We start from the raw sequence: 55,585 nt of genomic DNA, 5'->3' as shown, positions 1-55,585 counted from the left end.
CCCGACTAGGCCAGCTTCGCCGTGAGGGTGATGGTCGTGCCGGTCAGGGCCTGGCTGACCGGGCAGTTCTTCTTGGCGTCCTCGGCGGCGGCGACGAACGCGTCGTTGTCGAGGCCGGGGACGGTGCCCTCCACCGTGATGTGGATGCCGGTGATGCCCTCACCCGGCTGGAAGGTGACGTCGGCGGAGGTGGTGAGCTTGGTGGGCGGGTTGCCCGCGCCGGCGAGGCCGTTCGACAGTGCCATGGAGAAGCAGCTGGAGTGGGCGGCGGCGATCAGCTCTTCCGGGCTGGTCCTGCCGTTGGCCTGCTCGGCGCGCGACGGCCACGACACCGGCTGCTCGCCGATGCCGGACGAGTCGAAGGTGACGACACCCTTGCCCTCGAGCAGGTTGCCTTCCCAGACGGTGTGTGCGGAACGCGTGGTTGCCACGACGGGTCCTCTCGAATTCTCTTGCTGTACAGGGGCGGTGGGAGCCCGTCTCCGGGTTCCTCACCCCCCATCCGATCACACTCCGGCTCAGCTCACGCGAAAGACCGGCCCCCGGGCGGTGAACGGCAGCCGCGCGCCCTGCGGGATCAGGTAGGCGTGCTCGCGCCGTACCCGCAGTACGTCGCACCAGCCGTCGGTGATGACGAGGACCGGCGCGGTGGGCGGGAAGTCGTCGGCGCGCGTCAGCAGGTCGATGCCGGGCTGGAGGACGGTGCCGCCGCGGCCGTGTACCCGCACCCGGCCGGCGATGTCCGTCACGGGCAGGTATCCGGCGTCGTGCGGTGCCGTGTCACAGAACACGACCCGGGCGGCGGGTACGTCGCGGGCCTCCGCATAGGAGGCGATGGCGCCGAGCGCCTTGCCGAGCAGGGTGCGGTCCATGGAGCCGGAGGTGTCCAGGACGACGCCGAAGGTGCAGCGGGCGATCTCCTCGGCCGGGAAGTAGCGGCCCGCGCGCGGGATGTCGGGGGTGGCCGCCTGACGACGCGAGGGGCGCGCGTAGGACCGTACGGGCTCGGGGCGGGGCACGAACTCGTCGAACCAGCGGGCGAGTCGCGCGTCCCAGGGCAGCGGCGGGTGGCTGAGGGCGCGGATCTCCTCGACCAGGCCGCCGGGCAGGAAGCCGCGCTCCTGCCGCTGGTGGAGGTCCAGGCCCTGGGCGAGGCCCCGGCGGTAGAAGCCGTCGAGGTCGACGTAGTCTCGGGGCGAGCCGAGCGGTCCGCCCAGGATGTCGCCGACGCCCTTGCCGCGCAGGGTGGACAGACGGCGCATGCGGCGCAGGTCGCCGGCGACGCGGTCGTAGACCTCCTCGGCGGACAGGCCGGCCAGTTCCGGGTCGTGCAGCAGTCCCTCGGGCATGGTGCCGACCCGCATCTCGACCAGCCAGCCGTTGATGACGTAGTCGCAGGCGACGTTGAACAGGTACGGGTCGCGGGTGCCGCAGCGGTCGCCGTGGCGCAGGGCGGCGTGCAACATCTCGTGGGCCAGGACGAAACGCCACTCCTCGTCGTCGTACCGGCGCAACGGGTTGACGTAGATCTCGCCGGCCTCGGCGTCGACGGCGGCGACGGAGATGCCGTGGGCGCGGGCGAGTTCGGCGTCGGCGACGAGGGTGATGCCGGACGCGATGCCGCCGAGGAGCGGGTAGGAGGAGACGAACCAGCTCAGTGCCTGCTGCCAGGGGCGCGGGCGGGGCGCCTCGCCCGTCATGGAGTCGCGGCGTCCGCCCGCCATGTCGAGCGCGGTGGAGACGGTCCGGCCGAGCGCGCTCGCGAACGCCGTCTGCCAGTCCGGGACCTGCCCGCGCCAGCCGTTCCACGGCACGAGCAGCAGGTCGGCCGCCCGGCCCGCGGTGCCGCGGTGCTCGTACACGGCGGGCACCCCGTCCCGGCGCCAGCGCGCGGCGAGCCGCTCCTCGTCGCCGTCGGGGTAGGAGGCGGGGAGGTCGTCGGGGGCGCGGCCGACGCGGAAGCCGAGCAGGAAGCGGTTGACGACGGCACAGCGTGCGGCGAGGTCGGCGCCGTCCGGCTGGACGCGCTCGCCCGTGGCCGCGGGGACGTGGCCGAAGCCGAGGTGGAGTGCGGCGTGCGCGATGGCCCAGGCCCAGCGGGCGGGTTCGGTGAGCCGGTCGGGGTGGGCGTGCACGACGCCGTCGGAGTCGACGCGCACCAGACCGCCCCGCGGTGCGACGGCGCACTTCTCCAGGCGGCAGACGGTGAACTCCACCGCGCTCAGGGACGGGTCGGCGCGGACCAGCCGCAGTCCCGCCTCGAACGCCTCCGCCGCGAGGTCCCGCTTCTTCCTGCCCTTGGTGGTCCGGGTGGGGCTCATCGCCGGGCTTCCACGAGCCGGGGCATGTCGCGGGCGGCCTCGACGAGGAACCAGGCGGGCAGGACCGGGTTGCCGTCGGCGTCGGAGGCGATGACGCTCTGGGCGACCTCGACGGAGATCTCGGCGAGCTGCACCAGGAGCGACTTGGCGCGGTACGCGGTCTGGCGGCCGTTCGCCGACATGTGCTCCTTGCTCGCGGGCAGCTCCTTGAGCAGCCGGCCGCGGAAGGACTCGGCGAGGTAGTAGAGCAGGTCGCGGTCCTGGAGGCGGTGCGGCCAGCGGGCCTCGCCCTTGAGGACCGCCTCGATGCCGAACCGGCTACGGACGATCTTGACGTAGCCGCAGAAGGCGGTGGCGTGGGCGGGGGTCAGCGTGCCGTGCGCGAGGACCTTCAGGGTCTCCTCGTCGAGGTCCGGCCCGAAGGAGTGCAGGGCGTCGGAGAGCATGTGCCAGGAGCGCGGGGTGGAGAACGGCTCCTCTGTCTTGGGCGGCTTGGACCACAGGTGGTCGGGGCGGTCGGTGAGGTGGTCCGTGATCCAGGGGTGGATGCCGTTCTCGCCGGCCCAGACGAGCCAGTCCTTGGCGGAGGCGTCCAGGTGGACGTGGGTGAGACGGTTGACCAGCGCGGACGCGATGGGGCGGGCGAGGGCGTTGTCGGTGGCGCGGTTGCCGGCGCCGATGACGATGGAGCCCTCGGGCAGCTCGTAGCTGCCGATGCGCCGGTCCAGGATGAGCGAGTAGAAGGCCTTCTGCACGTCCGGGCCGGCGGCGTTCAGCTCGTCCAGGAACAGGCAGTAGGGCTCGTCACGGGCGATGGACTCGGGCGGGCAGAACACCGACCGCCCGTCCCGGATCTGCGGTACGCCGATCAGGTCCTCCGGCGCGAGCTGGGTACCGAGCAGGCTCACGCACTCCAGGCCCAGCGAGTCGGCGAACTTCCTCACCAGGGAGGACTTGCCGATGCCGGGTGCGCCCCACAGGAAGACCGGCCGCACGGTGGCGAGACCGAGCAACAGCTCCGGGAGACGGGCGGGAGTGACGGTGACGGCTGCCTGCACGCAGAGGCTCCTCGGGCTGCTGTTCGAAGCGGACTCGCACCAGTGTGGGCGGGAGGGGGCCCGTACGCAGCCGATTTACGGGGCGGTGGGCTTCTGGGCGCGCTGCCTGCGGGCCGCCATCACCGCGTAGACCAGTACGCCCGCGAAGAGGAACAGCACGCCCTGGTACACCGCCGCGTAGCCGGCGCCGGCGACCAGCCAGAGGGAGAAGGCGGCCGCGACCGCCGCGATCACGCCGTCCCGCACCAGCCGTGCCCGGTCGACCTTGTCGCCCCGCCCGGAGACCAGGTGGAAGATCTGGGCGGCGGTGGCCAGCAGGTAGGGCACGGTCGCGGTGAAGGTGGTGACGAGGACGAGGACCTCGAAGACCTTCGCCGAACCGGACGTGTAGTTGTAGACGGTGAGGAGGGAGGCGAGGACCACGGTGACGCCGACGCCGACCGTGGGCACGCCGCGCCGCCTGCGGGCGAACGCGGCGGGGAAGAGGCCGTCCTTCGCGGCGGCGTACGGGGTCTGGGCGCTGAGCAGCGTCCAGCCGTTGAGGCAGCCGGTCATCGACACCAGGGCGGCGAGCGCGACGGCCCAGCCGCCCCAGGCCCCGCCGAACATGGCGTTCACGGCGTCGGAGAAGGGGGCGCCGGAGTCCACCAGCCGGTCGTGGGCGACCGTGCCGAAGACGGAAAGGGTGCCCAGCAGGTAGACGAGGGCGGCGCCCGCGGTGCCGATGACCGTGGCCCGGCCGACCGTACGACGGGGGTCCTCGACCTCGCCGGCGCTGACGGCGGCGGACTCCACGCCCAGGTAGGAGAAGAGCAGGATCGCGGCGGCGGCGGAGACCGCGCCGATGCCGCTGCCGCCGCTCGCGTTGAACGGGCCGAGGTTGTCCGGGTCGAAGAAGAACAGTCCGCCGACCGCGACGAGCAGCAGCGGTGCGAACTTGAGCACGGTGGAGACGAGCTGCACGGCACCGACGTAGCGGGAGCCCGCGAAGTTGGCGAGCGCCGGCAGCCACTGGATGACGAGGGCGGCCAGGCAGGCGGTCCAGCGGTGGTCGTTCACCGGGATCAGGACGTCGAGGTAGCCGACGGCGGCGACGGCGAGCGCCGCGTTGGACACCCATGTGGTGATCCAGTACGCCCAGGCGGCGAGGAAGCCGGCGAAGTCGCCGAAGGCCTCGCGGGCGTAGACGTAGGGGCCGCCGGTGCGCGGGTCGCGAGCGGCGAGGCGGCCGAAGACCAGGGCGAGCGCGATGGCTCCGACGGTCAGGACACCGAACGCGAGCAGGCTGATGGTGCCGAAGGGGGCGACGGACGCCGGGAGCAGGAAGATGCCGCCGCCGATGATGTTGCCCATGACCAGGGCGGTGGCGACGGGGAGCCCGAAGCGGCGGGCGTGTCCGCCGTTGCCGGACGCCGGGGCGGAGTCGGGTGCCGCGGGGGTCTCCCGCGGGTCCGGAGCCGGTGGGGGGACGGTCCCGGTGACGTGCATGGGATGGGGCGCCTTCCTTGGAACTGGTGCCCGGGATCGCCGGGACGGCGCCCATGGTCGGGCACGGCCCGACATTGCTCCAAATCAGGCGCTTTTGTCCTGTACGGCCCCGCCCGGGACCGGAAAAGGTCCGCTTTGGACGGTCCTGGGCCGGGGATCCTCCACGGGCACCTGCGGGCCGTTCGACTCGCGCAGCCAGCGGCGCAGGATGCGGTGCACGTGCTCGGCCCCGACGATCTCCGCGCTCTCGGCGACCGGCGCGGACAGGACGACCGGCGACAGCAGGAAGGCGCGGGACTGGGCGCCGCCGAGTCCGCCGTGCGAGCCGATCTGCTCCTCGAAGGCGAGCACCTCGCCGTCGGCCGGGTCGTGGAAGGAGTTGACCATGATGTCGGCGGTGTGCGGGAAGGAGTGCGTGCGGCGCACGGCGTCGGCGGCGCCGGGCCCGAAGGACGCGAGCGGTCCCGGGTCCTCGTCGAGCCGGTCCAGGGGGATCTCCGCGCCCCGCGCGCCGAGCACGACACCTCCGTGCTTCTCGCTGCGCACCAGCAGGAAGCCGATACCGGGGTGGTTGGCGAGGGTGGCCAGCAGGGCGGGGTGGCGGGCGTCGATCTCCTCCCGGGTCATCCGGTGGTGCACGTCCGGGAAGGAGACCAGGCCGAGGTTGCCGGAGGCCAGCACGATCGGCTCGGAGCGGCGGCCCGAGGGGGTGTCGGCGGGACGCTGCTGCTCGGCGCCCTCCTCGACGGGCCGGTGCAGGGCGGCCCGTACGGTGTTGCGGGCCTCGGCGCCACTGCGGGTGCGCTGGGCGCGGCGCGGTACGGGCAGCCCGCAGCCGGCCCGCACCAGGTCGCCGAGGGTGAGGCCGTAGCGGGCGCGGAAGGTCTCGCCGGGGCTCTGGCCGTGGTCGGACAGGAGCACGATCCGGTACTTGCGGGGGGCGTGCTCGGCGACCTCCTCGATCAGCGCGAGGGACCGGTCGAGGCGCTGGAGGACCTTCGCGGCGTCCCGGCTGCGCGGCCCGGAGTGGTGTGCCACCTCGTCATAGGCCACCAGGTCGGCGTAGACGGCGGTGCGGCCGGCGAGCATGTCGCCCATCACCGCGGCGACGACGACGTCCCGTTCGACGACGGTCGCGAAGGCGCGGACGAAGGGGTAGAGACCGCCGCGGGAGACGCGCGGGCGGACCTCGTGCATCCGGGCTCGGGTGGACTGGACGATCTCCCGGCACACCTCGGCGACGAAGGACATGGCGGTGCGGACGGCGTTGGCCGGGTCGGAGAAGTAGGCGAAATAACCGGACCGGGACCGCGTCTGGGGGCTGCGGCGGCGGGTGGCGATGGAGAGCACGAGGGCCTGTTCGTCGGCGCCGCCGCCGAACAGGTTGCCGCGGCTGGCGCCGTCGACGGTGAGCAGTCCGCCGTCGCCGGTGTGCTCGACGGCGCGGTGCTGGAGTTCGGCGGCGCTGGTGGGGCGGTTGCAGACCACGACCTCGCCGCTGTCCTTCTCGTACCAGCGGAAGGCGGGGACGTCGTGGTTGGAGCCGTGCAGGATGCCGAGCTGGCTGGCGCCGGTCTGGCTGGACCAGTCGGTGCGCCACTGGGCGAGCCGGTGGGTCGCGGAGGTGCCGTCGCGGCCGAGCCAGCGGGCGACGGTGGGCATGGCGCCGTTGTCGACGGCGGCCAGCAGGACGTCGTGGCCGACGCCGTCCAGTTGCAGGAAGAGGGTGCCGGGGTCGGCCGGGCAGGGCGGTCCGGATCTGCGGCGGCGGTCGGCGAGGCGGTAGAGCCGGCGCCGGTAGGCGTCGTCGTCGCGCACGGCCAGGGCACCACCGGTGGCGGAGGCGACGGCGGACATGACGGCGGCCACCACGACCGCCGTCTCGGGGGCGACACCCCCGCGCCCGGCCGGGTTCACGTCGATCGCCAGGAGCAGCAGACCGCCGTTGAGGAAGAAGACGAGAAGTCCGAGGACGAGGGCCGGCACCAGGAGCAGCAGCCGGACCAGCAGCGGCCACACCAGGGCGGACAGCAGGCCGAAGGCGCCCGCGCCGACCGCGGCGGTCATGGCGATGTCGGTCGCGCTGTCGCCGTCGGGCGACTGGAGCCGGAAGTCCGGCAGGATCCCGGCGAGCAGGAGCATGGTGAGCGTGGAGACGGCCCACACCGCGACACTCCGCCCGATCTGACTGGCGACCCGGCGCCAACGCCCTCCACCCACGCTCCGCACACCTCACGTCCCGGGCCCGTCGTCCGCGCGGGCCTTCCCCACCCTGTCACAACGGTCCGGAGCGCCCGTTTGTCCCCCCGGGTCCGGTTCATACTCCTGGGGTCCCGCGGCGGAGGTCAGCGGCCGTCGTACCCGGCCGTCGGCATCGACAGCCGGCGGTGCACGCACGCCTTCATCCGGGCGTCGTAGGACGGTTCCGCGTGGCCGGCCGTCTCGACGCGGACCCCGCGTCGCGCGCACTCGGCGGTGAACTCGTCCACGGACGACAGCGCGCTCTCCAGCACGCGGCGACTGGGCGCCACGAACAGGTCGCGCCCCGGCCGGACGCCGTCCCACAGGGCGTCGTGGTCGGGTCGCAGGCCGCGTACCAGCAGTTCCCTGGCGACGACGTAGCCGTGCTCGGCGGCCCAGCGGGCGCACATCGCGTGCTGGCTGCGGGAGTCGACCAGGAAGGGATCGTCGTCCAACTGCTCCAGTGGCGTCAGACTCGCGATCGCCGTCACCCGCACCGGCCCCATGGTGTCCCCCTCACCTCCCGTTTTCGTCGCCGACCCTACTCCTGGACGTACGCTTCGGGGAGTCGCGCGAAGGAGGCAAAGGAGTGCCGGTGGAGCTCACGTGGTGGGGTCACGCCACCTGCACGGTCGAGGACTCGGACATACGCGTGCTCACCGACCCGCTGTTCGTACGCAGGCTCGCCCACCTGCGCCGGAGGCGGGGCGCGGTGCCGCCGCCGGACGCCTGGCGCGCGGACGTGGCGCTCGTCTCCCATCTGCACGCCGACCATCTGCACGTGCCGTCGCTCGCGCGGCTCGCGCCGGGCACGCGCCTGCTCGTGCCCCGGGGCGCACGACGGGCGGTGCCGGGGCTGCGCCGGCTCGGGCACCTGCAGCTGAGCGAGGTGGCGCCCGGCGACGAGACGACCATCGGTGACCTGCGGATACGGGCGGTACCCGCGCGGCACGACGGGCGGCGGCTGCCGCTCGGACCGCACCGCGCGCCCGCGCTCGGCTACGTCGTCGAGGGCGAGGCCCGGACGTACTTCGCCGGCGACACCGGCCTGTTCGACGGCATGGAGAAGGAGGTCGGTCCGGTCGACGCGGCGCTGCTGCCGGTCGGTGGCTGGGGGCCGTACCTGGGCGAGGAGCACCTGGACGCGGGGCGCGCGGCGCAGGCGCTGGCCCGGCTGGCGCCGCGCACGGCGGTGCCGGTGCACTACGGCACGTACTGGCCGATCGGGATGGACGCCGTGCGCCCCCACGAGTTCCACACGCCGGGCGACGAGTTCGTACGCCTGTCGGCGCTGCGCGCGCCGGGGGTCGCGGTGCACCGACTGGGGCACGGCGGGAGTGTGCGGGTGGAGGTCGCGCGGTGAGCTGGCTGAGTGCCGCCACGACGAGCGTTCCGATCGATCCGGCCCAGCAGGCGTTCGGTTATCCGTCGCTCTTCCTGCTGGTGTTGATCGGGGCGCTGGTGCCGGTGGTGCCGACGGGCGCGCTGGTGAGTTCGGCGGCCGTGGTGGCGATGCACCAGACGGTGCCGTTCTCCATGCTGATGGTGTTCGTGACAGCGTCGCTGGCCGCTTTCTGCGGGGACCTGACGCTGTACTGGCTGGGGCGGCGCGGGGTCGGCTCGAAGAACGGATCGCGCTGGCTGGAGGCGATCCGGTCCCGGGCGCCCGAGGACCGGCTGGAGCAGGCACAACAGAAGCTCGCCGAGCACGACGTCGCCGTGCTCGTGCTGTCCCGGCTGGTGCCGGCCGGGCGCATACCGGTGATGCTGGCCTGTCTGCTGGCCGAGTGGCCGCTGCGCAGGTTCGCCCGGGGCAATCTGCCGGCCTGCCTGGCCTGGGCGGTGACGTACCAGCTGATCGGCGTACTGAGCGGCGCCCTGTTCAGCAAGCCGTGGGAGGGCGTGGCCGCGGCGATCGCGCTGACCGTGCTGGTGGGCGGGGCGCCGAGCGTGTGGCGGCGGTGGCGGGGGCCTGCCAAGGCCTGAGGTCCCTGAGGTCCCTGAGGTTTCTGAGGTCCCTGAGGTCACTCCAGCACGTGTGAGGCGCCGACCGGAAGGTCCCACAGGTGCTCCCGGGGCAGACCCGCCCGCTGCCAGGCGGCGCGTACCCGGGTGAGCGGTTCCAGTACGGGTTCCGCGGACAGCACGAACGTGCCCCAGTGCATCGGCGCCATCCTGCGGGCGCCGACGTCCTGGGCGGCCCGCACCGCCTCCTCCGGGTCGCAGTGCACGTCGCTCAGCCACCATCTGGGGTCGTAGGCGCCGATGGGGAGCAGGGCGAGGTCGATACCGGGGTAGCGGCGGCCGATGCGGGTGAACCAGTGGCCGTACCCGGTGTCGCCGGCGAAGTACACGCGCCGGCCGTCGGGGTCGGTGAGGACCCAGCCGCCCCACAGGGTGCGGCAGGTGTCGGTGAGGGTGCGCTTGGACCAGTGGTGGGCCGGTACGAAGTCGAAGCGGACGCCGTCCAGCCGCGCCGCCTCCCACCAGTCCAGCTCGGTGACGCGGGTGAAGCGGCGGCGGTGGAACCAGCGGCCGAGCCCGGCCGGCGCGAAGACGGGCGTGTCGCGCGGCAGTCGGCGCAGGGTGGGGGCGTCCAGGTGGTCGTAGTGGTTGTGGCTGATGACGACCGCGTCGACGCGCGGCAGGGCGCTCCAGGCGACGCCGACCGGAGTGACACGCACCGGGGTGCCGAGGATGCGACGGGACCAGACCGGGTCGGTGAGGACGGTGAGCCCGCCGATCCGCACCACCCAGCTCGCGTGCCCGGCCCAGGTGACGGCGACGGTGCGCGCGTCCACGCGGGGCAGCGGGCCGGGCGCGTAGGGCAGCCGGGGGATGTCTGCGAGGCCCTCGGGGCCGGGTCTCACCGCGCCCTCGCGCGCGAATCTGGCGAAGGCCTTCAGGTCGGGCAGCGGTGCGGTCAGCCGGTCGTGGAAGGCGCGCGGCCACACCCGGTGCTCGGCGAGCGGCCGGGGTTCGGCGAGCGGCGGGTACGAGGGTGGTGGGGAGGACGCGGCCGCCGGCGTGCCGGCGCCCTCGGCGGGGGTCGGGGTGGACATGGACGTGTGCGTACTCGCGGCCGACCGGGGCTGATGCGTCATCGAGGAGGCTCCCATCGCTGAGCGTCGCGGAGATCGTCGAAGACCGACTTCAGCCCGATCAGCGCGCGTCGCACGTGTGGCAGTTCCAACGGGTCGGGGGACGTGAGGCATTCCGCCCGCTGCTCGTCGGTGCCGCCGTCGAGCAGCGGGCCGGTGGCGAGCCGGACGCGCAGGGCCGGCAGGTCGTCGCCGAAGCGGTGCCCGCCGGGGGCCGGCATGCCGAGCCGGGCGGTGAGGAAGTCCTCCAGTTCCTGGGCGTCGCCGACGCCCTGGGCGGCGAGCGCGTCGCGCAGCGGGCCGAGGTCCGCGTACAGGTGGCGGCCGGCCTGCGGGGGCCGGGCGGTGGCGCCGGCGGCGACGACGACGGCGTGCACGGCGGCGGCCACGCGCGCGTGCAGGCGCACGGCGGCCGACCGTCGGAGGGTGACCGGCTCGGGTTCGGCGAGCGCGTACCCGGCGGCGGCGGCGACGGGGGCGGTCACGCGGGCGCCGAGCGCGGTGAGCACGTCGAGCACGCGCGCGTGCAGGCCGTCTCCGGCGGCGGACGCGGGGAAGCGGGCGGCGGCGGCCGGCCAGCCCGGCGGCAGCAGCGCACCGGCCAGGTCGGTGACGACGGTGACCCGTTCGGGCAGCATCTCGGCGGGGCTGAGCAGCACGGTGGCGTGCGGATCGTGCAGGGTGTCGCGCCAGGTCTCGTCGCTGACCAGGTGCAGTCCCTCGCCTGCCGCGGCCTCGACGGTCTCGTGCAGCAGCTCGGGCGGCGCGACGGTGCCGGTGGGGTCGTCGGCGACGGACAGGACGAGCAGGCGGGGGTCGCCGCCCTCGGCACGCACCCGGCGGACGGTTTCCAGAAGGGCGTACGGGTCGGGGACGCCGCCGGACTCGGCCGGGGTCGGCACGTGGAAGACGGGCCTGCCCAGCAGCCGTGCGTACGGCGCCCACCAGGCGGCGCAGGGACGGGGCACCAGGACGTCGCCGCCGAGCGCGGCGGTCAGGGCGAGCAGGAGGGCGTTGGGGTTGGGGGCGGCGGCGACGTGGCCGGGCTCGGTGGGCAGACCGCGCCGGTCCCAGTAGCCGCAGGCGGCGTCCAGCAGGGCGGGGGAACCGCCGGCCGGTTCGTCGTGGCCGCGGCCCGCGGCGGCGGCCAGTACGGCGGACAGCTCGGGCAGCACGGGCAGTCCGTCGTCGGGGAGGTGCGGACCGTAGCGCACGGGACCGTGCCCCACGGGGCCGTGACCGCCGGCGTGGCCCTCGCGGTCATGGGCTCCGCCGTCGCCCACGCCGTCGTGGCCTTCACGGTCGTGGCCTTCGAGGTCCGTCCGCCGCATGCCTGCCTCCGCGCGGTCCGTGGTGCCGTGTCCTGCCGCCGCCCGACCGGGTGCTCTTCGCTCGGTCGTTGCTCCCAGTACCCACCGTGCCGCCCTGCCATGGCTGTGGCCCGGATCGCGCGCAGCGCCCGCGGTCCGTACGAGGTCCGCAGGCCGTGCGGGTCAACGGTTCAGTTCCCGGCGTCCCCGCGCAGGCGATGCCGGAGCCGGTGCGCGGCCGCGCCGAACGCGCCCGTGATCAGGACACCGCCGGCGACCAGAGCGGGCATCGAGTCGGTGAACGCCCCGCCCGTGCCGGCCCGGACCCCGTGCTCCACGGTCGCCCCGCCGCAGGGATTCCCCTGCGCGGAGGCCTCCCCGTGCGGAGCGGGGGATTCCGGGCACGCGGGCTCGGCGGGCTCGGCGGGCTCGGCGGGCTTGGCGGGCGTGGCGGGCTTGGCGGGCTTGGTGGCGCAGGACGTACCGCGCGCGGATGCCTCGCCGTGCGCGGCCTCCGGGCCGGGACACGCCGACTCGGCGGCACCGCACGGCTCGCCCGGTGCGGCCGGTTCGGGGCACGGGGATGTGACCGCGCCGCCGTTCTTCCCCGGCATGGTCATCGTCGCGCTCCACGGAACGCCCTCGCCCCCCGAGGCCTCCGGGCAGGCGCCGTCGACGGTCCACGTGTCCTCGGAGCCCGCCGGACCCGGGTCGGCCTCGAAGTCCCCGGAGGCGGTTATCCGGGCGGTGCCCCGGTAGGCGGGCCCGGACGTGGTCCCGTCGCCGCCCTCCACCTTGCGCAGCACGACGGTGCCCTCGTCGAAGGCCGGTGAGGTCGCGTCGAGGGTCGCGGGTGCGGCCCCGCCGGTCGAAGCGCAGGCGACGGAGACGGTGACGGTACCGCCCGGGGTGACGTCGGCGGGGCTGACCTCGACGTCGGGTCCAGCGGCTGTGGCCGACGGATGGGAAACGCCGGGGTCCGCGGGTGGCGGCGGAACGCCGGGATCGGCCGAGACGGGGCCCGCGAGGACACCGAGCGCGGCACTGGCCAGGACTGCGGCGGAGAGGGCGCGGGCGGTGCGGCGCATGGGACGGGCTCCTTAGAGCGGCGAGCGGCGAGCGACGGCTGCGGGGGCACGGCACTCGCGCCCCCTCGGCCATCACAGCCCGTCCGCCACAGGCGCGCGCGCCACCGTGCGCCGTTCGCGGGAACGGGACGCCCGAGCGGGTGAGTACGAGGTTTCGGCCCGCCCGCTGCCGTCACACGGTCCTCTCGCCCCGCCCCACCGGCGCGCACCGGCGCCCACCTGCGCACGACGGCGCGACGGCACCCGCCGCGCCGTCGGGAGCAGCCCCGCTCAGGCAGCGGCGTCCCGCAGTACCTGCTGCCGCACCCGGTCGCAGCAGCGGCTGATCAGCCGGGAGACGTGCATCTGGGAGATGCCGAGTTGTTCGGCGATGCGACTCTGGGTCATGTCGTCGAAGAAGCGCATGTAGAGGATGGCGCGTTCCCGTTCGGGCAGCGCGGCGAGGCGGTCCTTGACGGCCTCGCGGTCGACGACGGTGTCGAGGGCCGGATCGAAGGCGCCCAGGGCGTCGCCGAGTGAGTAGCCGTCCTCGCTGCCGGGGAGTTCCGCGTCCAGGGACAGGGCCGTGAAGCTCTCCAGTGCCTCCAGCCCGGTCCGGACGTCCTCCTCGCTCAGATCGGCGTGCTCGGCGATCTCGGCGACCGTGGGCCTGCGGCCGGAGATGGTCTGGGACAGGTCCTGGCCGGCGAAGCGCACGCGGTTGCGCAGGTCCTGGACCCGGCGCGGCACGTGCAGGGTCCACATGTGGTCGCGGAAGTGGCGCTTGATCTCGCCGGTGATCGTCGGCACGGCGTAGCTCTCGAAGGCGTTGCCGCGCTCGGGGTCGTACCGGTCGACGGCCTTGACCAGTCCGAGGGCCGCGACCTGGCGCAGGTCCTCATAGCTCTCGCCTCGGCTGCGGAACCGTCCCGCGAGCCGTTCGGCCATGGGCAGCCAGGCCTCGACGATCCGGTCGCGGACCGCGTCGCGCTCCGGTCCGTCGGGCAGGGTGGCGAGTCGGTGGAAGGCGTCGGCGGTGTCGGGGGCGTCGTCGTGCGGGTGCTTCACGCTGGCGTGGATCGGCATGGTGCGTCGCAACTCCCTCGGAGCGCGGGGTCGTGTCGTCGCGGCCGGTCGGCGGCCCGGTCGGTACGGCCGGTGCGGCCGGCGCCGGGGCTCGTCGAGCCCCCGGTGCGCGGGACGGGCGTCACCGGTGCGACGACACGGCCCTGGGTTCGGGCGGTCACCGTGGGAGGGCGTCCGGCCCGGACGGACGCATCCGTGGCGGCGTCACGCCGCTCCCACGAACGTGCCTCCTGTCCGAAGCACTGCATGTCCGCCTGCCCCATGGACCCCACGGCAAACACCCGAATGTCTCTCCGATTGCCCCGACGCGGGACCGGGGACCGGCCCGTGATCATCTGGAGTGATCACGGGCCGGTCCCCGGAAGAGACAGGGCAGGGCGGGGCGGGCGGCCGTCGGAGCGGCGGTCACCGCTTGCGCGGCTGGTTGAAGCGCAGCATGTTGCCGGAGGGGTCCCGGAAGGCGCAGTCGCGGACACCGTAGGGCTGGTCGACCGGCTCCTGGAGGACCTCCGCCCCCGCGGCCCGGACGCGTTCGAAGGTGCCGTCGACGTCGTCGGTGGTGAAGATGACGCCGCGCAGCAGGCCCTTGGCGAGAAGCTCGGCCATGGCCTCCTTGTCGGCGGCGGAGGCGTTCGGGTCGGCGAGCGGGGGTTCGAGGACGATGTCCACACCGGGCTGGGCCGGGGAGCCCACGGTCACCCAGCGCATGCCCTCGAACCCGACGTCGTTGCGCACCTCCAGCCCGAGCACGTCCCGGTAGAAGGCGAGCGCCTTGTCGTGATCGTCGACGGCGATGAAGCACTGCGAGAGGTTGATGTCCATGCGCCTCACGCTACGGGCGGGGGCGCGGGCCGCGCTTCTCCGTTCCTGACCGGTCGCGTGTAGACCTTGGCGACGCAGGCCGGGATGTCGGCACCGTCGGCGTGGTCCCGGGCCCGGTAGGCGCTCGGGCTCTCGCCGACCAGTTCGGTGAACCGCGAGCTGAACGACCCCAGCGAGGTACAGCCGACCTCGAAGCAGACCTCCGTGACGGACAGGTCGCCGCGCCGCAGCAGGGCCTTGGCCCGCTCGATCCGGCGCGTCATCAGGTAGCTGTACGGCGTCTCCCCGTAGGCGGCGCGGAAGCTGCGGGAGAAGTGGCCGGCCGACATGAGGGCGACGCGCGCCAGCGCCGGCACGTCGAGCGGCTCGGCGTACGCGCGGTCCATCAGGTCGCGGGCCCGGCGCAACCGGACCAGGTCATCCAGCGTCGTCACCCCACCACGATCCCACAGCGCCGGTCCGACCCGGTACCGGCGCCGCGGGGCCCGTTCGCGGTCAGGCGCCGACGTACGCCGCGAGGTGTTCGCCGGTGAGGGTGGAGCGGTCGGCGACCAGGTCGGCGGGGGTGCCCTCGAAGACGATCCGGCCGCCGTCGTGGCCGGCGCCGGGGCCGAGGTCGATGATCCAGTCGGCGTGCGCCATGACCGCCTGGTGGTGCTCGATGACGACGACCGACTTGCCGGCGTCGACGAGCCGGTCGAGCAGACCGAGCAGTTGTTCGACGTCGGCGAGATGCAGGCCGGTGGTGGGCTCGTCGAGTACGTAGACGCCGCCCTTGTCGCCCATGTGGGTGGCGAGCTTGAGCCGCTGGCGCTCGCCGCCGGACAGCGTGGTGAGCGGCTGGCCGAGGGTGAGGTAACCGAGCCCGACGTCGGCGAGCCGGTCGAGGATCCTGTGCGCGGCGGGGGTGCGGGCCTCGCCGGTGCCGAAGAACTCCTCCGCCCGCGCCACCGACATCGCGAGCACCTCGCTGATGTCCCGGCCGCCGAGGCGGTACTCGAGGACCGAGGCCTGGAACCGCTTCCCCTCGCAGTCCTCGCAGGGCGTGGCGACGCCGGCCATCATCGCCAGGTCGGTGTAGATGACGCCGGCGCCGTTGCAGGTGGGGCAGGCGCCCTCGGAATTGGCGCTGAAGAGGGCGGGCTTGACGCCGTTGGCCTTGGCGAAGGCCTTGCGGATCGGATCGAGCAGTCCTGTGTACGTGGCCGGGTTGCTCCGCCGGGACCCCTTGATGGGGCTCTGGTCGACCGATACGACGTCGGCGCCCGCGCCGGCCGGGACGGAGCCGTGGATCAGCGAGCTCTTGCCGGATCCCGCCACGCCGGTGACCACGCAGAGCACGCCGAGCGGGACGTCGACGTCGACGCCCTGGAGATTGTGCGTCCTGGCGTCGCGGATCTCCAGTGTCCCGGTGGGCTCGCGGACCGTCTCCTTGAGCGAGGCCCGGTCGTCGAGGTGGCGGCCGGTGACGGTGTCGCCTGCCCGCAGCCCCTCGACGGTGCCCTCGAAGCAGACGGTGCCGCCCGCCGTGCCGGCGCCGGGGCCGAGGTCGACGACGTGGTCGGCGATCGCGATCGTCTCCGGCTTGTGCTCGACGACGAGGACCGTGTTGCCCTTGTCCCGCAGCCGCAGCAGCAGGTCGTTCATGCGCTGGATGTCGTGCGGGTGCAGACCGATGGTGGGCTCGTCGAAGACGTACGTGGTGTCGGTGAGGGACGAGCCGAGGTGACGGATCATCTTCACGCGCTGAGCCTCACCGCCCGACAGGGTGCCCGCCGGACGGTCGAGCGAGAGATAGCCGAGGCCGATCTCCACGAACGAGTCGAGGGTGTCCCGCAGCGCGGTGAGCAGCGGCGCCACCGACGGGTCGTCGAGAGTGCGGACCCACTCGGCCAGGTCGCGGATCTCCATCGCGCAGGCGTCGGCGATGCTGGTCTTCCCGATCCTCGACGACCTGGCGCCCTCGCTGAGCCTGGTTCCGTCGCACTCGGGGCAGGTGGTGAAGGTGACCGCCCGCTCCACGAACGCCCGGATGTGCGGCTGCATCGCCTCCTTGTCCTTGGACAGGAACGACTTCTGGATCTTCGGGATCAGTCCTTCGTAGGTGAGGTTGACGCCGCCGACCTTCACCTTGACCGGCTCGCCGTAGAGGAAGTCCCGCAGTTCCTTCCCGGTGTACTCGCGGATCGGCTTGTCCGGGTCCACGAAGCCGGACTGGGCGTAGACCTGCACGGTCCACTGGCTGTCGGACTTCCAGCCGGGGATGGTGAACGCGCCCTCGGAGAGCGACTTGGAGTCGTCGTAGAGCTGCGAGAGGTCGATGTCGGAGACCTTGCCCCGGCCCTCGCAGCGGTTGCACATGCCGCCGGTGCGCTCGTAGGTCGCCTTCACGGCCTTCTTGTTGCCGCGCTCGACGGTGATAGCGCCGCTCGCCCGGACGGAGGCGGTGTTGAAGGAGTACGCGCTGGGCGGGCCGATGTGCGGGTCCCCGAGCCGGCTGAAGAGGATGCGCAGCATCGCGTTGGCGTCGGTGGCGGTGCCGACCGTGGAGCGCGGGTCGGCGCCCATCCGCTGCTGGTCGACGATGATCGCGGTGGTCAGGCCGTCGAGGACGTCGACCTCGGGCCGTGCCAGCGTCGGCATGAACCCCTGCACGAAGGCGCTGTAGGTCTCGTTGATCAGCCGCTGCGACTCGGCGGCGATCGTGTTGAACACCAGCGAGCTCTTGCCCGAGCCGGAGACTCCGGTGAACACCGTCAGCCTGCGCTTGGGGATCTCGATGCTGACGTCCTTGAGATTGTTCTCGCGGGCGCCGTGCACACGGATCAGATCGTGGCTGTCGGCGACATGCGGCGCGGCCGGCTGCCGGTCCGTTCTCCTGGCGCTGGTCATCGTGTCTCCATCTGTCGGCGGGTCGGCAGAGACACGCTAGACGGAGCGCGGTGGGCCTCGCTTCTCGATTACTGATCTGCTTCTCCGGCCGCGGTCGCGGCCCCGTCGGGGCCGGGGTCCGGATCGTCCGGCGGCGGCTCGGTGCCCGGCAGCACCAGTTCCTCGTAGCGGCCCAGGGCCAGCACCACGCCGAGCATGAGGGCCGGGATGAACACAGCGAGCAGCACCGCCATGGTCCGTCCTTCCCGACAAGGGGTGGGCGTGGGGGTGGCGCGGGCCGGGTTCCCCGCGTCCGCCGGGCAAACCGTCGGCGCACGCGGAGACACGCAGCGTGTCGGCGCGAATCGGACCGGACCCGTCCGGATGAATCCGTGTCGGCCCGCGGTGCCCGGGTACGCGGTCGGCACCCCCTGAAGGATGTGGAGGGAGACATGCAGCGAGGCAGTGACCGGATGAGCGTCCATCGTGACGACGAGATGAAGCACGAACTGCAGGGTCTGCTCAGGTCCGGGCACCCCACCCGCAGCGAGGAGTGGAACGACCCGGAACCGGCCGCGGAGGACGACCCCGAGGTCACCTACGGACCGGTGACACCGGGCCGCGGGCCGACGTATCTGGAGGCCCTCCGACTCGAACTGGCCCGGAACCTGACCCGGGGCACCTTCCCCGCGAACCCGCGGGAACTGACCCGGGCGCTGCGCCGCGGCAACGCGCCCGACGCCCTCGTCGAGGGCCTGGAACGGCTGCCGCACAAGGCGCGCTACGACAACGTGCAGGAACTGGCGGTGGCCCTGACCGAGAACGGCGGATCCGGAGCGTCCGGACCGCAGAGCGCGTAGGCGCCGGGAAGGCTGACTCATGGCCGAGCACGCGGCCGAGTACGTGAAGAACGTCATGACCCCGGGCGTGGCCGCCGTCCGCCCGGACTCCTCCCTCGTCGAGGCGGCCCGGCTGATGCGTACGCAGAACATCGGCGATGTGGTGGTCGCGGACGGGCAGGGCGTCGTGGGCATGCTCACCGACCGGGACATCACGGTGCGGGCGGTGGCGGAAGGCCTCGACCCGATGGCGGTGGGCGTCCGGTCGGTCTGCACCACCGACCCGCTGACGGTGTCCCCGGACGACCGGGCCTCGGACGCGGTCGCGCTCATGCGCGAGCACGCCGTACGCCGGCTGCCGGTCGTGGAGGACGGGCCGCCGGTCGGGATGCTGAGCCTCGGCGACCTCGCCGAGTCCCGGGATCCCGCCTCGGCGCTCGCCGACATCGGCCGGGCGGAGCCGGACGCCGCGGGAGGCGGCTGAGACGCGCCGAGCCTCGACACACACGGCAGCGCGCGACACACACGGCAGAACGACACACGCGCGCCGGGCGGCGACGCCGGCCGACGCGCCAGGAAGGAATTCCGATCACATGCGTATCGCGTTTCTGACCGCGCCCGAGGGCGTGGAGCAGGTCGAGCTGACCGAGCCGTGGCAGGCGGCGAAGGACGCGGGCCACGAACCGGTGCTCGTCTCCACCCAGTCCGGTGAGATCCAGGGCTTCAACCACCTCGACAAGGCGGACACGTTCCCGGTGGACGAGGTGGTGGGCGACGCGTCGGCCGACTCGTTCGGCGGGCTGGTCCTGCCCGGCGGCGTGGCCAACCCGGACTTCCTGCGGACCGACGAGAAGGCCGTGGCGTTCGTCAGGGACTTCTTCGAGCAGGGGCGTCCGGTGGCCGCCATCTGCCACGCCCCGTGGACGCTCGTCGAGGCGGACGTCGTACGCGGCCGGGTCATGACCTCGTGGCCCAGCCTGCGGACCGACCTCCGCAACGCCGGCGCCACCTGGGTCGACGAACAGGTGAAGGTGTGCGACCACGGCGACAACGTCCTGGTCACCAGCCGCAAGCCGGACGACCTCGAGGCGTTCTGCGAGACCTATCTCGCGGAGTTCGCCAAGGCGGGCGGCTGAGAGGGCGAGAGCCTCACGCGGGCCCGGTCCGCCGGTGCGCCACGATCGCGCCGGTGGGCCGGGCCCCGCGCATGTCCGGACCGCCGCCCCGCGCATGTCCTGACCGCCGCCCGCCCCGCGCATGTCCTGACCGCGGCCCGGCGCGTCACCGTACCGCCGCTCCGCGCGTGACCGTACCGCCCGGCGGCCGCACTCAGCCGCCGGGGGTGGTGTCCTCCCCGCAGCCCCGTCCCCGGGCGCCCTCGCGGGTGCGGCCCGCGGCGACCGGGCGCCGGGGGTTGCGGCGCAGCCACTCGCCCTCCAGCTGCGCCATACGGTCGTTGTGGGCCCGCAGCGCGTCGTTCGACCCGTACAGCAGGGTGTCGTGACGGGTGCGGTGGATGGTCTCCAGCTCCTTCATGAGCTGTTGGTCGTCCAGGCGGCCCGGGTCCACTCCCGTCATGGTGCCCACTCCCGTCCTGGTGTCGTCACGCGTGTCGTGTTCGTTCATGCGGGCCGGGTACCCGCCCCGGAAGCACTACCACCCCCGAGGGCACCCGGGAGGGAGCCATGGATCTCGCGTTTCTGCATCCTCTCTACGAACATCAGGGGCCCTGGGCCTCCGTGTACGTCGACCTTTCCCGGAACACGGAGGACACTCCCCACGAACGTGAGCTGACGGCCGCCGCGGTGGCCCGGGAGCTGGCGGAACAGGGCGCGGACGACGCGACCTGCCGGGCCGTGAAGGAGGCGGTGGAGGGACTGCGCCACGCCACCGACCCGCACGGGCGGGCGCTGTTCGCGTGTGCCGGGCAGGTGGTACTCGATCCGCCGCTGGCCCGACCTCCGTACGGCGGGACCACCGCCGACTGGGCGCCGCTGCCGCATGTAGCGCCACTGCTGGAACTGGCCGGCGAGGACCCGCTGTGCGTCGTGGCCTACGTCGACCGCAAGGGCGCCGACTTCGAGCTGCGCAGCGCGCTGGGCAGCTCGGACGCGGGCGGCGTCACCGGCCGGCAGTGGCCGGTGCACCGCACGAGCAACGTCGACTGGTCGGAGCGCCACTTCCAGCTGCGAGTGGAGAACACCTGGGAGCACAACGCGGCGGAGATCGCGGACGCCCTCGCCGTGTGCCAGGAGGAGACGGGCGCCGACCTGCTGATCCTGGTGGGTGACGACCGGGAGCGGCGGTCCGTGCACGAACGGCTTCCCAAGCGGCTGCAGGACCGGGTCGTCGAGGCCTCGCGCGGCGCCGGCAGCAGGCTGCTGGACGACGAGGTGAAGCGGCTGCGCGACGACCATGTGCGCTCGCGCGCGCGGGAGGACCTGGACCGGTTCCTGGCCGCCCGTACTCCGGACGGCGAGGGCCGGGCCGGCGCCGCGGAGGGCGTGCCCGCGTTGGTCGAGGCGGCCCGGGAGCACCGCATCGACGAGCTGCTGATCATCCCGGACGGCCCCGACACCCACCGCGAGGTGTGGATCGGCGAGGACGCCGACCAGCTCGCGGTGCGCCGTACGGAGCTGAAGACGCTCGGCGAGCAGAACTCCTGGTCGGCCCGCGCCGACGACGCCCTGCTGCGCTCGGCGGTGATGACCGGCGCCCCGGCGATCTCGGTGACGGCGGCCCTGCCGTCCGAGGCCGCGGAGAAGGCGCCGGTGGGCGGACTGGGGGCGCTGCTGCGCTGGAAGTGACCTCCGTGTCGGACGGCGTCAGCGGGCCCGTTCCACCCGCCGTTCGTCCCAGACCGGCTCCGGCGTCTCCCGGACGCGTCCGTCGCTGCCGAAGACGAGGTACCGGTCGAAGGAGCGGGCGAACCAGCGGTCGTGGGTGACCGCGAGGACCGTGCCGTCGAAGCCCTCCAGGCCCTCCTGGAGGGCTTCGGCCGATTCCAGGTCGAGGTTGTCGGTGGGCTCGTCGAGCAGCAGGGTGGTGACGCCCTGGAGCTCCAGCAGGAGGATCTGGAAGCGGGCCTGCTGACCGCCGGAGAGCCGGTCGAAGGTCTGCTCGGCCTGGTGGGTCAGCTCGTAGCGGCGCAGCCTCGACATGGCGGCGCCCCGGTCCTGGGCGTGTTCGGTCCACAGGATGTCCAGGAGCCTTCGGCCCAGCAGTTCGGGGTGGGCGTGGGTCTGCGCGAAGTGTCCGGGGACCACGCGCGCGCCGAGCTTCCAGTTCCCGGTGTGTGCCACGTCGCCGCCGGCGAGCAGCCGCAGGAAGTGCGACTTGCCGGAGCCGTTGGAGCCGAGGACGGCGACGCGTTCGCCGTAGAAGACCTCCAGGTCGAAGGGTTTCATCAGGCCGGTGAGTTCCAGTTGCTCGCAGGTGACGGCGCGGACGCCGGTACGGCCGCCTTTCAGGCGCATCCTGATGTCCTGCTCGCGCGGCGGCTCGGGCGGCGGTCCGGCCTCCTCGAACTTGCGCAGCCGGGTCTGGGCGGCGGCGTAACGGGAGGCCATGTCGTGACTGACCGCGGCAGCCTGACGTAGCGTCAGCACCAGTTTCTTCAGCTGCGCGTGCTTCTCGTCCCAGCGGCGGCGCAGTTCCTCGAAGCGGGCGAAGCGCTCGCGCCGGGCCTCGTGGAAGGTGGCGAAACCGCCGCCGTGCACCCAGGCGTCGGCGCCCGCGGGGCCGGGTTCCAGGGAGACGATCTTCTCGGCGGCGCGGGCCAGCAGTTCCCGGTCGTGGGAGACGAAGAGCACCGTCTTGCGGGTCTCCTTCAGCCGCTCCTCCAGCCAGCGCTTGCCGGGCACGTCGAGGTAGTTGTCCGGCTCGTCGAGCAGCAGCACCTCGTCGGTGCCGCGCAGCAGCGCCTCCAGCACCAGCCGCTTCTGCTCACCGCCGGACAGCGTGCTCACCTGCCGCCACTGGGCCTTGTCGTACGGCACCCCCAGCGCGGCCGTGGTGCAGATGTCCCACAGGGTCTCGGCCTCGTACCCCTGCGCCTCGGCCCAGTCGGCGAGCGCCTGCGCGTAGCGCATCTGGGCGGCCTCGTCGTCGACGGTCAGGATCCCGTGCTCGGCGGCGTCGACGGCGCGCGCGGCCTCGCGGATGCGGGGCGACGCCACGGACACCAGCAGGTCGCGTACGGTCGTCTCGTCCCGGACGGAGCCCACGAACTGGCGCATCACCCCGAGGCCGCCGCCGACGGTGACGGTGCCGCCGTGCGGCTTCAGCTCCCCGGACAGCAGGCGGAGCAGCGTGGTCTTGCCCGCCCCGTTGGGTCCGACGAGGGCCACGACGGCCCCCTCCCCCACCCGGAAGGAGGCGTCGCCGAGCAGCGCCCTTCCGTCGGGAAGGCAGTACTCCAGGTGCGCGGCTTCGAGATGACCCATGGCACCGGATTCTGCGGCTCCGGGCACGTCCGGGGCAAACCACTTTCCGCCGCGCTTCCCCCGGCCGCGGCCCGGGGCGCCGGTACGTGGGGCGCGCCACCCGCAGGAAACGCCGTCTGCAGGGTAGGCGGGAGCCATGAGCCCCGACGTAGACCTCACCGCCCCGACGCCCGGCCCGCATCCGGTCCGCACCGGTCTCCTCCGGCTGGACCAGCGTGTGTTCGAGGCCGTCGCCGCCCGTACCTGGCCCGGTGCCGACCCCCTCCTGCCCCTGCTGAGCCGTAGCGCCAACCACGGCGTGCTGTGGTTCGCGGCGGGCGCCGCCCTGGCCGCGTCCCGCACCCCGAGGGCCCGGCGCGCCGCCGCCAGGGGTCTCGCCTCGCTGAGCCTGGCCTCGCTGACGATCAACACCCTCGGCAAGCGCTCGGTCCGCCGCCCCCGTCCCGTACTGGACCCGGTGCCGCTGATCCGGCAGCTGAAGCGGCAGCCGATCACGACGTCCTTCCCCTCCGGCCACGCCGCGTCGGCCGCCGCGTTCGCGACCGGTGTCGCGCTGGAGTCCCCGGCGTGGGGCGCGGCGGTGGCCCCGGTGTCCGCCGCGGTCGCCCTCTCGCGGGTCTACACCGGGGTCCACTTCCCGAGTGACGTGCTGGCGGGTGCGGCCCTCGGCGCGGGGGCCGCGTTCGCCGTACGGGGCATGGTGCCGACGCGTGCCCAGCTCACCCCGCCGGCCCGGCCGCGTGCCGAGGTGCCGGCGCTGCCCGGCGGCGAGGGGCTCGTCATGGTGGCCAACATCGGCTCGGGCACCTCGGACCGGGTGCGGGCGTTGTGCGACGCGCTGCCCGACGCGGAGGTCGTCGAGTGCGAACCCGCGGACATCCGGGGCGAGCTGGACAAGGCGGCGGGCCACGCCCGGGTGCTCGGCGTGTGCGGCGGCGACGGCACCGTGAACGCCGCCGCCGAGATCGCGCTCCGCCACGGACTGCCGCTGGCGGTACTGCCCGGCGGCACACTCAACCACTTCGCCTATGACCTGGGCGTGGAGGACGTACGGGATCTGTGCCGGGCACTGGAGCGGGGCGAGGGGGTGCGCGTGGACGTGGGCCGGTTCACCTCCGGCGGGCAGCGCGGCATCTTCCTGAACACCTTCAGCCTCGGTGTGTATCCGGAGCTGGTGCGCGAGCGGGAGCGCTGGTCGCCCCGGATCGGCGGCTGGCCGGCCGGGGTGCTCGCGGCCGTACGGGTGCTGCGCGCCGACCGGCACCCGCTGGAGGCCGAGGTGCGGGGCCGTCGGCGCCCGCTGTGGATGCTGTTCGCGGGCAACGGCACGTACCACCGTCGGGGCCTCGCCTCGGGGCGCCGGCTCGACCTGGCGGACGGGCAGCTGGACGTGCGGGTGGTGCACGGTGGCCGCCGGCCCGCCGTAAGGCTGCTGTCCGCGGCCCTCGCGGGCCCGCTGACGCGCTCACCCGCGCACGCCGCGGTGCAGGTGGGCCGGCTGAGCCTGTCCGGGGTCGCGCCGGGCACGCTGATGGCCTTCGACGGCGAGCTGACGGAGACGGAGGGCGAGCTGACGCTGGAGAAGCTGCCCGAGGCACTCACGGTGTACCGCCCGCTGCCCGGTGACGGGCTCCTCCCCTGACCCGGTCCTGCCGGGCACCCCATCACCCTTGGCCCATATGGTGATACACGGATCTCACGATTCGGCCGGTGCGCGTACCGTGAGCGCATCGTCGGGAGAGGGGACCCAACCATGTCGAAGCCGCGGGAGACCGCCGTCTACACGCACGGGCACCACGAGTCCGTGCTCCGCTCGCACACCTGGCGCACCGCCGCCAACTCCGCCGCCTACCTGCTCGGGTCCCTGGAGCCCCACATGCGGGTCCTGGACATCGGCTGCGGTCCGGGCACCATCACCGCGGACCTCGCGGAGCTGGTCCCGGACGGTCACGTCACCGGCGTGGACCGGGCGCCGGAGATCGTCGAGCGGGCCCGGGCCACGGCTGCCGAACGCGGGCTGGCCAACACCGGCTTCGCGGTCGCCGACGTGCACGCGCTGGACTACCCGGACGACACGTTCTGCGTGGTCCACGCCCACCAGGTCCTCCAGCACGTCGGCGACCCGGTCCAGGCGCTGCGGGAGATGAGGCGGGTCGCGCGGCCCGACGGGATCGTCGCCGTCCGCGACTCCGACTACGGCGCCATGACCTGGTACCCCTCCTCGCCGGGCATGGACGACTGGCTGGACCTGTACCGCCGGGTCGCCCGCGCCAACGGGGGCGAGCCGGACGCCGGACGCCGGCTGAAGGCCTGGGCGCTCGAAGCGGGGTTCACGGACATCAGGGCCACCTCCGCCACCTGGACCTTCGCCACGCCCGAGGAGCGGGAGTGGTGGAGCGGCCTGTGGGCGGACCGCACCGTCGCGTCGGTGTACGCCGAGATCGCCGTCGGGGGCGGCCGTGCGACGACGGAACGGCTGCGGGCCGTCGCGGCGGCCTGGCGGCAGTGGGGCGAGCGGCCGGAGAGCTGGTTCAGCGTCCTGCACGGGGAGATCCTGTGCAGGAAGGAAGCCTGACCGCTGCCGCTGATCACCGGGGCCACTCCGCTGATCCTTGGGGCGACTGCGGAGTGACTGCGGAGTCACTCCCGGGGCAGCAGCGGTCCCAGCGGCCCGAGGTCCAGGTTCAGGTCCTCGGGCCGCAGGCCGTAGCGGTCGCGCAGTTCGGTCATCCGGTCGTCGAGGAGCATCAGGGTGAGCCCGATCCGCTCCTCCTGCTCCTCGTTCAGGTCGCCCTCGTCGACACGGCGCAGCGCCTGGCGTTCCATGAGCTGGCGCAGCAGCTCGACGACCGTCAGCACCAGTTTGATCAGGTCGCGCTCGACCGTGTCGGGTTCGAGGTCGAGGCGCTTGCGGGGCTCAGGATGTTCACTCACGTCAATCCCCGAACGGCGACGGTACATTGCGGTTGACCGAGCTGATCAGCGCGTTCAGGTCGATGCGGACCAGGTCGACGTCCGCGATGCGCAGCGTGACGTCGCCGGTGATGACGACGCCGCCGGCCAGCAGCCGGTCCAGCAGGTCGACAAGGGCGATCTCGCGGCGTTCGACGACGGTCATGAGCCCACCCCCGTGCCGTCCTCACCGGCGGTGTCGTGACCGGTGGTCCCGTCACCGGCGGCCTCGTCACCGGCGAATGAATACGCGGCCCACGGACCGGTGAGTTCCACGCGAATTCCGGGAGCGTCGTCCTTCGTGCGGTCCACCACTTCCACGAATTCCTCGGAGACGTCCCTCCCCACCAGATAGGCGGCGTTGAGGACGTTCCGACCGGCGGCGCCGGAAATGCTGGGATTCTGCGGCGCGTGCAGCCGCGCGTCGTCGGCCCGGGAGGACAGTGTTTCGTGCAGACGCGTGGCGAACCCCTCAGCTTTGGTCCACAGATCGTCGTTCGCCCGCGTCCGCATGCGCCGCTGCCGCAGATAGTCCCGGCCCGAGGCGGGCTTGGGGGCGGGCTCCGCCGGGCCGGCCGCCCGTTCGGGCTCTGCCTCGACGTACACCTTGACGCCCCATTCAACCCGCCCGTCCAGCCGGTCGAGCGTGCGCCGGAAGGCCTCCTCCCGCTCCTCCAGCATCACGCGTACGCCGCTGTCGTCCCGGAAGACGGTGGCCAGCCGGAGCGGGAGCGGGGTGGTGACGGCGGTGAGCGCGTCGATGACCTGCTGGTGGGCGCGGGCGGTTCCCGCCAGCCAGTCCAGGTTCTCGAGGTGGGCGCGCAGCGCCTCCTCACAGAAGTCGGCCTCCGGCACATGACTGACCACGGCGACCAGGCCGCGGTGGGCCAGCAGCCTGGGCGGGTCGCCCGCCACCCCCGTCAGCTGGGCCTGAAGGGCCGCGTCGAAGGGGCGGCAGACGGCGTAGACGTACCGCAGTCCGGTCATGGTGCCTCCCTCGGTACGCGGCCCGGGTCCAGTTCGCGCAGGCGTTCACGCAACTCGGCGTTCTCCCTCGTCAGTTCGTCGCGCCGGGCGCGCGAGGAGAGTGCGGGGTCGCTCTCCCACCAGTCGATGCCCATTTCCTTGGCCTTGTCGACGGAGGCGACGACGAGCCGCAGCTTGATGGTGAGCAGCTCTATGTCGAGCAGGTTGATCCGGATGTCTCCAGCGATGACGACTCCCTTGTCGAGCACCCGCTCCAGGATGTCGGCGAGGTTGGCGCTCTGTCCCTGGCCATAGGGATCCGGCAGCCGACTGGGCGTGGTCATCGACGGCTCCCGCGGTCGTCGTCCTCGTGGTCGTCGTATGCGTCACGGGACGCGTACTCGTCCTCGCCGGCTTCCTTGTCCTCCTCCTCGTACTCGCCCTCGGATTCGGACTCGGGCTCGCCCTCCGGGTCCTCGTCCTCGTACTCGTCCTCGTACTCGTCCTCGGGCTCCTCCTCGTAGCCGGCCTCCGCTTCTTCCTCGTCCTCGCCCTCGGCGTACTGAGCCTCGTCCTCGGGGATGTCCCGGTCCTCCCGGTCCTCCTCTTCCGCGCTGGGCTCCTCGCCCTCCTCTCCCTCCTCGCCCTCCTGCTCCTCAGCGAGGGCGTCCTCGTGGCTGCGGACGACCTCGCCGTCGCGGATCTCACCGCGCCAGCCGTCGTCCGCCTCGCCCTTGAGGGTGATGTGGCGGACGTAGTTCTTCAGGTCGAGGCGGGCGCGGCGGCCCTGGGCGCGCCAGATGTTGCCGGTCTTCTCGAACAGGCCCTTGGGGTAGTACTCGATGACCAGGATCACGCGGGTCAGGTTGTCGGCCAGCGGGTGGAAGCTGACGACGCCCTTCGTCGTGCCCTTGGCGCCTTCCGACGTCCAGGAGATGCGGTCGTCGGGCACCTGCTCGGTGGTCTTCGCCTTCCAGCTGCGGTTGGACCAGAAGACCTTCAGCTGCCAGTCGGACGAGGTGTCGTCGGCGCGGTTCGCGCTCTTGACGCCCTTGGCGAAGGTGCTGAAGTCCTGGTACTGGGTCCACTGGTCGTAGGCCGTGCGCACCGGCACGCCGACGTCGACGTACTCGATGATGACGGTCGGCTTCTGACCACCGCCGCCCTTCTTCCTGCCCTTTCCGCCGCCGAGGTTCTTGAAGGCGCCGACCACGTTGTCCTTCACCTTGCCGGCGCCGACCTCGAACGCGGTCCGCACGGGCCCCTTGCCCTCGGCGAGCTTGCGTCCGCCGTCGAGAGCGAGCTTGGCGAACCCGGGGCTGTTGCCCTCGGCGATGTCGTTCAGCTTGCCCGTGGTCTCCCCGAGCTTCGTGCCGACACCGGTCAGCAGCCGCGTGACCTGGGCGGCGAGGTACTCCTGCGCCTCCACCTTGAGACGGTCGGCCGCCTCACTCCGGGCCACGTCGGCGATCGGGTTCTTCTTCGCGGCCTTGCCCGCCGTGGAGGCCGCGGAACCGAGAGTGTCGGTCATCGTTCACCACCGCCCTTCGACTGCCGGGTTCCCACGCCGCGGGCGGCGCTCCCGGGCCCGGCGGCCTTCTTTCCGGCCGCCTTCTTCGCGGGCTGCGCCCGCTTGGCCGCGGTCTTCTTCGCGGGTGCCTTGGCCGCCGCCTTCTTCGCGGGCGCGGGCGCCTTCCTGGCCGTCTTCCGTGCCTCGGGCGGGGCCTTCTTCGCGGCACGCTCGCGTCGCGGCTCCCGTCGCCGCGGACTCGGCTCCTCATGCTCCCGCCCGGACCTCTCGTCTTCCGGCTCGTCCTCCTCGTAGCGCTCGTCGTCGCCCGCCGCGCGCCCCTCGGCGTCCTCCGAGGCCTCCGAGTCCTCCGAGGCCTCGGAGTCGCGGGAGTCGCGGGAGTCGCGGGAGTCGTCGGATCCGACGCCCGGTACCTGGGACGTCACGCCGGAGAGCTGGTCGCGCACCTGGGCGGTGCGGCCGTGCAGGCGGTCGGCGAGCGCGTCGATCTGCCGCTCGACCATGGCGCCCGAGGCCGCCTTGCCCACGCCTTGCAGGTCCGTGCGCAGCTGGTCCCCGATCTCCTTGAACTGGGGGTTGTTCTGCAACTGCGTCGAGACCAGTTCGGCGATGCCCTTCGGGGTCAGGTTCATCTTCTTGCCGGCCACCATGGTGCCGACGGCGACCGCCAGTTTCAGCTTCTTCGTGCGTCCCAGCAGATATCCGGCCCCTACCGCGAGGCCCATTCCCACTCGATTCATGGTGCCGTCCCGTTGCCCAATCCCGCGCTCGTGCGCGTAGCGATCTCCAGCCGGTCCAGAAGCTCGTCCTCCTGTCGGTCGAACTCCTCCTCGGTGATCTCGCCGGCCTCCAACTGCCCCTCCAGACGGGCTAGTTCGGCTCGGACCGTGGCGGGGTCGTAGTAGATCCGCTCGGCCTCGTTCATTACCTGTCTGATGGCCCAGGCGCTGCCGCGCACCGGCGCGAACGGCAGCAGCAGGACCTCCGAGATCAGTCCCACGTCGTCACCCCGCTCCGGCGTCCGCGCCGCCGGCCGCCGTGCCCGCGGGCTCGGCCGGGCCGGGCTCGACGAAGCTGTACGGCGGCAGCGGACCGTTCACCCGCACCTCCAGGTGCGGCATCCGACCACGGGCCCGCTCGACTGCGGCCAGGAACTCCTCGGCCACCTCCCGGTTCACCAGGAACGACACGTTGGCCAGCCAGCCGGTGGACTCCGGACCCACGCTCACGGCGTCGGCGGCCGGCTCCAGGGCGCGCTCCAGAGTGGTGGCGTCCTCGGCCTCCTTGCCCTTGACCGCCGCCGCGACCATCTCGCCGAGCTGGATCTTGTTCTCGTAACTGCCACCGCCCGACTGCCGGTTGGCCTCAGCGAGGGCGCGGATCTCCGGGTTCGCGGCCATCACGTGGTGCAGGACGGCCTCTTCGACATGGTTGGCCTTGATGTTGTACTCGACCCGGCCGTCCAGTGCCCCGAGGCGTTCCCTGTAGTGCTCGGCCCGCTCGGCGAGCACTCCGGTCACCGCCTTGTCATCCGGGGCGACGCTGCCGAAGCGCATGGGCAGCACACAGCCGTCCGCGCCGACCTCGCTCAACACGTTCTGGTGGGCGAGCAGTTCCCTGCGCTTGGGGCGCAGTCCCTCGGGCGCGTCGCTGACGACGGCGGCCAGCTCGCCCTCCTTCAGGATCCGCACCTCGCGCGGCGGGTCGCCGACGCCGCTGATGCCCTCGGGCAGCGAGGGGTGGGAGCCGGCGGTGATGCCATAGACGTACGTACTCACTCCTGCTCCTCCTTCCGGCGCGAGGGCGCGGCCTTGCGGGCGCGCGGACGCGATGCGGTCTCGCGCCCGGAGCCGCCCTCGTCACGGGCCTGCTTGAACGCGTCGGAGACGGTCTCGGCGGCGCCGGACAGCGCCCCCTTGGACTTGCCGCGGGCGCCGGACTCGGTCATCTCACCGACCAGGTCGGGCAGGCCCGGGTCCTTGCGCGGCCCGGCCTCCAGGTCGAGCCGGTTGCATGCCTCGGCGAAGCGCAGATAGGTGTCCACGCTGGCGACGACGACGCGGACATCGATCTTCAGGATCTCGATGCCGACCAGGGAGACGCGCACGAATGCGTCGATGACGAGCCCCCTGTCCAGAACAAGCTCAAGCACGTCGTAGAGGCCGCTGCTGCCGCCTCCGCCGCCGGACTGTTGTGCCGGTACGACAGTCATGCCTGCTGTTCCTCCATCATGTTGTGGGTGTGGGTCTGTGGGGTGTGGGGCCTGTGGGTGTGCGGGTGTCAGTGCGTTCAGCCGGTGTGGCCGGCGCTGCCGGGCCGGCCGGTCTAGCGACCGCCGGAACCTCGTGCGTCGGCCCGGCCTCGCTCGTAGCGTCTGGCGCGCCGGTAGCCGGTGAGCTGCCCCTCGGCGTCGAGCTCCACCTGGTAGCTCGCCATCAGGCTCATCGTGTCGGGCACCCGCTCGAGTTCGAGAACCTCGACCTCCAGCGTCCAGCCCTCCTCCGTCTGCTCGAAGGACGAAACGGACTCGGCGGTCATGCCGGTGAGCTCCGCGAGCTGTGCGCGCGCCTCGCGCAGCACCTCCATCGGCCGGGGCCGACGCGACTCCTGTGACTCTTGTGACCTCTGCGCGCCTTGTGCTTCTTGTTGCTTCTGCGCTTCTTGGGACTTCTGTGTTTTCCGTGAACTCTGTTGTGAGCCTTGCGATTCGGACGTGTTGTTCGTGTTCGACATGGCCACCTCCCCCTCCGTGTGGCCGCAAGAGTGTTCGCCAAACCTCCACGGGCGCATGCATGTGCCACCCGCGGGTGCCCCCCGTACAGCCCCGGCCGGCTCAGCCGCGCAGGGCGTTCAGCCGCCGTCGGGCGGGGCCCAGGGTCCGGGCCCGGCTCATGGCCCCGGCCCAGGGCCGGGTGCGCGCCTGGTCGACGACGTCCGCGATCGTCCAGCGGCGGGCGTGCAGCGCGGGGTCCTCCAACTGGTCCCAGGAGATGGGGGTGGCCACGGGCGCGCCGGGCCGGGCGCGGACGGTGAAGGGGGCGACCGCCGTCTGCGCGTAGGCGTTGCGCTGGATGTCGAGGTAGAGCCGCTCGCCGCGGTCCTTCTTGCGGACGGCGGCGGTGAGCCGGTCGGGGTGAGCAGCGGCCAGCACGGCGGCGACATCTCGGGCGAATTCCCGTACCGCGTCGAATTCCTGACGGGCGCTCAGTGGCACGACCACGTGGAGTCCTCGGGACCCGGTGGTCATGAGGGCCGAGGGCAGTTCCAGCTCGTCGAGCAGCTCGCCCAGCAGCCGGGCCGCCTCCCGTACGGCCTCGAAGTCGTCTCCGGCCGGGTCGAGGTCGAAGACCATCCGGTCCGGCCGGTCCACCCGCCCGGCCCGGGACGGCCAGCGGTGCAGGGTGAGGGCGGCCTGGTCGGCGAGGTAGAGGAGGGTGGCGGTGTCGTCGCAGACGGTGTGGCAGACGGTGCCGCCCTCCTTGCCCACCTCGGCGCGGCTGATCCAGTCCGGGTAGTGCTCCGGGGTGTTCTTCTGCATGAACCGCGGCCCGTCGACGCCGTCCGGGTACCGCTCCAGCATCAGCGGGCGACCCCGCAGGTGCGGCAGCACGAAGGGGGCGACGGCACGGTAGTAGTCGACGAGGTCGCCCTTGGTGTACTCCTCCGCCGCGCCTCCTTCTCCGCCGCCGTCGCCCTTGGGGAACAACACCTTGTCCGGCCGGTGGACCTCCACGGTGTGCCGGCCGGCCCGGACGGTCCGCGCGGCGCCACCACTCACGGGATGATCGCCTGCTCCACCAGCATCCGTGCGGCCGCCTCGATGGACTCGGCGTCGATCCCGGCGGCGTGCAGCTCCTCGGCCGGGGTCGCGGAGCCCGGCATCGTACCGACGGCGAGCCGGACCAGGCGGGGCACGGGCCTTCCGTCGCAGAAGGCGTCGAGGACGGCGTCGCCGATGCCGCCCTCCTGGCGGTGGTCCTCCACGGTCACCAGGCAGCCGGTGTCCTCGGCGGCCTCGCGCAGGGTGGCCCGGTCGACGGGCTTGACCGAGTACAGGTCGATCACCCGGACCGCGATGCCGTCCTGGCCGAGGGCGTCGGCGGCGGCGAGCGCCTCGTGCAGGGTGACACCGGCCGCGACGACGGTCAGCCGGTCGCGGTCGGAGGAACGCAGCACCTTGCTGCCGCCGACGGGGAACTCGTCGTCGGGGCTGTAGATCACCTTGCTCTCGCCGCGTGAGGTGCGCAGGTAGCGGATGCCCTCCAGGCCGGCCATCTCGGCGACGAGGCGGGCGGCCTGGTTGGCGTCGCACGGGTAGAGCACGGTCGAGCCGTGGATGGCCCGCATCATCGCGAGGTCCTCCAGACCCATCTGGCTGGGCCCGTCCTGGCCGATGGCGACGCCCGCGTGGGAGCCGACGAGGTTGATGCCGGAGCCGCTGACGGACGCCATGCGCACGAAGTCGTGGGCGCGTGTCAGGAAGGCGGCGAAGGTGGTGGCGTACGGTACCCAGCCACGTGCCGCCATGCCCACCGCGGTGGCGACCATCTGCTGCTCGGCGATGTAGCACTCGAAGTAGCGCTCGGGGTGTTCCTTGGCGAAGAACTCGGCGCGGGTGGAGTCGCCGACCTCGCCGTCGAGGGCGACGACGTCGCCGCGGGCGGTGCCGAGGGCGGCGAGCGCCTCACCGAAGGCGTTGCGGGTGGCGACGTCGTCGCCCTTGTCGTAGCGGGGCAACTCGGTCTGTCCGGTGCCGGCCGAGTGCAGTGCCCGTGCGGACGGCGGCTCCTGTACCCGCACCGTGAGGTCGCGCGGGCCGCCGAGCTCGGCGATGGCCTCCTCGGCCTCGGGGAGGGGCTTGCCGTGCTGGCCCTCGCGGTCCTCCACGGCCTCGACGCCCTTGCCCTTGAGGGTGCGGGCGATGATCGCGGTGGGCTGACCCTTGGTGGACAGGGCCTCGCCGTAGGCGCGGTCGACGGCGTCCACGTCGTGGCCGTCGATCTCGATCGTGTGCCAGTCGAAGGCCCGGAAGCGGCGCGCGTACGCGTCGAGGTCGTGGCCGTGCCGGGTCTGACCACGCTGGCCGAGCCGGTTGACGTCGACGATCACGGTGAGGTTGTCGAGTTGCTCGTACCCGGCGTGCTCGGCGGCCTCCCACACGGATCCCTCAGCCATCTCGCTGTCGCCGCACAGCACCCACACGCGGTAGTCGGCGTGGTCCAGCCGCTTGCCGGACAGCGCGATGCCGACGCCGACGGGGAGGCCCTGGCCGAGCGAACCGGTGGCCGTCTCGACCCACGGCAGCCGCTGCGGGGTGGGATGTCCCTCCAGGCGGCTGCCCAGCTTTCGGAAGGTGAGCAGCTCCTCGTCGTCGATGGCGCCGGCCGCCTTGTAGGCGGAGTAGAGGAGGGGTGAGGCGTGTCCCTTGGAGAGGACGAAGCGGTCGTTGCCGGGGTGGGCGGGGCGCTCGAAGTCGTAGCGGAGGTGGTTGGCCAGGAGTACGGCCATCAGGTCCGCGGCGGACATCGAGGAGGTCGGGTGTCCGGAGCCCGCGGCGGCGGACGTCCGTACGCTGTCGACGCGCAGCTGCTGTCCGAGGTCGACGAGTTCACCGGTGTTCATGAGTCTCCTTCCGCTCCACGTCCGTCGGAACGCTTGACGGGGCCGGGGGCGATGTCGGGTCCGGGGGGCGGCTGGTCCGCCGGGGGCTCGGGGCCGGGGTCGTCGGACGCGCCGGTGGACCGGGCGGGGGTGGGCGCGGCACCGGTCGGCCGGGGCCTACCGGGCGCCGCAGCGGGGCGCCGGGGCCGACCCGGCGCCGCGCCCGGACGCCGTGGCTCGGCGGGCGCATTGGCGGACGGTGGCTTGGCGGGTGCCGCGGTGGACGGCGGCTTGGCGGGCGTCCCGGCGGGGCGCGACTTGGCGGAGGCGTCGGCTGGGCGACCCCCCTTTGCCGGTTCGGCGGCGGGCTGGTTCTTGGCCCGCTCACCACCCGGCTGGTTCTTGGCCCGCTCACCACCCGGCTGGTTCTTGGCCCGCTCACCGCCGGGCGTGCCAGTCGTCGGCGTCGTCGGCGTCGTCGGTTCGCCATCGGCGGGCTCGGCACTCGGCCGGTGGTCCTCCGCGGACTCGGGGCCGGCTCGGTGCCCCTGGCCCTCTCCGGCCTCCGCTCCCGCCTTCTTCAGTGTGTCCGCCCCGCCCGGCACCCGCGCCACCTCCGGCGACGCCGACTCCAGGGGCACGGACCAGGACCGTACGAGACCCAACTGGACGGCCTGACGGGGAAGTACCGCGTCGAGCAGCCAGTCCGCGGCGACCCGCACCCGGTTGCCCGGCATCGCCGCGAGGTGGTAGCCCCGCGTCACCGCGCCCGCCGCCGGACCGGACATCGGCACCCCCAGCGGATTGGCGGCGGCCTTCGCGCCGCCCAGGTCCACGACGAACCCCATGTCACGGTGGCGGTAGGCCTTCCGTTCCCCGCCGATACCGAGTGACGCGGCTACGTTCAGCGCGCAGACCTTGCCGTGCCGCCACGCGTGCTGGGCGGTCATCGGCGTGTACTGGCCGGGCCGGCTCAGGTCGGGCACGGCGGCCACGTCACCGCACGCGAACAGCTCGGGCCGCCCCGGCACCTGGAGGTGCGGGTCCACGAGCAGCCGGCCGCGTTCCATGGGCAGCCCGAGGGACTCGACCAGAGGGTCGGGCCGTACGCCCACGCACCACACCAGCGTGCGGGTGTCGACGGTCGTGCCGTCGGTCAGCAGGACCCCGTCGTGCGTGGCCTCCTTCACGGAGGTCCCCATCCGTACGTCGACGCCCCGCTGCCGCAGCACCCGGTCGGCGGTGCGGGAGAGCCGTTCGTCCATCTCGGGCAGCACCCGGGGCGCCACGTCCAGCAGCATCCAGCGGGGCCGCATACCGGTGCGCATCGGATGCTTGCGGACCTGCGCGTCGGTGTACATCTGGCCGTGCGCGGCGACCTCCGTACCGGTGTATCCCGCCCCGACCACGACGAAGGTGCACCGTGCGGCGCACTCCGCGCGGTCGTCGGCCGCGGCGGCCAGCTCCACCTGCCGGGTCACGTGGTCGCGCAGGTAGAGCGCCTCCGGCAGCCCGCGGAAGCCGTGGGCGTGCTCGGCGACGCCGGGGATGGGCAGCAGCTTGTTGACGCTGCCCGCGGCGAGCACCAGCCGGTCGAAGGACAGTGTGCCCGCGTCGCCCTCGGGACCGGTGTAGTGCACGGTCCGCCCGTCGAGGTCGATGCCGTCGGCCTCCCCGAGCACCAGCCGTACGCGCGGCAGCGTGCCCGACAGGGACACGCTGACCCGGCGGGGTTCCAGGATGCCGGCGGCGACCTGCGGCAGCAGGGGCAGGTAGAGGAAGTAGTCGGTCGGGTTGAGCAGGGTGATGTCGGCCTGGTGCCGGGTGAGCCGGGACAGGGTGCGGGCCGTCCGGTACCCGGCGAAGCCGGCACCGACGATCACGATGCGGGGTCGGCTCACGGTTCGCCTCCGGGCTGTCGCGTACCTCGTGAGCCTTCCGCGTCCCCCTGACCAGGTCGGCCAAACGTCCGCCGGGCCGAACGGCCGCGCGGTAACACGGCCCCCTGCGCGGTATCACGCTCCCGCACCGCCGGTTTCCGGCCGGGCGCCCGGGGACCCGGGCCGCGACCCACCCGCCCCATGTCCCGGAGGCAACCCCCCATGCCCGAGTACGGCTATTTCCTCTCGTGCGAGCAGTACGGTCCCGCGGAGCTGATCGAACAGGCGCGGATGGCCGAGCAGGCCGGATTCCAGGCGCTGTGGATCTCGGACCACTACCACCCCTGGAACGGGGAGCAGGGACAGAGCCCGTTCGTGTGGTCGGTGATCGGCGCGCTGTCCGACGCGGTGTCCCTGCCCATCGAGACGGCCGTGACCTGTCCGACCATGCGTATCCACCCGGCGGTCGTGGCGCAGGCCGCGGCGACCGGCGCGGTGATGACGGACGGCCGTTTCCGGCTCGGCGTCGGCTCCGGCGAGGCGCTCAACGAGCACATCTTCGGTGACGCGTGGCCGGCCGCGCACGTACGCCTGGAGATGCTGGAGGAGGCCGTCCTGATCATGCGCCGGCTCTTCACCGGCGAGGAGGTCAACCACCACGGCACGCACTACACGGTCGAGAACGCCCGTCTGTACACCGTCCCGGACGAGCCCGTCCCGATCGACATCTCCGGCTTCGGCCCGACGGCGACCAAGCTGGCGGCCCGGGTGGGCGACGGCTACATCACGATGATGCCGGACGCCTCGATGGTGGAGCAGTACCGCAAGGGCGGGGGCGGCGGCAATCCGGTCAGCGGAGGCACCAAGGTCTGCTACGACACCGACCGGGACGAGGCGGTGCGGACCGTGCACCGGCTGTGGGCCAACGAGCAGCTGCCGGGCGAGCTGGGCCAGGTGCTGCCCTCGCCCAAGCACTTCGAGCAGGCGCAGACCCTGGTCACCGAGGACATGGTCCGGGACAACCGGGTGTGCGGCGACGACGCGGACGAACACGTCGCGGAGCTGAAGAAGTTCGCCGACGCCGGCTTCGACCGCGTCTACGTCAACCAGATCGGCCCCGACCTGCGCGGCTTCTTCGACTTCTACCGTACGACCGTGCTGCCGCGGCTCCGGCAGAGCGCCTGACCGGTGCGGCACGGCGCCCCCCGAACCACTCTCGGGGGGGGCGCCGTGCCGCGTCGGGTCGCGGCCGGTCAGCCTCGGCCATGAGCGCCATGAGCGCCATGAGCGCCGCGCGGGGCCTCGGGGTCGATGTCGTCCTGGCGCGGTGCCGCCGGTCCGGTGCCGCCCGGTGCGGGTGTGCCCGCCCCCGGGGCGCCCGTCGCGCCGCCGACTCCGCCCGGCGCGACGGGCGGCATCGGCGGATAGGGCATGCCCAGTCCGCTCGGCGGCGCACCCGGCGCGTCACCGCCGAGGGTGCGGTCGTGCCCGGGGCCGTGGGCGGACGCCGGCCGGGCCGCGCCGCGCAGCAGGTAGGCCGCCACTCCCAGGAGGGCGGCCGTGATCAGCGCGGCGGCCCAGTCGGGCATACCGACGGCGAGCGCCAGGCCCACGGTGAGCGCGAGCGCCGCACCCGCGTACAGGGCGGCGGCACCCGACGCGGCGTACAGCGTGGCCTTGCGGCGCTGCTTGCGCGTCTGCTCACGCAGCTCGTCGCGCACGGTCTCGCGTGCCACCTGCGCCAGTTCGTCGACCAGATGCTTGTCCAGGTGTTCCAAGTGATCCATGCGGTCCATACACCGCGGGTACCCGGAGGCGGAACTTCCATGGGCCGGACCGCGGGTTGGACCCGCCCTTCCCCAACTAGGCTCGTCCGCATGGACATTCTGGGAGCCACACTGCGCATCTACGTCGACGACCTGGACAAGGCGATCCCCTTCTACGAAGGCCTGGCCGGCGGCCGGGCCCACCGCTCCGAGCGCGGCGGTGTCGAAGTCGCCGCGGTCGGCTGCTTCCTGCTGATGAGCGGGCCCGAGTCCCAGCTCGAGGTGCTGCGCAAAATCACCGCGACGATCGCCGTGACCGACGTCGAGGAGACCCACCGGGTCCTCGCCTCGCTGGGCGCGGACATCGTCGCGGGCCCGGTCCCGACTCCCGCGGGCCGCAACCTGATCGCCCGGCACCCGGACGGGACGATCTACGAGTACGTGGACCGGCGGGCGTAGCGGCGGACACAGCGGCGGGCCGGGCGGGCTCACCGCCCGCCCGGCCGCATCCGGAAGTCGTGCCGGGCGGGGAGTGGTTGGTCTCCGAGCCGGGCCCACAGCCGGTCGATGCTCTCCGCGCCCTCCCGCAGGTCCGCGACCTCGAAGCCCTCGTCGAAGACGGCCCGTGCCTCCTCGCGGCGGCCCTCGGCGGCCAGCAGCTCCGCCTCGGTCAGCCGGAACCGGCCGCGGGACCGGGTCGCGGGGCTCAGCCGCTCCCACACGGCACGGGCGTCCGCCGTGCGCCCGACTGCGAGCAGCGCCTCGATCGCCTCACGGCCGAGCGCGGCGGCGACGGCCGCCCACTCCTCGTCGCCGCCGCGGTCGTCCGTCTCCTCCCGCCCTTCCGCCGGCCGCTCACACAGGTCGTCGAAGGCCTCGGTGTACCGGTCGGCGGCCCGCTCGTGGTGGCCGTCCTCCTGGTCGGCGACGGCGAGGCAGCGCAGCAGCGGCCAGCCGGCCGCGGCGGTCTTCAGGCCGCGTTCCCAACTACGTACCGCCTGGGCCCGGTCGCCGCCGTGCCACTGTGCGATGCCGAGGTGGTACTCGGCGGCCGGCGTGGCGGCCGTGGTCTCCAGCATGTCCCGCCAGGGCCGGGCGACCAGCGTGTCTCCGGGCGGCTGACGACGCTCGGGATCGGGCAGCGATCCGGCGCGCAGCAGGTGCAGCCAGGGCCGCTGCTCGTCACCGAGGGTGCTCTCCTCGAAGGGCGTGCCGGGCAGCTTCCAGCCCGCGCGCAGCACTTCGAGCGCGCCCCAGCCCGACCCGGTGGCGAGGCGTTCGCCGGGCTCGGCGTCCGCGTACGGCCGCCAGGCCTCGTACGCCGCGTCGACACCGGCACGCGGCAGGACCGTCTCCAGCCGGTCCTCAGCACCGCGCAGTACGGTGTGCCACTCGCCTCCGGGTGACGCGTCGAGCGGCCCGTAGGCCTCCAGCCACGACACCTCGCTCTCCGCCTCCAGCCTGACGTGTTCGAGCTGCGTGCGGGCGAGACCGGCCTGGATCTCGCAGTAGCCGCCGGTGCCGGGCTCGGTGAGCCACTCCTGCCAGCGCCGCCCGCCGGGCCCGGTGCCCCACACGAACAGCTTGCGCCCGCGCAGTACGTCGGTGGACGTCTGCACGAGCCCGGTCCCGTGTTCGTCGAGCGCGGCGATCCAGCGGCGTCGGCCGTCCGGCACCTCGTAGAAGTAGTCGGCGGGATACCGGCTGTTCAGCGGGTACGTCCGGTCCGTCCCGTCGTACGACGGGACGGGCACCCGGCGCAGCCGCCTCTCGTAGCCGAAGAGCCAGGCCTCGTCGGCCGGGGCGAGGACACGTCGCTCCTCGGGGACCGCGATGTTGGACCACCAGTACGTCGGCACCGGGCGTTCGTGCGGGTTGCGGATCCGGACGCCGACGTGGAGGAAGTCCGAGCCCTCCGGCAGCCACAGGTCGACCTGGAAGGGCAGGTCGCGCAGCCGCTCCCACTCCCACAGGCGCAGCATCTCCCCGCCGTCGGGGGCGGGCACGCGGGCGGCGTGGACGGGCGAGCAGGACAGGGTTGTGTGGCCGGTGGCGCCGATGTTCCACTCGATGCCGCCGGAGAACCAGGCGCCGTTGAGGGCGAAGTTGGCGGGCTGGAGCACGGGGTTGACGTAGAGGAGTTCACGGTCGGTCGGCTTGTGGTGGAGGGAGGCGATGCGGCCGCCGAGGCCGGGCAGGACGGTGGCCCGCAGCCGGTTGTTCTCGATGACGAGGGCATCGAACTCCCGTGCCTCGCGGGCCCGGTCGTAGCCGTCCCGGACCCGCACGGGCAGCAGGCCGCGCAGTGGTTCGTAGTCGACCTGGCGGGCCATGTCGCGCGGCAGGCCGGACCGGTCGCGTTCGTCGATGCGGTGGGCCTCGTCCAGGGGGCGCAGCGGCGGCAGGGGGTTGTCCGGTCCCAGCGGCGCGGCGGGCAGGGTCAGTACCTCACGTCGGATCGTCGTCACGGTCCCCATGGAAGCCGCTCACCGGCCCGCTGAACAGGGGCGCCGCCGGTCACGTTCGCGCGACGTCGCTCACGTTCGGCACGATGAGGTTCAGCCCGAGGTCACGGTCTCGGCGGTGATCGCCCAGCGCTGGTGGTCGCGCCAGGCCCCGTCGATGTAAAGCATCCTCGGCGAGAAGCCCTCCAGGTGGAAGCCGCAGGCGCGGGCCAGCGCGATCGAGGCGGCGTTGCCCGGCTGCACGTTGATCTCCAGCCGGTGCAGCCGCATCGGCCCGAACGCGTATCGCACGACGAGGTCCAGTCCCTCGCGCATCAGCCCGCGGCCCGCCGCGTGCGCGAAGGCGCCGTAGCCGAGCGCGCCGCTGCGGAAGCCGCCCTCGACGATGTTGTTGATGTTGACGAACCCGGCGATGGAGCCGCCGTCCGCCCCGCCGGAGTCCGTCCCGACACCGTCCGCCCCGCCGGCGTCCGCCCCGCCGGCGTCCGCCTCGCCTCTTTGCGCCCCGCCGCTTTCGGCCAACCCGCTCGCGCCCTTCTCGCACACCAGGAACCCGGCCTTGGCCGGGTCCTCGATCAGCCGCGCCGCGTAGGCGTCGTACGCCCGGGCGCTGTCCGGCGGGAAGAGCCACGGGTGGTGCAGGTCCTTGCTCTGGCGGGCCCGGGCGGTGAACTCGGCGCCGTCCTCGTAGGTGAAGTGCCGTACGACCACGCGGGGGCCCTCGGCGAGCGGGCGGGACGGGATGTGCGGCATTCCGCCAGCCTACGACGCCCGGTCGCCGCGCGCGGGGCGTGGTCAGCACAGCGCCGGACGGTCCAGCGTCAGGGTGCCCGCGTCCGCGTCGAGTTCCGCCGTTACGCCGAACGGGACGGTCAGCGCTCCCTCGCAGTGCCCGAAGCCGAAGTCCTCGACGACCGGCACACCGAGACCGCCGAGCCGGTCGGCCAGCATGGGCCGCAGCCGCTCGTAGGGCTCGCACGCGTGCCACGAACCGAACAGCACGCCGGCGACCCCGTCGAGTCGGCCGGCGCGCAGCAGCTGGGTGAGGTAGCGGTCCAGCCGGTACGTCTCCTCCCCCACGTCCTCCAGGCACAGCAACCCGCCGCGCGTGGAGGGGCGGGCGTGCGGGGTGCCCAGTTCGGCGGCGAGCAGGGCGAGGCAGCCGCCGAGGGTGACGCCGCGCGCCCGGCCCGGGACCATCGGGGTGCTGCCGCCGGAGGCGATCACGCGGACCGTCTCCGGGGCGAACAGGGTGGCCTTCAGGTGCTCCTGCGCCCGCGCGTTCTTGAGGAAGTCGATCCCCGCGGCCATCGGCCCGTGCAGCGTGACCAGGCCCAGCCGGGTGGCGAACGCCTCGTGCAGCGCGGTGATGTCGCTGAAGCCGACGAGCACCTTGGGCCCGGCCGCGCGCATCGCCTCCCAGTCGAGCAGGTCGGTCACGCGCTGGACGCCGTACCCGCCGCGGGCACACAGCACCGCGTCCACGGAGGGGTCGCACCAGGCGGCCTGGAGGTCGGCGGCCCGGTCGGTGTCCGTGCCCGCGAGGTAGGCGAAGGCCTGGTGGCGGTCCAGGACGTGCGGCCCCACGACCGGCTCGAGGTCCCAGCCCCGCAGCACGTCCAGCCCCGCCTGCAGCCGCTCCTCGGGCACGGGCCCGCTGGGCGCGACGACGGCCACCCGGGCGCCGGGGGCGAGCCGGGCCGGCCGGGTCAGCTCCTTCACTTTCCTTCCTTCCCTCACCTGGTCAGCTCCAGGGTCGGGATGCCGAGCGGGGCCAGGCCGAAGACCTGCGCGTAGAGGGAGAGCTCGGCCTCCAGGGCGCGCACCATGGTCCCCGCCCGGCGGAATCCGTGCCCTTCGCCCTCGAAGGTGAGGTACGCGTGCGGCACCCCCCGGTCGTGCATGCGGGCGAGGAACCGCTCGCACTGCACGGGCGGGCAGATCACGTCGTCGAGGCCCTGGAGCAGCAGGAAGGGCACGGTGACCCGGTCGGCGTGCTCGGCGGGCGACCGCTCGACGTACCGGTCGGGCACCTCGGCCTGCGGGCCGATGAGGCTCTCCAGGTACCGCGACTCGAAGTCGTGGGTCTCCCCCGTGCCCCAGCCCGTCAGGTCGAGGATCGGATAGCTGACCGTGCCGCAGGCGTAGACGTCCGTCGTGGCCAGCGAGGCGGCTGCCGTCCATCCGCCCGCGCTGCCGCCGCGCACGGCGAGCCGCTCCCGGTCGGCGGTGCCCTCGTCTGCCAGGGCGAGGGCGACGGCCGTGCAGTCCTCGACGTCGACGACGCCCCACTGCTCGCGCAGCCGGTTGCGGTACTCCCGGCCGTGACCCGTCGAGCCGCCGTAGTTGACCTCCGCGACGCCGATGCCGCGCGAGGTGAAGTAGGCGATCTCAAGGTCGAGGACGAGGGGCGACCGGCTGGTGGGTCCACCGTGCGCCCAGACGACGTACGGCGGCAGCTCGCCGTCCGGTGCGGCACAGCCGGGGTTGTGCGGTGGATGGAGGTGGGCGTGGATCTCGCGCCCGGCGGGTCCGGTGAAGGTGCGGATCCGCGGTTCGGGGTAGTACGCCGGGTCCACGGCGTCGCTGTGCGGCGCGCCGACGACCCGGGCCCGGCCGGTGCGGGCGTCCAGTTCGACCACCTCGTAGGAGCTGCGCGGACTCGCGCCGACGGCCACCACTCGCTCGCCGTGCGCGGCGAGGGTGGCGGCGAACTCGGTCCAGGGACCCGCCGCGTCGACGACCTCGCCGGTCTCCGGGTCGAGTATGCCGAGGGCGGTGGCGCCACGGCCGTGCACGACGGCGATCAGGCCGCTGTCCAGCGGCGCGAACCACCGCTGGCCGAGCTTCCAGAGCGGCCCGCCGAACTCCTCCTCCCGCGCGCACAGCGGCTGCCCGTCGCGGTAGAGGTTCCACCAGCCGGTGCGGTCACAGGCGTACAGCAGGGCGCCGTCGGGGGCCCAGTCCACCTGGGCGACCGACTCCTCGGGGCCGCCGGCCACGGTCCGCGCGTCCAGGAACGTGCCCTCGGGGCCGACCTCCGCGACGATCAGCTCGGTGCCGTCCCAGGGCATGCGCGGGTGGTCCCAGGCCAGCCAGGCGGCGCGCCGCCCGTCGAGCGAGAGGCGGGGGCCGGTGACGAAGCGGTGCCGCTCACCGGTGAGTTCACGGACGGCGTCCCGGTCGTCGGCCGCCGAGCCGTCCAGCGGCACCGCCGCCAGAACCCGGCGCACGTCGCTGGGCCCGTCGCCGGTGAACTCCTCCAGGACGCACCACACCTCGCCGTACTCGGCACGCACGTCGGGCTCGGCCCAGCGCAGCCCGCCGCCCAACGGTGAGACGGGCGTCAGCGGACACGGCTCACCGCCGCCCGGCCGATAGGCGTACAGCCGCTGGTCGGCGAAGTTCACGAAGACCACCAGCGGCCCGGTCCCTGTCATGTGCGCGGCCCAGGGCCGGCCGCCGTACTCGATGACGCGGCTGCGCACGTTCCAGGGGGCGGGCAGCACCGGCTCCTCGGTGCCGTCGGGACGCCGCCGCACCAGGGTGCGCCGGCCGCCCTCGTCGGGCCGGGGCGCGGTCCACCACACCTCGTCGCCGACGAGGCCCACGTCGTCGGGCCGTCCGTCGTGCGCGGCGGCGAGGGCCGCGTCGACGGGCGAGGGCCACGATCCGTACGGCAGAGACTGCACCGACTCCCCCACTTTCTCCTCCAGATACTTGTCGGACGGGCCCTGATGCCCGGCTGCTAGGCCGTGCGCAGGAAACGGTCGAGGACGCGGACGCCGAAGTGCAGCGCCTCGACGGGGACGCGTTCGTCGACACCGTGGAAGAGGGCTTGGTAGTCGAAGCCCTCGGGCAGCTTCAGCGGCGCGAAACCGTAGCCGGTGATGCCGAGCCGCGAGAACTGCTTGGCGTCCGTGCCGCCGGACATGCAGTACGGCACCACGTGTCCCTCGGGGGCGAACTCCTCGACGGCGGCGCGCATCCGGGCGTACGTCGGCGAGTCCACAGGCGCCTGGAGGGCGACCTCGCGGTGGGCGAACTCCCAGTCCACGTCCGGCCCGGTGAGCCGGTCGAGGGTACTGCGGAACTCGTCCTCGCCACCGTGCAGGAAGCGCCCGTCGACGTACGCGACGGCCTCCCCGGGGATCACGTTGACCTTGTAACCGGCGTCCAGCATGGTCGGGTTGGCGCTGTTGCGTACGGTGGACTCGACCAGCCCCGCGGCCGGTCCGAGCTTGTCCAGCAGCGCGTCGACGTCGCGCAGGTCGGTCTCGATGCCGTAGACGGCGGCGAGTTCGGTGAGGGCGGCGCGCACGGTCGGGGTCAGGCGCAGCGGCCATTCGTGGTCACCGATGCGGGTGATCGCCGCGGCGAGCCGGGTGACCGCGTTCTCCCGGTTCACCTTGGACCCGTGGCCGGCCCGTCCCCGCGCGGTCAGTTTGAGCCAGCCCGTGCCGCGCTCACCGGCGGCGATCGGGTAGAACCGCCGGCCGGCACCGTCGTGGAACGTGAACGCCCCCGACTCGCTGACACCCTCGGTGCAGCCCTCGAACAGCGCGGCGTGCCGGTCGGCGAGGAAGTCGGAGCCGTCTTCGGCGCTGGCCTCCTCGTCAGCGGTGAACGCGATGACGACGTCCCGCCGGGGCCGTACCCCCCGCCGGGCCCAGTCGCGCACGACGGCCAGGATCATCGCGTCCATGTTCTTCATGTCGACGGCGCCGCGCCCCCAGACGACTCCGTCGCGGATCTCCCCGGAGAACGGGGGCACGCTCCAGTCGGCGGCCTCGGCGGGCACCACGTCCAGGTGGCCGTGCACGAGCAGCGCACCGGCCGACGGGTCGGTGCCCTCGATCCGGGCGACGACGTTGGTACGGCCCTCGGTGCGTTCCAGCAGCGTGGGCTCGATCCCGGCCTCGGCGAGCCGTGCGGCGGCGTACTCGGCGGCCGGGCGCTCCTGGCAGTCACCGCCGCCGCGGTTCGTCGTGTCGATCCGGATCAGCTCGGAGGTGAACCGCACGACCTCGTCCAGTGCCTGGGCGTCCGTGCTTCCGGGCGTGCGCTCGATCGTGCTCCCGGACCGCTCAGCCATACTGCTCCTCCACCGCGGCCGAGGCGATCGTGGTGACCGCCTTGAAGGTACGGATCGCCTCGAACATGGTGTCGTGGGTGTACGCCACCTTCCGCTCCGCGATGCGGGCCACGCCCGGCACGACCGTCGAGGCCGCCGCCAGGTGCTCGGCGTCGAACTCCACGGCGACGGTGAAGGGCCCTTCGCTCACCGGCTCGTGCCGCACCGCGAGCGCCGCCGCCTCCTTGGCCGCCGCCCGGATGTCACCGGCGGTCCTGGCCGGCGTACGGCACACGGCCGCGTACCGCGACACATGGTCCTTGACCGCGACCTTCAGGGCCTCGGGCGCGTACCCGAGCGCGTCCTCGCACGCCACGTCGTCCCCGGTGACCAGCACCACCGGCACCCCGTACTCGGCGACGACGTGCGCGTTGAGCAGCCCCTCGCTGGCCCGTACGTCGTTCAGCCACACGCCGGTGATCTGGTTGGCGAGGAAGGTGTGCGCGAGGACGCCCTCCATCCCGGCGCCCGCGTGGTACCCGATGAAGGCGATGCCGTCCACGTCCCCGTGCTGGACGCCTTCCACCATGGACAGCGGTTTGTGCCGACCGGTGAGCATCTGCGTCCGCTCGTCGAGCCGCTCCAGGAGGAGGTTGCGCATGGTCCAGTGGGCCTCGTTGACGAGCACCTCGTCGGCACCACCGTCGAGAAAGCCCAGCACGGCGGCGTTCACGTCCGAGGTGAACATCGACCGGCACCGCTCCCACTGCGGCGTCCCCGGCAGCACGTCGGCCGGCCAGGTGACACCGGTGGCGCCTTCCATGTCGGCGCTGATGAGGATCTTCATGCCTCGAAACCGTACGCGCTGCCCGGCCGCCTCGGCCAGAGCTGTGGACAACTACCGGTGGTATGGACCACTGAACTCACCTCGTACGGCCTACGACCAGCCCTTCTGCGGATCAGGCCGATCATAGGAACGGCGTCCGCTACGGCCGAGCACCGCCTTCCACGCCCCAGCTGTCCGCATGATCGGGCCGGCCCTCCCCCCGACGGCGTACACCCGCTCGTCCCGGCTGCCGGAGCGAGGAAGAGTGGCACTGTGCACGCCGTCAGCGAGAACATCCACGCCGGTACGCGCCTGGGCCCGCTCGGCGCTCCAAACCCCGACTTCGCCTTCGTCGCTCCGTGACCCTGCGGCGGCGGTACGGCGGTGTCCCATGACCCATCCGGGCACTCTCGTCCTCATCATGACCGCCGCCGTCCTGGCACCGCTCCCGCCGGTGCCCGGTCTCAGTCCTCGTGCCCGAGCTGGAGGTCGCGTTCCGTGCGGCCGCCGCCGGCCACCTGGAGCACGGTCGCGACGGGCGGATAGCCGGCGGCGATGACGGTGTACTCGCCGGACGACAGGTCGACGAACCGGAAGGAGCCGTCCGGCCCGGTGGTCAGTGTGTCGACCACGTTGCCCGCCGCGTCGAGCAGCGTCACGCGCGCGTCTTCCACGGCCCGTCCGCCACTGGCGCGCACGGTGCCGCGCAGGACGGCGCCGCCGGCCAGCTCGACGTCCTGGCGCGTCTCCCGGGCGGCCTGGACGCTGACGGGCAGCGCGGCCGGACGGAAGGCGGGGGCGCTGCCGGCGAGGGTGTACTCGCCGGCCACCAGCTCGGTGATGACGTAGCCGCCCTCCCGTCCGCTGCGGGTGGTGGCGACGACCTCGCCGTGGACGTTGGTGAGGGTGACGGTCGCGTCGCGTACCGGGCTGCCGTCCGCGGTGAGCACGCTGCCGGCCAGGCGCCCGGCGCCGCCGAGGACCACGTCCAGTTCCACCGGGCGTTCACCGACGGTCACGGACACCGCCTGCGGCTGGTGGCCGCCCGCCGCGGCGATCAGGACGTACGACCCCGAGCCGGGCGTGGCCAGCGCGTACCGTCCGTCGTCGCCGCTGGCGCCCCGGCCGATCTGCTGCCCGCCGACGTTGATGAGGGTGAGCGCCGCGCGGGGCACGACGGTGCCGTCGGGGTGCTGCACCGTGCCGCAGACCGGGATACCGGCGGCGTACGGCGAGCGTGCCTGTGGGACGGAGGCGACGTGTCGTCCGGTCTCCGGGTCGGTGACGGGGGCGTTGTGGGACACCAGGGGTTTCTCCTTGAGGAAGAAGGCGATGAGCAGCCCGAGGACGAGTACCGGCACCAGGTAGAGGAAGATCCGCGGCATGGCGTCGGCGTACGCCCCGATGTAGGCGTCGCGCAGCGCCGGGGGCAGGGAGTGGACGAGTTGTGGGGTGATGGCCTCGGCGTCGGGCAGGCCGGTGCCCGCTTCGGCGGGGATCCGGTCGGCCAGGGCGTAGGTGAGCCGGTCGGCGAAGAGCGTGCCGAAGATGGCCGCGCCGACACTGCCGCCGATCTGCCGGAAGTAGTTGTTGGCGCTGGTGGCGGTGCCCAGGTCGGCGGGGCGCACGGAGTTCTGCACGGCGAGGACCAGGACGGGCATCACCATGCCGATGCCGGCGCCGAGGATCGCCATCCAGACGCTGTAGTGCAGGCGTGGCGTGTCGGCGTCGAGCCGGGACAGCAGCCACATGCCGACGACGGACAGCGCCCCACCGAGGATCGGATGGACTCGGTAGCGACCGGTCCGGCTGATCATCTGCCCGGAGATGACCGAGGCGCCGACGATTCCGCCCATCATCGGCAGCATCAGCAGGCCGGACTCGGTGGCGGTGGCGCCGTCGACCATCTGCAGGAAGGTCGGCAGATAGCTGGCGGCGCCGAACAGGGCGACGCCGATGACGAGCCCGACCAGGCCGGTGACGTTGAACACGGAGTCCCGGAACAGCCGCAGCGGGATCAGTGGTTCGGGCGCGAAGTGCTCGGCGACCAGGAAGAGGACGGTGGCCGCGACCGCTCCGGCGGCGAGGCCGAGGATGACCCCCGATCCCCACTCGTACTCGGTGCCGCCCCAACTGGTCAGCAGGACCAGGCAGGTGGAGGCGGCGGCGAGCAGCAGGGCGCCCAGGATGTCGAGCCGGGGCTTGACGTCAGGCTTGGGCAGCTTCAGTACGACGGCGACGACGGCCATGGTGACCAGGCCGAAGGGCACGTTGATGTAGAAGCACCAGCGCCAGGACAGATGGTCGGTGAAGTAGCCGCCCAGCAGGGGGCCGGCGACCGAGGCGAGTCCGAAGGCGGCGCCGATCAGGCCCATGAACCGGCCGCGTTCGCGGGCCGGCACGATGTCCGCGATGATCGCCTGCACGCCGATCATCAGTCCGCCCGCGCCGATGCCCTGCACGGCCCGGAAGGCGATCAGCTGGTCCATGGTCTGCGCCCGGCCGGCGAGTGCCGAGCCGACGATGAACACCAGGATGGCGAACTGGAAGACGCCCTTGCGTCCGAAGAGGTCGCCGAGCTTGCCGTAGATCGGCAGGCCGACGGTGGAGGTGAGCAGGTAGGCGGTGATCGCCCAGGACATCTTGTCCAGGCCGTGCAGCTCGCCGACGATCTTCGGCAGCGCCGTGGCGACGATCATCTGCTCCAGGGCGGCGAGCAGCAGCGCCAACATCAGTCCGACGAAGACCAGCCGGACCCGGCGCGGGCTCAGCCCGGCGTCCCACTCCGGTGGGGGAGCGGGGGGTTCGGGAGGCGTCGGGGGTGCGGCGACCGGTTCGTCCTGCACCAGAGTGATCCCGCCCACGTACCGCTCCCCTCGTCACACCCGCTCACAATTGCCGCCAGAGGCGACAACTGCGAACAAGTGCGAAGAGTTACGGCATACAACGGAATCGCATGGAGATCACTCGAACCGGTGAGACGCCCCTCACCCGCTCAACAGGCTTCCAGCGGCTGCCCCTTGGCTACCTCTCGACCTCGGCGGCGAGCTTGGCGAGCATCGCGTCGTAGATCCGGGCGAGTCCCTTGGGCGCGAAGGTCTTCTCGAAGAAGCCGCCGACGCCGCCGGCGCCCTGCCAGGTGGTGAGGACGACCACGCGGGACTTGCCCTCCCCGGCCGGGGTGACCCGCCAGGTGGTGACCATGGAGGAGTTGCGGTCCTTCTCGACGAGCTCTCCGTCGGTCGGCTCGGTGACCTCCAGCAGGCAGTCGCGCACGCGCTTGCTGGTGGCCTGGAGCTTCCAGTGGACGAGGGTGCCCTCGCCGTCGCCGCCCTCGCGGACCTCGTACTCGCTGAAGTGCTCGGGCAGCAGCTTCTCGCGGGTGCCGCTGTAGTCGGCGAGGGTGTCGAACACCGTCTCCGCGTCCGCCGCGACGATCCGCTCCGTCTCCGCCTCGACCTGCGCCATCGGGTACCTCCAGGGCCTGGTTCTCGGGGTCGGGGCAAGCCAACCACCCCGCCGCCCGGCCACCAAATCGGGGGGCGCGAAGGGGACCGGCGCGACTCGTCCGCCATCAGGAGAAGACCTGCTCCATGCACCGCGACGCATGTCCTTCCGCGATAGCGTGAGGCCGACTGGGGCCCGTCCATGGAGCACTTGCTTGGGGGATCGGAGAATGCCGCTCAGTACGGAAGACCCGGAGTCGATCGGCGGCTACACGTTGGAGGACCGACTCGGATCAGGGGGGCATGAGTGTCGTTTACCATGCCCGGTCGGGCTCGGGGCGCAAGGTCGCGGTGAAGGTGGTGTACCAGCAGTTCGCCGACGACGCCGAGTTCCGGTCCCGGTTCCGCCGCGAGGTCACCGCCGCACGCCGGGCGAGCGGCGCTTTCACGGCGGCAGTTGTCGATGCCGACCCGGATGCCGCACACCCGTGGATGGCGACCTCGTATGTTCCGGGCCCCACGCTTGCGCAACGGGGCCCCGCGTCATCGACTTCGGCATCTCCCGCACGTCCGACCAACAACACCTGACGACGACCGGTCGGGTCATGGGCACTCCGCCGTTCATGTCACCGGAGCAGTTCCGTGTGCCCAAGGACACCGGGCCTGAGACCGATGTCTTCTCCCTGGCGTCGGTCCTGGTGTACGCGGCGACCGGGCACAGTCCGTTCGAAGCGGAGAACGCCTACATGACGGCGTACCACGTAGTCCATGATCCTCCCAGACTGGACGGCCTGCCCGGGGTACTGCGCGACATCGTCACGGACTGTCTGGAGAAGGACCCGTCGAAGCGGCCGTCGGTGGACGAACTGCTGGAACGCGTGGGAGAACTCTCCGCGACCGGTCTCCTGCCGCCGACTGTGGCACTCGACACGCTCGGTCCCGCTCCTGACCGGGCGCGCCGACGGCGGCGCATCGTCGCGGGGGCGCTCGCAGCGGCAGGGGGTACGGGTTTGGCGGCGACCGCGGCCTTCGGGCTGCTGGACGGGGCGCACAACGGTCAGCGGGAGAAACCGTCGCAGACCTCGTCGACACGGCAGGCGGCGCCGCCGATCGACTCGAGCACACCACGAGAGCCGCGCGCCACGGTCGTCCCGCACGAGATCAAGGCATCCCGTTCCTCCGAGGGCCACGAGCCGACCCGCGCCTTCGACGGCTTCGAGCAGACCTGGTGGGGGCCGGGTGTGTCCGGGTCCGGCAGGGGTGAGTGGATCGAGGCCCGTTTCGAGACCCCGGCCCGGTTGACCGGTCTGGTCCTCACGTCCGGCATGGGCGGCATGGCCGGGTCCTCGTCGAGTTCGGCCCTGCCCCACCGGCTGGCCGTCACCATCACCACGGCTGCGGGCGAGACGGTCGAGCGTGAGCTGACTCTCGACCGGGTGCTGGGCGGTCAGCACCGCGAATTCGACGTGGGCGAAGTGAGCGCGGTGCGTTTCACCATCAGGTCGTCCTACGACCCTTCCGAGGCGACTCAGGTCGCGATCAGCGGCATCGAGTTCCGCCGAGACATCGAAGTCCTCCCGCCCGCCGAGTGACTTCACGGTCCCCGGCTGTCCCGGCTCCCGCCGTCAGCACCCGACCTGGACCCCGCACACCCGGCCACTGCCTCACTCCGGACGGTCGCGTGTCGGCGCTCCCCCGGTGTTCAGGGGTTGGCGTCCATCAGGACGGTGACCCGGTCGAAGCGGAGTGCCTCGAGGTCCTGGCGGGGCATGGTCCAGTACAGGATCGACATGGGGAATCCCACCCACTGCGCGAGCAGAAGCCAGTCGTCGGGGTCCAAGACCTCTTCGTCTTGTTCCGCGTACGCGGCGGAGGCCACCGGGTCGCCGTAGTCGTCGAAGTTGGCGGCGTGGCCGCCGAGCTATCCCGGATGCAGGTCCGCGACGGCGGCGACGCTCTCGTCCGGCCAGTTGCCGCTTCCGGACACCATCCGCGCCGTGCCGTGCAGGACGTACCCGAGCCGTCGTAGACACGCCCCGACTTCAGCGGCGCCAGGCAGGTGCGCAACGCGGACGCGAGGTCGGCCGGTGTACTCGTCGGGAGCTGAACGTCCCCGTTCCTTTCTGTCTCATGGCGCGGCATTCAGCAGATTCTTGCGAGGAACCCCAGGACTTCAGTCTTGGGAGGAATCGCATCCTCGTGGTCGCGGCGCAGAGCGCCGCGGCATCGCTCGTGCGTGCTCGGCCGCGAAGCGGCCGAGTGTCGTGTCCGGCGGAGCCGTGTTGCGCCGCCGGTGGCGGGTTCACTCGGCCGGGTGACGCATGGCGAACGTACGGTGGCTGGTCGTACGGGTATGTAGGTTTGGCGCTCGTGAAGCTGATGACGCAGGTCAAGTTGCTGCCGACGCCGGTGCAGGCGGCGGCGCTGGAGGCGACCCTGCGGGCCTGCAACGAAGCGGCGACCTGGGCGAGCGAGGTCGCCTTCGGGAAAGACGTGAAGACGAACTTCGCGCTGCGCGAGCACACCTACACCGAGATCAAGGCCCGGCGGAACCTGGGTGCGCAGGCCGCCCAGCACGTGATCAAGAAGGTGTGTGACGCGTACGTCACGCTGAAGGCCAACCTGAAGGCCGGGAACCTGGGCAGGCCGGGCTCGAAACGCTACCGCGGGGTGGTGGAGAAGCCGGTCGCCTTCCGCCCGGCGGGCGCGCAGCCCTACGACGACCGCATGCTGTCCTGGCAGATCGACCAGCGCGGGGTCTCGGTCTGGACGACCGCCGGGCGGGTGAAGGACGTGGCGTTCACGGCCTCACCCGAGCAGATGGCGACCCTGGCCCTGTACCGCAGGGGCGAGTCCGATCTGCTGTGTCGGGACGGCATGTGGTTCCTGAACGCCACGTGCGACGTGCCCGAAGCGGCACCGAACACCGCTCCGGTGGACTTCCTCGGCATCGACCTGGGCATCGTCAACATCGCCACCACCAGCGACGGCGAGATCATGGCCGGACGAGAGCTCAACCGCACCCGTAGCCGGGAGCGCACGCTCCGCACCAAGCTGCAGAAGAAGAACACCCCGTCCGCCAAGCGCCGGCTGAGGAATCGGCGGCGCAAAGAAGCGCGGCGGGCCAAGGACATCAACCACAAGATCGCGAAACGTGTGGTGGCCGAGGCAGAACGCACCGGTCGCGGAATCGCCCTGGAGAACCTGACAAGCATCCGCGAACGGGTACGGCTCCGCAGGCCCCAACGGGCCACCCACTCCAGCTGGGCCTTCGCCCAGCTGGGGCAGTTCATCGCGTACAAGGCGCTCAAGGCCGGGGTGCCGGTCGTGTACGCCGACCCGGCGTACACCTCACCTCCCGCACCTGAGCCGAATGCGGCCACACCGACAGGGCGAACCGGGTCTCCCAGGCCCGGTTCGTATGCCGGTCCTGCGGATTCGCTGATCACGCGGACCGGAACGGCTCCCGCAACATCCGCGAGAGAGCGTGGGAGTTGTGGCGACGCGGGGCGCAGTCAACCGCCCCAGACCCACTTCCCGGACCGGGACGTGGGACAGGACGCAAACGCAGCACCCCGGCCAGTGGTGCCCGTTCTGCAAGCCCGGGACTTTGGTCCGGGTCGTTGACGGATCCTAGGTCTTTCTGAACCCCGGCAGGGACGGTCGGTGCACGCCCGTGCCAGGAGCTGAGAACCAGTCCGAATCCCGCCCGGCGCCTCCGGGCCTGCCGCGGTGACCGGCCCACGTGCACGGCGAGCACGGCGTCCGACCGGCGCCGTACGACCCGGACCGGGAGCATTCGAGGGCATCTGCCGACCCGATCGGGTCAAGCACGGTCCGGCGGCGTTCTTCCCGAGACGCTCTCCGGGACGATGCGGCGAGGACCGCGACCCGCGCGGGCCGCAGCCTCTCCGTCCTCGGAGGACGTCATGAGACAACGCGCAGCCGTGCTGTGCGGCGCCGCCGTCATCGCCGCAGGGACCGTCACGGCCGTCCCCGCCGGGGCGAGCGCTCCGCACCCCGTGGGCGCCCCGTACGCCGCGGAACCCGGCTGGGAGAAGTGCGGCACGGACGACTACCCGTCACTCCAGTGCGCGTCCCTCACCGTTCCGCTCGACCACGCGCGTCCGGACGGGAAACAGATCACGCTGGCGCTGTCCCGCGTCCCGCACACCTCCGACACGTACCAGGGGCCGTTGCTGGTCAACCCGGGCGGGCCGGGCGGCAGCGGGCTGACGCTCGCCGGGTTCGTGGCGTCCTCGCTGCCCGCCGAGGTGGCCGCACAGTACGACGTCATCGGCTTCGATCCGCGCGGAGTGGGGAAGAGCGAGCCGGCCCTGAACTGCCGGCCGGGCCATTTCGACCCGGTGCGCCCGGACTCCGTGCCCGCCACTTCGGCCGTCGAGAAGGCCAACCTCTCGCGTGTGAAGTCCTTCGCCGAGGCCTGCGGCGAGAAGTACGCGGACGTGCTGCCGTACATCGACACGGTCAGCACCGCACGGGACATGGACGCGATCCGCAGGGCGGTCGGCGCGACGAGGATCAACTACTTCGGCTACTCGTACGGCACTTATCTGGGCGCGGTGTACGCCAAGCTTCACCCGGACCGGGTGCGGCGCCTGGTCCTGGACTCCGTCGTGGACCCGACCGACGTCTGGCAGGACGTCAACCTCAACCAGGACCTCGCCTTCCAGGACCGCCATCGGGACTTCCTGGCGTGGACCGCCGAGCACGACGCGGCGTACGCCCTGGGCTCCGACCCGCGGCGGATCGAGGCCGCCTGGTACGCCATGCGGACCGCGCTGGTGAAGAAGCCGGCGGGCGGGAAGGTCGGCGCCTCGGAGCTGGAGGACACCTTCCTGCCCGGCGCGTACTACAACGGCTACTGGCCCTACCTTGCGGAGGCGTTCGCCGCGTACGTGAACGACGGGGACGCCGATCCCCTCGTCGAGGCGTACGAGAACTTCGGGGCCGTGGACGCCGCCGGCGACAACGGCTACAGCGTCTACACCGCCGTGGAGTGCCGTGACGCCGGCTGGCCGCGTGACTGGGACGAGTGGCGCGACACCAACTGGGCCCTGTACGAGAAGGCACCGTTCATGGTGTGGAACAACGCCTGGTACAACGCGCCGTGCGCCTTCTGGCCCACGGACCCGCGCCTGCCGGTGGACGTCACCAACCGCGAGCTGCCACCGGCACTGCTGTTCCAGGCGACCGACGACGCGGCCACCCCGTACGAGGGCGCCCTCACCGCGCATCGGCTGCTGCGCGGCTCCAGCCTCGTGGTCGAGGAGGGCGGCGGGAACCACGGCATCACACTGAGCGGGAACACCTGCCTGGACGAGCACCTGTCCGCGTACCTGGCCGACGGCACCCTGCCACGCCGCGACAGCGGCGGCAGCAGCAACAACAACAAGGCGGACGCGGTGTGTCCGACGCTGCCCGGCCCGAAGCCGCTGGAGTCGAGGGCGGCGTCGACCTCCTCGCGCGGCTCGACGCTGCACGGACTGCTGGGCTTCCGGGGGTAGTAACGGGGCGATGTCAGACCCGTGGTCCACGATGGGCGTATGAGTGAGCTGACCAGGACCCCCGCCCCCGACGGCGTCGTGTCCTCCGCCCAGTACTCCCATGTCGTCCTCGGCACCGGACGGTTCGTGGCCGTCTCCGGTCAGCTCGCCCTGGACGAGGACGGCGAGCCCGTCGCCGAGGACGACGCCGGCCGCTGACGGGTCATCGCCGCCCCGCGATGCGCGCCAGCGCCCGCACCGCCGCCTGAGCCAGCGCCGGGTGGGCCAGGGCGTCGTTCAGGACGGGGCCGGCCCGGTCGTCACCGAGTGCGCCGAGGCCGTCGACGCAGGCGAGCGCCACGCGCCGGTACGGGTCGTGCGGGCGCAGCCGTCGCTCCAGAGTGGTGATCAGGGCGGGCACGGCCTCGGGGGCCCGCAGTTCGACCAGCAGCCGCACCGGGTGCAGGGCGTAGGCGACCCGCAGTTCGTTGGTGGCCAGGGCGGCGGCGGCGCGGGCGGTGCGGGGGTCGCCGAGGCGGGCGAGAGCGTGGGCGGCCAAGGCGCAACGCGGCGGATCGCGGTGGTTCAGCAGCAGCACGAGGGACTCGAAGGCCCGCCGGTCCCCCGCCACGCCCAGCCGGAACGCGGCCAGTTCGCGGGCCCAGAGCGGCTGTCCGGCCTCGGTGAGCACCGCGGCCAGCTCGTCCGGGTCCCCGGTCACCACGAGGCGTTCGTACGCCGCCGAGGCACCCTGCGCCCCCGGCGCACCCGACGGGCCCGACGCCGCCGCTTCGGCCCGTAAGCGCTCCGTGAGCGTTCGCAACTCTTCGTCCATGGCACCGAGGTTAGGGGCCTCACAGGTCCTGTGGGACGTACATCACGAACACCGGGGGCTGGCGCGCTCGTTACCCGCGAGTTAATC

The 55,585-nt window shown here is 72.8% G+C and carries 52 protein-coding genes and 3 pseudogenes; 15 read left to right on the top strand and 40 right to left on the bottom strand.

Annotation, left to right across the window (positions count from 1 at the left end; genetic code table 11):
* Positions 1-5: 5 nt before the first annotated feature.
* The 6 genes from ABEA26_RS02260 to ABEA26_RS02235 form a co-directional block, all read right to left on the bottom strand.
* Complete coding sequence (locus ABEA26_RS02260; RefSeq protein WP_345588653.1) at positions 6-431, bottom strand: OsmC family protein; 426 nt, start codon at positions 429-431, stop codon at positions 6-8.
* 87 nt (positions 432-518) lie between these two features.
* The gene (locus tag ABEA26_RS02255) at positions 519-2,321 is read right to left on the bottom strand and encodes a vWA domain-containing protein (protein ID WP_345588651.1); all 1,803 of its coding nucleotides are present in this window, start codon (positions 2,319-2,321) and stop codon (positions 519-521) included.
* Positions 2,318-3,379, bottom strand: coding sequence for an ATP-binding protein (locus ABEA26_RS02250; RefSeq protein WP_345588649.1), 1,062 nt, complete (start codon positions 3,377-3,379; stop codon positions 2,318-2,320). Before ABEA26_RS02250 ends, ABEA26_RS02255 begins: the two co-directional genes overlap by 4 nt.
* A 75-nt stretch (positions 3,380-3,454) precedes the next feature.
* Positions 3,455-4,867, bottom strand: a complete 1,413-nt coding sequence (locus tag ABEA26_RS02245) for an amino acid permease (RefSeq protein ID WP_345588648.1) — start codon at positions 4,865-4,867, stop codon at positions 3,455-3,457.
* An 84-nt stretch (positions 4,868-4,951) separates the two neighbouring features.
* The gene (locus ABEA26_RS02240; RefSeq protein ID WP_345588646.1) at positions 4,952-7,096 is read right to left on the bottom strand and encodes a phage holin family protein; all 2,145 of its coding nucleotides are present in this window, start codon (positions 7,094-7,096) and stop codon (positions 4,952-4,954) included.
* Between the two features lie 116 nt (positions 7,097-7,212).
* Positions 7,213-7,614, bottom strand: a complete 402-nt coding sequence (locus ABEA26_RS02235; protein WP_345588644.1) for a hypothetical protein — start codon at positions 7,612-7,614, stop codon at positions 7,213-7,215.
* An 83-nt stretch (positions 7,615-7,697) separates the two neighbouring features.
* Here ABEA26_RS02235 and ABEA26_RS02230 point away from each other — a divergent pair, with 83 nt between their 5' ends.
* Together ABEA26_RS02230 and ABEA26_RS02225 are read left to right on the top strand one after the other, a co-directional pair.
* Positions 7,698-8,471: an MBL fold metallo-hydrolase gene (locus tag ABEA26_RS02230; protein ID WP_345588642.1), complete on the top strand. Its 774-nt coding sequence runs from the start codon at positions 7,698-7,700 to the stop codon at positions 8,469-8,471.
* The gene (locus tag ABEA26_RS02225) at positions 8,468-9,094 is read left to right on the top strand and encodes a DedA family protein (RefSeq protein ID WP_345588640.1); all 627 of its coding nucleotides are present in this window, start codon (positions 8,468-8,470) and stop codon (positions 9,092-9,094) included. The genes ABEA26_RS02230 and ABEA26_RS02225 overlap by 4 nt, the downstream gene beginning before the upstream one ends.
* A gap of 38 nt (positions 9,095-9,132) precedes the next feature.
* Here ABEA26_RS02225 and ABEA26_RS02220 read toward each other — a convergent pair whose 3' ends face one another.
* The 8 genes from ABEA26_RS02220 to ABEA26_RS02185 form a co-directional block, all read right to left on the bottom strand.
* On the bottom strand, positions 9,133-10,212 hold the full coding sequence (locus tag ABEA26_RS02220; RefSeq protein ID WP_425587775.1) for an MBL fold metallo-hydrolase: 1,080 nt from the start codon (positions 10,210-10,212) through the stop codon (positions 9,133-9,135).
* Positions 10,209-11,540, bottom strand: coding sequence for an aminotransferase class I/II-fold pyridoxal phosphate-dependent enzyme (locus ABEA26_RS02215; RefSeq protein ID WP_345588636.1), 1,332 nt, complete (start codon positions 11,538-11,540; stop codon positions 10,209-10,211). The genes ABEA26_RS02220 and ABEA26_RS02215 overlap by 4 nt, the downstream gene beginning before the upstream one ends.
* A 170-nt stretch (positions 11,541-11,710) precedes the next feature.
* On the bottom strand, positions 11,711-12,607 hold the full coding sequence (locus ABEA26_RS02210; RefSeq protein ID WP_345588635.1) for a hypothetical protein: 897 nt from the start codon (positions 12,605-12,607) through the stop codon (positions 11,711-11,713).
* Positions 12,608-12,877: 270 nt separating this feature from the next.
* Entirely contained in the window at positions 12,878-13,672 is a 795-nt protein-coding gene (locus ABEA26_RS02205) for an RNA polymerase sigma factor SigF (RefSeq protein WP_345588634.1), read from the bottom strand.
* A gap of 405 nt (positions 13,673-14,077) precedes the next feature.
* A complete protein-coding gene (locus ABEA26_RS02200; protein ID WP_345588632.1) occupies positions 14,078-14,494 on the bottom strand; it encodes a VOC family protein in 417 nt (138 codons plus the stop codon).
* A 5-nt stretch (positions 14,495-14,499) separates the two neighbouring features.
* Positions 14,500-14,928 (bottom strand): helix-turn-helix transcriptional regulator, encoded by a 429-nt coding sequence (locus ABEA26_RS02195; RefSeq protein ID WP_345588630.1) that lies wholly within the window; start codon positions 14,926-14,928, stop codon positions 14,500-14,502.
* Positions 14,929-14,989: 61 nt separating this feature from the next.
* Positions 14,990-17,386 (bottom strand): ATP-binding cassette domain-containing protein, encoded by a 2,397-nt coding sequence (locus ABEA26_RS02190; RefSeq protein ID WP_345588628.1) that lies wholly within the window; start codon positions 17,384-17,386, stop codon positions 14,990-14,992.
* Between the two features lie 68 nt (positions 17,387-17,454).
* Entirely contained in the window at positions 17,455-17,619 is a 165-nt protein-coding gene (locus tag ABEA26_RS02185; RefSeq protein WP_345588627.1) for a hypothetical protein, read from the bottom strand.
* A gap of 198 nt (positions 17,620-17,817) precedes the next feature.
* Here ABEA26_RS02185 and ABEA26_RS02180 point away from each other — a divergent pair, with 198 nt between their 5' ends.
* The 3 genes from ABEA26_RS02180 (at position 17,818) to ABEA26_RS02170 (ending at position 19,340) form a co-directional block, all read left to right on the top strand.
* The gene (locus tag ABEA26_RS02180) at positions 17,818-18,225 is read left to right on the top strand and encodes a DUF2795 domain-containing protein (RefSeq protein WP_345588625.1); all 408 of its coding nucleotides are present in this window, start codon (positions 17,818-17,820) and stop codon (positions 18,223-18,225) included.
* Positions 18,226-18,244: 19 nt separating this feature from the next.
* Positions 18,245-18,688 carry a CBS domain-containing protein gene (locus ABEA26_RS02175; RefSeq protein WP_345588623.1) on the top strand — a complete coding sequence of 148 codons (444 nt, stop codon included), beginning with the start codon at positions 18,245-18,247 and terminating at the stop codon, positions 18,686-18,688.
* Positions 18,689-18,797: 109 nt separating this feature from the next.
* Positions 18,798-19,340: a type 1 glutamine amidotransferase domain-containing protein gene (locus ABEA26_RS02170; protein ID WP_345588621.1), complete on the top strand. Its 543-nt coding sequence runs from the start codon at positions 18,798-18,800 to the stop codon at positions 19,338-19,340.
* A gap of 193 nt (positions 19,341-19,533) precedes the next feature.
* Here ABEA26_RS02170 and ABEA26_RS02165 read toward each other — a convergent pair whose 3' ends face one another.
* The gene (locus tag ABEA26_RS02165; protein WP_345588619.1) at positions 19,534-19,830 is read right to left on the bottom strand and encodes a DUF6158 family protein; all 297 of its coding nucleotides are present in this window, start codon (positions 19,828-19,830) and stop codon (positions 19,534-19,536) included.
* Positions 19,831-19,889: 59 nt separating this feature from the next.
* On the opposite strand from ABEA26_RS02165, the gene ABEA26_RS02160 reads away from it, so the two are divergent.
* Entirely contained in the window at positions 19,890-21,011 is a 1,122-nt protein-coding gene (locus ABEA26_RS02160; RefSeq protein WP_345588617.1) for a baeRF2 domain-containing protein, read from the top strand.
* Between the two features lie 18 nt (positions 21,012-21,029).
* Here the strand turns inward: ABEA26_RS02160 and ABEA26_RS02155 are convergent, their stop codons facing one another.
* Entirely contained in the window at positions 21,030-22,649 is a 1,620-nt protein-coding gene (locus ABEA26_RS02155) for an ATP-binding cassette domain-containing protein (RefSeq protein WP_345588615.1), read from the bottom strand.
* Between the two features lie 136 nt (positions 22,650-22,785).
* Between ABEA26_RS02155 and ABEA26_RS02150 the strand changes: the two genes are divergently transcribed.
* Together ABEA26_RS02150 and ABEA26_RS02145 are read left to right on the top strand one after the other, a co-directional pair.
* Positions 22,786-24,291, top strand: a complete 1,506-nt coding sequence (locus tag ABEA26_RS02150; protein WP_345588613.1) for a bifunctional phosphatase PAP2/diacylglycerol kinase family protein — start codon at positions 22,786-22,788, stop codon at positions 24,289-24,291.
* Between the two features lie 111 nt (positions 24,292-24,402).
* A complete protein-coding gene (locus ABEA26_RS02145) occupies positions 24,403-25,224 on the top strand; it encodes a class I SAM-dependent methyltransferase (protein ID WP_345588611.1) in 822 nt (273 codons plus the stop codon).
* A 65-nt stretch (positions 25,225-25,289) separates the two neighbouring features.
* Here ABEA26_RS02145 and ABEA26_RS02140 read toward each other — a convergent pair whose 3' ends face one another.
* The 13 genes from ABEA26_RS02140 to ABEA26_RS02080 all read right to left on the bottom strand — a co-directional run bounded on the left by ABEA26_RS02140 (position 25,290) and on the right by ABEA26_RS02080 (position 35,600).
* Positions 25,290-25,610 (bottom strand): gas vesicle protein K, encoded by a 321-nt coding sequence (locus ABEA26_RS02140; protein WP_279561341.1) that lies wholly within the window; start codon positions 25,608-25,610, stop codon positions 25,290-25,292.
* Positions 25,585-25,767: a gas vesicle protein gene (locus tag ABEA26_RS02135; protein WP_003972471.1), complete on the bottom strand. Its 183-nt coding sequence runs from the start codon at positions 25,765-25,767 to the stop codon at positions 25,585-25,587. Before ABEA26_RS02135 ends, ABEA26_RS02140 begins: the two co-directional genes overlap by 26 nt.
* Positions 25,764-26,588 (bottom strand): GvpL/GvpF family gas vesicle protein, encoded by an 825-nt coding sequence (locus tag ABEA26_RS02130; protein WP_345588608.1) that lies wholly within the window; start codon positions 26,586-26,588, stop codon positions 25,764-25,766. Before ABEA26_RS02130 ends, ABEA26_RS02135 begins: the two co-directional genes overlap by 4 nt.
* Positions 26,585-26,911, bottom strand: a complete 327-nt coding sequence (locus ABEA26_RS02125; RefSeq protein WP_055419336.1) for a gas vesicle protein — start codon at positions 26,909-26,911, stop codon at positions 26,585-26,587. The genes ABEA26_RS02130 and ABEA26_RS02125 overlap by 4 nt, the downstream gene beginning before the upstream one ends.
* Positions 26,908-28,098 carry an SRPBCC family protein gene (locus ABEA26_RS02120; RefSeq protein WP_345588607.1) on the bottom strand — a complete coding sequence of 397 codons (1,191 nt, stop codon included), beginning with the start codon at positions 28,096-28,098 and terminating at the stop codon, positions 26,908-26,910. Before ABEA26_RS02120 ends, ABEA26_RS02125 begins: the two co-directional genes overlap by 4 nt.
* Complete coding sequence (locus tag ABEA26_RS02115) at positions 28,095-28,838, bottom strand: DNA primase (protein ID WP_345588606.1); 744 nt, start codon at positions 28,836-28,838, stop codon at positions 28,095-28,097. Before ABEA26_RS02115 ends, ABEA26_RS02120 begins: the two co-directional genes overlap by 4 nt.
* Positions 28,835-29,098, bottom strand: coding sequence for a gas vesicle protein GvpG (locus ABEA26_RS02110; protein ID WP_345588605.1), 264 nt, complete (start codon positions 29,096-29,098; stop codon positions 28,835-28,837). Before ABEA26_RS02110 ends, ABEA26_RS02115 begins: the two co-directional genes overlap by 4 nt.
* A gap of 4 nt (positions 29,099-29,102) precedes the next feature.
* Positions 29,103-29,876, bottom strand: a complete 774-nt coding sequence (locus ABEA26_RS02105) for a GvpL/GvpF family gas vesicle protein (protein WP_345588603.1) — start codon at positions 29,874-29,876, stop codon at positions 29,103-29,105.
* Entirely contained in the window at positions 29,873-30,310 is a 438-nt protein-coding gene (locus ABEA26_RS02100) for a gas vesicle structural protein GvpA (protein WP_345588601.1), read from the bottom strand. Before ABEA26_RS02100 ends, ABEA26_RS02105 begins: the two co-directional genes overlap by 4 nt.
* A 113-nt stretch (positions 30,311-30,423) precedes the next feature.
* Positions 30,424-30,831, bottom strand: a complete 408-nt coding sequence (locus tag ABEA26_RS02095) for a gas vesicle protein GvpO (RefSeq protein WP_345588599.1) — start codon at positions 30,829-30,831, stop codon at positions 30,424-30,426.
* 100 nt (positions 30,832-30,931) lie between these two features.
* Positions 30,932-31,876, bottom strand: coding sequence for a non-homologous end-joining DNA ligase (ligD, locus tag ABEA26_RS02090; RefSeq protein WP_345588597.1), 945 nt, complete (start codon positions 31,874-31,876; stop codon positions 30,932-30,934).
* Entirely contained in the window at positions 31,873-33,720 is a 1,848-nt protein-coding gene (locus tag ABEA26_RS02085; protein WP_345588595.1) for a transketolase, read from the bottom strand. The genes ligD and ABEA26_RS02085 overlap by 4 nt, the downstream gene beginning before the upstream one ends.
* Entirely contained in the window at positions 33,717-35,600 is a 1,884-nt protein-coding gene (locus tag ABEA26_RS02080; protein WP_345588593.1) for an NAD(P)/FAD-dependent oxidoreductase, read from the bottom strand. The genes ABEA26_RS02085 and ABEA26_RS02080 overlap by 4 nt, the downstream gene beginning before the upstream one ends.
* Positions 35,601-35,801: 201 nt before the next feature.
* Here ABEA26_RS02080 and ABEA26_RS02075 point away from each other — a divergent pair, with 201 nt between their 5' ends.
* Positions 35,802-36,764, top strand: coding sequence for an LLM class F420-dependent oxidoreductase (locus ABEA26_RS02075; protein ID WP_345588592.1), 963 nt, complete (start codon positions 35,802-35,804; stop codon positions 36,762-36,764).
* Between the two features lie 68 nt (positions 36,765-36,832).
* Here the strand turns inward: ABEA26_RS02075 and ABEA26_RS02070 are convergent, their stop codons facing one another.
* Entirely contained in the window at positions 36,833-37,375 is a 543-nt protein-coding gene (locus tag ABEA26_RS02070; protein WP_345588590.1) for a phage holin family protein, read from the bottom strand.
* An 81-nt stretch (positions 37,376-37,456) separates the two neighbouring features.
* Between ABEA26_RS02070 and ABEA26_RS02065 the strand changes: the two genes are divergently transcribed.
* Complete coding sequence (locus tag ABEA26_RS02065) at positions 37,457-37,804, top strand: VOC family protein (RefSeq protein ID WP_345588588.1); 348 nt, start codon at positions 37,457-37,459, stop codon at positions 37,802-37,804.
* Between the two features lie 29 nt (positions 37,805-37,833).
* On the opposite strand, the gene ABEA26_RS02060 is transcribed toward ABEA26_RS02065, so the two are convergent.
* From ABEA26_RS02060 to ABEA26_RS02025, 8 genes are all read right to left on the bottom strand, one after another.
* The gene (locus ABEA26_RS02060; protein ID WP_345588586.1) at positions 37,834-39,822 is read right to left on the bottom strand and encodes a DUF5107 domain-containing protein; all 1,989 of its coding nucleotides are present in this window, start codon (positions 39,820-39,822) and stop codon (positions 37,834-37,836) included.
* 81 nt (positions 39,823-39,903) lie between these two features.
* Positions 39,904-40,563 carry a GNAT family N-acetyltransferase gene (locus ABEA26_RS02055; protein ID WP_345588584.1) on the bottom strand — a complete coding sequence of 220 codons (660 nt, stop codon included), beginning with the start codon at positions 40,561-40,563 and terminating at the stop codon, positions 39,904-39,906.
* Between the two features lie 42 nt (positions 40,564-40,605).
* Positions 40,606-41,532: a S66 peptidase family protein gene (locus ABEA26_RS02050; protein ID WP_345588582.1), complete on the bottom strand. Its 927-nt coding sequence runs from the start codon at positions 41,530-41,532 to the stop codon at positions 40,606-40,608.
* A gap of 14 nt (positions 41,533-41,546) precedes the next feature.
* The gene (locus ABEA26_RS02045; RefSeq protein WP_345588580.1) at positions 41,547-43,502 is read right to left on the bottom strand and encodes a prolyl oligopeptidase family serine peptidase; all 1,956 of its coding nucleotides are present in this window, start codon (positions 43,500-43,502) and stop codon (positions 41,547-41,549) included.
* A 56-nt stretch (positions 43,503-43,558) separates the two neighbouring features.
* Entirely contained in the window at positions 43,559-44,905 is a 1,347-nt protein-coding gene (locus ABEA26_RS02040) for a M20/M25/M40 family metallo-hydrolase (protein ID WP_345588578.1), read from the bottom strand.
* A complete protein-coding gene (locus ABEA26_RS02035; RefSeq protein ID WP_345588576.1) occupies positions 44,898-45,731 on the bottom strand; it encodes a M55 family metallopeptidase in 834 nt (277 codons plus the stop codon). The genes ABEA26_RS02040 and ABEA26_RS02035 overlap by 8 nt, the downstream gene beginning before the upstream one ends.
* Before the next feature lie 443 nt (positions 45,732-46,174).
* Positions 46,175-48,574: an MFS transporter gene (locus ABEA26_RS02030; protein ID WP_345588574.1), complete on the bottom strand. Its 2,400-nt coding sequence runs from the start codon at positions 48,572-48,574 to the stop codon at positions 46,175-46,177.
* Between the two features lie 160 nt (positions 48,575-48,734).
* Positions 48,735-49,178, bottom strand: a complete 444-nt coding sequence (locus tag ABEA26_RS02025; protein WP_345588572.1) for an SRPBCC family protein — start codon at positions 49,176-49,178, stop codon at positions 48,735-48,737.
* Between the two features lie 208 nt (positions 49,179-49,386).
* Between ABEA26_RS02025 and ABEA26_RS02020 the strand changes: the two are divergent.
* A pseudogene (locus ABEA26_RS02020) lies at positions 49,387-50,028 on the top strand (serine/threonine-protein kinase); the annotation flags it as partial.
* Positions 50,014-50,748, top strand: a complete 735-nt coding sequence (locus ABEA26_RS36235) for an NADase-type glycan-binding domain-containing protein (RefSeq protein ID WP_425587776.1) — start codon at positions 50,014-50,016, stop codon at positions 50,746-50,748. The pseudogene ABEA26_RS02020 and the gene ABEA26_RS36235, both read left to right, overlap by 15 nt.
* Positions 50,749-50,858: 110 nt before the next feature.
* On the opposite strand, the gene ABEA26_RS02015 is transcribed toward ABEA26_RS36235, so the two are convergent.
* Positions 50,859-51,035 (bottom strand): hypothetical protein, encoded by a 177-nt coding sequence (locus tag ABEA26_RS02015; protein ID WP_345588570.1) that lies wholly within the window; start codon positions 51,033-51,035, stop codon positions 50,859-50,861.
* 500 nt (positions 51,036-51,535) lie between these two features.
* Between ABEA26_RS02015 and ABEA26_RS02010 the strand changes: the two are divergent.
* From ABEA26_RS02010 to ABEA26_RS02000, 3 genes and pseudogenes are all read left to right on the top strand, one after another.
* Positions 51,536-52,803, top strand: a pseudogene (locus ABEA26_RS02010) (RNA-guided endonuclease InsQ/TnpB family protein).
* A 282-nt stretch (positions 52,804-53,085) separates the two neighbouring features.
* Positions 53,086-54,684, top strand: a complete 1,599-nt coding sequence (locus ABEA26_RS02005; RefSeq protein WP_345588568.1) for an alpha/beta hydrolase — start codon at positions 53,086-53,088, stop codon at positions 54,682-54,684.
* Positions 54,685-54,723: 39 nt separating this feature from the next.
* Positions 54,724-54,870: pseudogene (locus ABEA26_RS02000) on the top strand (RidA family protein); the annotation flags it as partial.
* 16 nt (positions 54,871-54,886) lie between these two features.
* Here the strand turns inward: ABEA26_RS02000 and ABEA26_RS01995 are convergent.
* The gene (locus tag ABEA26_RS01995) at positions 54,887-55,498 is read right to left on the bottom strand and encodes an adenylosuccinate lyase (RefSeq protein WP_345588566.1); all 612 of its coding nucleotides are present in this window, start codon (positions 55,496-55,498) and stop codon (positions 54,887-54,889) included.
* Positions 55,499-55,585: the final 87 nt, after the last annotated feature.

The organism is Streptomyces marokkonensis (assembly GCF_039539045.1).
Lineage (GTDB): Bacteria > Actinomycetota > Actinomycetes > Streptomycetales > Streptomycetaceae > Streptomyces > Streptomyces marokkonensis.
The sequence above is the reverse complement of the archived record's forward strand: the minus strand, read 5'-3'. Positions and strand labels throughout refer to the sequence as shown.

Coding starts and splice junctions, on each gene's coding strand:
- ABEA26_RS02255 (WP_345588651.1), bottom strand. CDS start 2,321: ATGAGCCCCACCCGGACCACCAAGGGCAGGAAGAAGCGGGACCTCGCG.
- ABEA26_RS02245 (WP_345588648.1), bottom strand. CDS start 4,867: ATGCACGTCACCGGGACCGTCCCCCCACCGGCTCCGGACCCGCGGGAG.
- ABEA26_RS02235 (WP_345588644.1), bottom strand. CDS start 7,614: ATGGGGCCGGTGCGGGTGACGGCGATCGCGAGTCTGACGCCACTGGAG.
- ABEA26_RS02220 (WP_425587775.1), bottom strand. CDS start 10,212: ATGACGCATCAGCCCCGGTCGGCCGCGAGTACGCACACGTCCATGTCC.
- ABEA26_RS02215 (WP_345588636.1), bottom strand. CDS start 11,540: ATGCGGCGGACGGACCTCGAAGGCCACGACCGTGAAGGCCACGACGGC.
- ABEA26_RS02210 (WP_345588635.1), bottom strand. CDS start 12,607: ATGCGCCGCACCGCCCGCGCCCTCTCCGCCGCAGTCCTGGCCAGTGCC.
- ABEA26_RS02205 (WP_345588634.1), bottom strand. CDS start 13,672: ATGCCGATCCACGCCAGCGTGAAGCACCCGCACGACGACGCCCCCGAC.
- ABEA26_RS02200 (WP_345588632.1), bottom strand. CDS start 14,494: ATGGACATCAACCTCTCGCAGTGCTTCATCGCCGTCGACGATCACGAC.
- ABEA26_RS02190 (WP_345588628.1), bottom strand. CDS start 17,386: ATGACCAGCGCCAGGAGAACGGACCGGCAGCCGGCCGCGCCGCATGTC.
- ABEA26_RS02185 (WP_345588627.1), bottom strand. CDS start 17,619: ATGGCGGTGCTGCTCGCTGTGTTCATCCCGGCCCTCATGCTCGGCGTG.
- ABEA26_RS02180 (WP_345588625.1), top strand. CDS start 17,818: ATGCAGCGAGGCAGTGACCGGATGAGCGTCCATCGTGACGACGAGATG.
- ABEA26_RS02175 (WP_345588623.1), top strand. CDS start 18,245: ATGGCCGAGCACGCGGCCGAGTACGTGAAGAACGTCATGACCCCGGGC.
- ABEA26_RS02170 (WP_345588621.1), top strand. CDS start 18,798: ATGCGTATCGCGTTTCTGACCGCGCCCGAGGGCGTGGAGCAGGTCGAG.
- ABEA26_RS02165 (WP_345588619.1), bottom strand. CDS start 19,830: ATGAACGAACACGACACGCGTGACGACACCAGGACGGGAGTGGGCACC.
- ABEA26_RS02160 (WP_345588617.1), top strand. CDS start 19,890: ATGGATCTCGCGTTTCTGCATCCTCTCTACGAACATCAGGGGCCCTGG.
- ABEA26_RS02155 (WP_345588615.1), bottom strand. CDS start 22,649: ATGGGTCATCTCGAAGCCGCGCACCTGGAGTACTGCCTTCCCGACGGA.
- ABEA26_RS02150 (WP_345588613.1), top strand. CDS start 22,786: ATGAGCCCCGACGTAGACCTCACCGCCCCGACGCCCGGCCCGCATCCG.
- ABEA26_RS02145 (WP_345588611.1), top strand. CDS start 24,403: ATGTCGAAGCCGCGGGAGACCGCCGTCTACACGCACGGGCACCACGAG.
- ABEA26_RS02140 (WP_279561341.1), bottom strand. CDS start 25,610: ATGTACCGTCGCCGTTCGGGGATTGACGTGAGTGAACATCCTGAGCCC.
- ABEA26_RS02135 (WP_003972471.1), bottom strand. CDS start 25,767: ATGACCGTCGTCGAACGCCGCGAGATCGCCCTTGTCGACCTGCTGGAC.
- ABEA26_RS02130 (WP_345588608.1), bottom strand. CDS start 26,588: ATGACCGGACTGCGGTACGTCTACGCCGTCTGCCGCCCCTTCGACGCG.
- ABEA26_RS02125 (WP_055419336.1), bottom strand. CDS start 26,911: ATGACCACGCCCAGTCGGCTGCCGGATCCCTATGGCCAGGGACAGAGC.
- ABEA26_RS02120 (WP_345588607.1), bottom strand. CDS start 28,098: ATGACCGACACTCTCGGTTCCGCGGCCTCCACGGCGGGCAAGGCCGCG.
- ABEA26_RS02115 (WP_345588606.1), bottom strand. CDS start 28,838: ATGAATCGAGTGGGAATGGGCCTCGCGGTAGGGGCCGGATATCTGCTG.
- ABEA26_RS02100 (WP_345588601.1), bottom strand. CDS start 30,310: ATGACTGTCGTACCGGCACAACAGTCCGGCGGCGGAGGCGGCAGCAGC.
- ABEA26_RS02095 (WP_345588599.1), bottom strand. CDS start 30,831: ATGTCGAACACGAACAACACGTCCGAATCGCAAGGCTCACAACAGAGT.
- ABEA26_RS02085 (WP_345588595.1), bottom strand. CDS start 33,720: ATGAACACCGGTGAACTCGTCGACCTCGGACAGCAGCTGCGCGTCGAC.
- ABEA26_RS02075 (WP_345588592.1), top strand. CDS start 35,802: ATGCCCGAGTACGGCTATTTCCTCTCGTGCGAGCAGTACGGTCCCGCG.
- ABEA26_RS02070 (WP_345588590.1), bottom strand. CDS start 37,375: ATGGACCGCATGGATCACTTGGAACACCTGGACAAGCATCTGGTCGAC.
- ABEA26_RS02065 (WP_345588588.1), top strand. CDS start 37,457: ATGGACATTCTGGGAGCCACACTGCGCATCTACGTCGACGACCTGGAC.
- ABEA26_RS02060 (WP_345588586.1), bottom strand. CDS start 39,822: ATGGGGACCGTGACGACGATCCGACGTGAGGTACTGACCCTGCCCGCC.
- ABEA26_RS02055 (WP_345588584.1), bottom strand. CDS start 40,563: ATGCCGCACATCCCGTCCCGCCCGCTCGCCGAGGGCCCCCGCGTGGTC.
- ABEA26_RS02040 (WP_345588578.1), bottom strand. CDS start 44,905: ATGGCTGAGCGGTCCGGGAGCACGATCGAGCGCACGCCCGGAAGCACG.
- ABEA26_RS02035 (WP_345588576.1), bottom strand. CDS start 45,731: ATGAAGATCCTCATCAGCGCCGACATGGAAGGCGCCACCGGTGTCACC.
- ABEA26_RS02025 (WP_345588572.1), bottom strand. CDS start 49,178: ATGGCGCAGGTCGAGGCGGAGACGGAGCGGATCGTCGCGGCGGACGCG.
- ABEA26_RS02005 (WP_345588568.1), top strand. CDS start 53,086: ATGAGACAACGCGCAGCCGTGCTGTGCGGCGCCGCCGTCATCGCCGCA.
- ABEA26_RS01995 (WP_345588566.1), bottom strand. CDS start 55,498: ATGGACGAAGAGTTGCGAACGCTCACGGAGCGCTTACGGGCCGAAGCG.